The following is a 55,934-nucleotide window of genomic DNA, read 5'->3' as shown; positions in this document are numbered from 1 at the left end:
GGCCTGCTTGCCGGTTTCTTCCAGAAGCTGGATACGCCGATTGCCCGCCTGATCGATGCGATGATGGCCTTTCCGGATATTCTGCTGGCGATTGCGCTGGTAGCGGCGCTCGGCCCGTCGCTGACGACTGTCATCATCGCGCTTGCCGTTGTCTATTCGCCGCGCCTTGCCCGCATCGTGCGCGCCTCGACGCTGGTGATCCGCGAATTACCCTATGTGGAGGCGGCGAAGGCGCTCGGCATCTCCACCTTCCACATCATGACGCGGCATGTGCTGCGCAATCTGGTCTCGCCGATCCTCGTGCAATGCACCTTCCTTTTCGCCAGCGCCATGCTGGCCGAGGCCGGCCTGTCGTTTCTGGGGCTTGGTGTCAGCCCTGAAATTCCGACCTGGGGAACCATGATCTCCGCCGGCCGCCAATATATCGGCCAGGCGGACTGGATGACCTATTTCCCCGGCTTTGCCATCATTCTTTCCGTGCTGTCGCTGCAAATGGTCGGCGACGGGCTGCGGGACATGCTCGATCCAAGACTGCGAAGGGATTTGTAATATGACGTCCCGTGAACAGGCGAAAACGCCTCTTCAAGCTCCCATTCTTCTCACCAATGTCAAACCCGTCGGTTTCGGAAAGGGTGCTCCACAGGTTTCGACCGATATTCTGATCGGCGGCGATGGCAAGATCGCCGCGGTTGGGCCTGGCATGCAGGCACCTGCGGATGCGCAGCGAATTGATGCCAAGGGTGCCTTCGTCTCGCCCGGCTGGGTGGATCTGCACGTGCATATCTGGCACGGCGGCACCGATATCTCCATTCGCCCCTCCGAATGCGGGGCCGAGCGCGGCGTGACGACGCTGGTGGATGCCGGTTCGGCGGGCGAGGCGAATTTCCACGGTTTCCGGGAATATATCATCGAGCCCTCGAGGGAGCGCATCAAGGCCTTCCTCAATCTCGGCTCCATCGGGCTCGTCGCCTGCAACCGGGTGCCGGAACTGCGGGATATCAAGGATATCGATCTCGATCGTATCCTCGAATGTTACGCCGAAAACAGCGAACATATTGTCGGCCTCAAGGTGCGGGCGAGCCATGTCATCACCGGCTCCTGGGGTGTGACGCCGGTCAAGCTCGGCAAGAAGATCGCCAAGATCCTGAAAGTGCCGATGATGGTGCATGTGGGCGAACCGCCGGCACTTTATGATGAGGTGCTGGAAATTCTCGGCCCCGGCGATGTCGTGACCCATTGCTTCAACGGCAAATCGGGTTCCAGCATCATGGAAGACGAGGACCTGTTCAACCTTGCCGAACGCTGCGCGGGCGAAGGCATCCGGCTGGATATCGGCCATGGCGGCGCCTCCTTCTCCTTCAAGGTGGCGGAAGCGGCGATTGCGCGCGGCCTGTTGCCCTTCTCGATTTCGACGGATTTGCATGGGCACTCGATGAATTTTCCGGTCTGGGATCTGGCGACAACAATGTCGAAGCTGCTGTCGGTTGACATGCCTTTCGAAAATGTCGTCGAGGCCGTCACCCGCAACCCGGCCTCCATTATCCGCCTCGATATGGAAAATCGCCTTGATGTCGGCCAGCGCGCCGACTTCACCATTTTCGATCTAGTGGATTCCGATCTGGAAGCGACCGATTCCAACGGCGATGTGGCGCGCCTGACGCGTCTGTTCGAGCCGCGTTACGCGGTCATCGGCGCGGAAGCGATTGCTGCCAGCCGTTATATTCCAAGAGCGCGCAAGCTGGTGCGCCACAGCCATGGTTATTCCTGGCGCTGAACCCAAATGGACAAGGCGGAGGAGGGCAATCCCCTCCGTCTTCCGCAGAGATTAAGGGATACCCGTCCCTATATTATGAGGAATTCGCGTGAAACAGTCTTCGCTTGAGGCAGAGGGGCGCCATTCGCCCTATGACCGGCTCGCCGCGCTCGGCATTTCCCTGCCGCCGCCGCCGCCGCCAATTGCCAATTTCGTCACCCATGTGGTGGAAGGCAACATGCTATATCTTTCGGGGCAGGGGCCGCGGGAGGAAAACGGCCATCTTTACGCCGGCAAGGTGGGCGCGGAAATCGGGCTGGAAGAGGCCTATAACCATGCGCGGCTCACCGGCATCAATCTCCTCGCCGTCATGCATGAGGCGCTGGGTGATCTGTCGCGGGTGAAAAAGGTGGTCAAGCTGCTCGGCATGGTCAATGCCGTCAGCGATTTCCGCGATCATCCGAGCGTCATCAATGGCTGCTCCGATCTCTTCATCGATGTGTTCGGCGATGCGGGACAACATGCCCGCTCCGCCGTCGGTTTCGGCTCGCTGCCGGGTAACATCACCGTTGAGATTGAAGCCATCGTCGCGCTCAAGGATTGAGGCCGTTCAATGGTTGCGCCAGCCCATCAGCTTTTCGATCCGTTCCGCCGAAACCCTGACCTGTTCGGTATAATGGTTTTCGTCCGCCAGCACCTTCTGTTCCGGCAGCACGATGGAAATCGTCGCAACGCATTCGCCCCTGTTATCGCAGATCGGCGAGGCGATGCAGGCGACGGCGTAATCGGATTCGGCGACCTGTATCGACAGGCGGTCATGGAAAGCGGCGCCTGCCGATTGCGACAGGGTCTCCGGGTTGATTTCCGCACGGCCTGTGGGAGAAGTGCGGGCGCAACGGCGGAAAAGCTCGACACGTTCCGCCTCCGGCAGATGGCCAACGAGCAGGCGGCCGGACGCCGTCCAGTTCAGGGGAACGCGGGTGCCGACGCGCGAGGCGACCTGAAAATGGCTCGGACCATCCGCCATGGCCAGCACCAGCATATGGTCGCCGTCGCGGCCGCAAAGCTGCACGGTTTCGCCCGCATGGCGGCACAGATCGTGCATTTCGTGGGTGGCGACACCCATGAAATCCAGCGAGCGGGCATAAGCGAGGCCATAGTGGTAAAGCCTAGCGCCGAGCCAGATGTTGCCATCGGCATTACGCGCCAGCATGTTCTTTTCGACGAGATCGTCGACGATCACATAAACGGTGGAAAGCGGCGCCTTGATCGCCTTGGCGATGGCGTAAGCGCCGGCGGGCGATCCGGTTTCGTAAAGGTAATCAATAACCTGAAGGGCGCGGTCGATACCGCTGACGCGCGAGCGCTTGGCCGCCTTCGCGTCCGCGTTTTCGGCGGCGTCGGACAGGGCGGTTGAAGGCGTTTCGTCCGGTTTATGGGCGTCCAATTTTGGCTCCTCATGAATTTTGAGAAGCTATTACATTATTATGGCATATATGTCGATGCCCATCGCATCGCAAAGACAGGAGAAAGACATGACCGAGGATATCAGAAGCAGGATCGGCCTTCGCCCGGTCATCAACGTCTCGGGCACCATGACCTCGCTCGGCGCGTCGATTGTCGTTCCGGAAGCGGTTGAGGCCATGGCGGCGATCCTGCCTCAATTCGTCGAGATCAACGATCTGCAACGCAAGGCGAGCGCGATCATTGCAAGGCTGACGGGAGGCGAGGCCGGTTTCGTCACGGCGTCCTGCTCCTCGGGCATCAGCCTTGCGGTTGCGGGTGCGATCACCGGCAACAATTTGCTGGCCATTGAAAAACTGCCCGATGTGACCCCGGAAAAGAATGAGGTTCTGGTCCAGATGGGCCATGTGGTGAGCTACGGCGCGCCGGTGGATCAGGCAATCCGGCTCGGCGGCGGCAAGGTGGTGCTGATCGGGCAGGCAACATCGACCCATCGTTTCCACATGGAAAACGCCATCACCGAAAAGACGGCGGCGGCGGTTTATGTCGTCTCGCACCATGTGGTGGATTACGGCCTGCTGCATCTTTCTGAATTCGTCGAGATTGCCCATGCCAGGGGCGTGCCTGTCATCGTGGATGCGGCTTCCGAATATGATCTGAAACTGTTTCTGGCGACGGGCGCGGATGTGGTGCTTTATTCCGGCCACAAGTTCCTCGGCGGCCCGACTTCCGGTATCGTCGCCGGCAAAAAGGAGCTGGTGCGCAACGCCTTTCTGCAGAATATGGGCATCGGTCGCGGCATGAAGGTCGGCAAGGAAAGCATCTATGGTGTCATGGCGGCGCTGGAAGCCTGGGAAAAGCGTGATCATGACGGCATTCGCGAGCGCGAAACCGGCTATCTCAACCTCTGGAAAAAGATGCTGGACGGACGCCCCGGCGTGACGGCGCTGATCGAGCCCGACCCGACCAACAATCCGCTCGACCGGCTGCGCGTCATCATCGATGCCGAAGAAGCGCATATCACCGCCTGGGACCTGACGACGGCGCTTGCCAAAGGTAACCCGCCGATCATTGCCCGCGATCACGAGGTGGAACACCGCTATTTCTATCTCGACCCCTGCAACCTGCATCCCGGCCAGGAAACCATTGTGGCTTCCCGGCTGGCCGAGGAGCTGGACAAGGCGCGCGCCTCCAACGAGGTGATCGCCACGCCGTTCGAGGACCGCAGCCGCCACCGTTTCGACGGCATGCTGCGCTGGCCTGACTAAGTGAAACGAGCGGGTGCCGCGTATTTCTTCTCCCCGAGGGGGAGAAGGTCGCGGCAGCGGGATGAGGGGGCGAGGGTGCGGTCTATCGCTGGCGTTGCCCCCCTCATCCGACCCTTCGGGCCACCTTCTCCCCGGCGGGGAGAAGAAATTTGCCGCAACGCCGTGCCTGAGTTGAAACATAAAAGAAGGGAACGATCATGACCATGCCGCAGGCAGCACCGCTTGGTGCCGAAGATGCCGTACTTTCCGTCCGCAATCTCACCACGTCCTTTCACGTGGATGGCGGCTGGAAACCGGTGGTGCGTGATATTTCCTTCGATGTCGGACCGGGCGAGACGGTCGCGATCGTCGGCGAAAGCGGCTCGGGCAAAAGCGTTACCTCGCTTTCCATCATGCGGCTGCTGGATCGGGAAAGCAGTAGGGTTCAGGGCGAAATTCTGCTCGGCGGTCGCAACCTGCTGTCCCTTTCCGAAGACGCCATGCGGCGGGTGCGGGGCAATGAGGTCGCTATGATCTTTCAGGAGCCGATGACCAGCCTCAATCCGCTCTTCACCATTGGCGACCAGATTTCCGAGGCCCTGCTGTGCCACCAGCCGATGTCGAAAGCCGATGCGCGGGCGGAGACGATCCGCCTTCTCGAAAAGGTCCGCATCCCGTCTGCCGCCTCGCGTTTCGACGAATATCCGCATCGCTTTTCCGGCGGCATGCGCCAGCGCGTGATGATCGCCATGGCGCTCGCCTCCAAACCGAAGCTCCTGATCGCCGACGAGCCGACGACGGCGCTCGACGTCACCATTCAGGGCCAGATCCTCGACCTCATCAAGGCGCTGCAGGAAGAGGAGGGCACGTCGGTCCTCTTCATTACCCATGATATGGGTGTGGTCGCCGAAATCGCCGACCGCACCGTCGTCATGTATCGCGGCGAGCAGGTCGAAGTCGGTGCGACGGCGGATATTTTCCATCGCGGCAAACATCCCTATACGCGCGCACTTTTGTCCGCTGTTCCGGTTCTGGGGTCGATGAAAGGCGAAGAGAGGCCGCTCCGTTTTCCCATCGTCAACACCACCACGGGGGAAATGCAGGAGCCAGCGCGTCCGGCCGATACCGTTGACGCCAGCGCCCAGCCGGTGCTGAAGGTGGAGGGGCTGACCAAGCGTTTCGACATCCACTCCGGCCTGCTGGGTCGGCTCAGCGGCCGCGTCCACGCGGTGGAAAACGTGTCCTTCGATCTCAGGGCCGGTGAAACATTGTCATTGGTGGGTGAGAGCGGCTGCGGCAAATCCACCACCGGACGCGCCATCATGCGGCTGATCGAGCCGGATGCCGGTTCGGTCGTGGTCAACGGCGAGAACATTCTCGCGCTGGACAAGACGGGCATGCGGGACATGCGTAAGACGGTTCAGATGATCTTTCAGGACCCCTTCGCCTCGCTCAATCCGCGTATGACGGTGGGTGCGGCGATTGCCGAACCTTTTCTGGAGCACCGCATGGGAAGCGCCCGCGAGGCGAAGGATGTGGTGGCCGACATGCTCAAAAAGGTTGGTCTCTCACCGGACATGGCTTCGCGTTACCCGCATGAATTTTCCGGCGGCCAGCGCCAGCGCATCTGCATTGCCCGCGCGCTCGCCCTCCAGCCCAAGGTGATCGTCGCGGATGAGAGCGTTTCGGCGCTGGATGTTTCCATCAAGGCGCAGGTCATCAACCTGATGCTGGATCTGCAACAGAGCCTCGACCTTGCCTTCCTGTTCATCAGCCATGACATGGCGGTGGTGGAACGCGTCAGCCACCGGGTGGCGGTGATGTATCTCGGCGAGATCGTTGAGATCGGTCCGCGCGCCGCTGTCTTCGACAATCCGCAGCATGACTATACCCGCAAGCTGATGGCGGCCGTGCCGGTGCCGGACCCGGATCGCCGCAACACAAGGCGCGGTGCGGCGAATGACGAGCTGAAAAGCCCGATCCGCGCCGTCGATTATGTCGTCAAGCCGCGTGAATATCGTGAGGTTTCGCCCGGCCACCTCGTTGCTTGCTGAAACTGGTTATAGGCCCGGCACGTCCGATGTCGCGAAAGGTATACGGTAACCGCGCTGAAAACTTTCTCGCTGTCCGAGATGGCGATACCATGTCTGCACGGCTGGAAAGTCGTCGAGGTTAATCCTGTGGCGCGTGAAACGTGAGACCCATGGCCAGATGGCGATATCGGCTATTGAAAAATCGCCGGCCACAAACTCCCGCCCGCTCAAGCGGTCGTTCAATGTCCGGTAAAGCCGCGCCACATCCGTCGCAAAACGCGTCTCGGCAAAGGGGGCCTGTCCGGCATGGTAGGTCAGGAAATAATGGGCATAACCGAGTGTCGGGCCGAAATTGGCGGCCTGCCACATCAGCCATTCGGTGACGATCAGTCGTTCGATTGCTGAGGCGGGCAGAAGCCGGCCCGCCTTTTCGGCAAGATAGATCAGGATCGCGTTCGATTCCGTCAGGACGGTGCCGTTTTCATCATCGACAATCGCAGGGATTTTCGAGCCGGGATTGATGCGGACGTAATCGGCGGCAAATTGCTCGCCTTTTTCGATGTCGATGGCATGGCTTTGATAGGGCAAGCCAAGTTCTTCCAGTGCAATCGAGATTTTAAGGCCGTTGGGCGTGATCCAGGTATAAAGGTCGATCATGCTAGTCGAACATTGCCTCATCAAGCGGCAGTGCCCGTCTGCCTTTCTTGCCGGTCACATCGGAAAGGTCCGTGTAAAGACCGCGCAATGTCAGAACGAGCTCAATAATTCGCGGATCGGTGACACGATAGATCACTGCTTTGCCTTCCCGCGAGCCTTCGATCACACCAGCGTCGCGCAATTCGGCAAGTTGCTGCGAAAGCGTTGGCTGCTGGATGCCGAGTTCATATTCCAGCGCGGAAACGGAAGCCTCCGTTTCCATGAGATAACAGACGATGGCCAGACGATTGGCGTTGGCGACAAGCTTCAAAAGCTCGCTCGCTTCCACCACGCTGCGGCAGATGAGATTGGAAACCGGTTTCGTCACGACTACAGGCCCATTTTTCAAACTACAAAAAAGTAGAATGTATGACGATAAATTTCAATGGCTTGATGAAAGCTAGTTCGACCCGATCAAGCATTTTTCAAAATCTACAGGATTGGTAGATTTCTCTTTCGCTTTCCGGCCGAGGATCGCCAAAACGTTCCTCGAAAACATTCTATAAAAAAGTAGATTGATTGCGAAATGAGGTGTCGACATGAAAATCGGGGTCCATCCCAACAATCTGCATTTACGTCTCGCCCGGCTCTGGCCCGGCGCCTTTGAAGAATTCGATCCGGAATTCGTGGCCTATCGTGAAGGCCGAGATACGGCAGCGCTTCTGGAAAAGGGCGAAATTCATTTCGGCGGTACGGGTTCGACACCACCCATCGAGGCGGATGCACGCGGGCTTTCCGCAAGATATATCGCCGCGTCCGCACCACGGCCCGCCAATGGCGCGATCCTCGTGAGGCGCGATAGCACGATCCGCTCCGCAGCGGATCTTGCGGGAAAACGCATATCGCTGATTGACGGATCGTTTCATACCTATCTTCTGGCGCGCAGCCTGGAAGGGGCGGGGCTTGGTCTTGCGGATGTGACCCGTATCGAAAGCGGCGACAGCGATAGCCTGCGCGATCTCGTGGAAGGCCGTGTCGATGCCTGGGTGACGATGTCGCCGCGACTGGAAAAGGCTCTGACCCATGAGGAGATCAGCCTTCTTGTCCGTTGCGGCTCCACCATTCCCAACCGTTCGCTATTCTGGACGCTTGCGCGCCACAACATAGGGGGCGAGACAGGGCAGGCAATTGCGGCCGAACTGGATCGCGTCGGCCGGGCCGTGATGGCGGATATCGACAAAGCCGCCGCCCTTCTCGCCGCGGAACCGGGCAGCGAAGGTGATGCACAGTCCTGGGCCAAGGTGCTGAGGTCGCGAGACCTTTCGGTCGTGGCCGCTGCCGAAAATATCCTTGCCGAACAGCAGGAGGAGGCCGATACGCTTTACAGGCACGGTCATTTCTCTTTACCGGTTCTGACCGGGCAATCAGCCAGCGTGGGAGGCGGCAGATGAATGTTTTCTGGTACATGTGCGCGCCCGATGGCGCCTATCCCTGGCAGCCGGAAGGGTCTCGCAAGGTCGATCTCGGTTATTACAAACAGCTGGCGCTTGCTTATGACCAGCTGGGTTACACCGGTGCGCTGTTTGCCACCGGCGCGCATGACGTCTGGGTTCTGGCGGGCGCGCTGCTTTCCTATACCGAGCGGCTAAAGCTTCTGGTCGCCATTCATCCGGGCCTTGTCGCGCCGACGCTGCTCGCCAAGATGGCGGCAACGCTTCAGGAGTTTTCGCGCGGACGCCTGCTGATCAATGTCGTCTCGGGCGATGCCAAGATGCTCGGCGCATACGGCATGACCATGCCGCATGACGAGCGCTATGATATGGCGGATGAATATCTGCAGATCTGGCACCGTCTTTTTGCCGGCGAAACGGTCGATTTCAAGGGGCGGCATTTCCAGACGGAGGGCGCAAAGCTGGCGCTGCCGGTGGGGCAAGGCATAGAGCCGCCGCCATTGTGGTTCGGCGGTTCCTCGGACAAGGCCATCGACGTTGCCGCCAAACATGTCGAGACCTATCTTTCCTGGGGGGAAACGCCGGATCAGATCGGCGCGAAGGTCGATCTCGTCAAGGCGCGGGCGGAGAAGCTTGGCCGCGAGCTGGAATACGGCATTCGCCTTTACGTTATTGTGCGTGATACGGATGAAGAAGCATGGGCCGCCGCTGCCGATCTCTACGGCCGCATGGATGAGCGTGCCATTGCCGCCAACCAGCGTTTCGTCGGCAAGACAGATTCCGTCGGCCAGCAGCGCATGACGGCGATGCATGGCGGGCAGAAGCCGGAGAACCTGCGCGATCTTGAAATCGCACCCAACCTCTGGGCCGGCATCGGCCTTGTGCGGCCGGGGCCGGGAACCGCGATTGTCGGTTCGCCGGATACTGTCATCCGCACGCTGGAGGCCTATAAGAAGGCGGGCGTGAATACCTTCATCCTTTCCGGCATGCCATTGCTGGAAGAGGCTTTCCGCTTCGGCGAAAAGGTTCTGCCGCGTCTTGACGTATCGCGTGAGGTCTCGACGGCAAAACAATTCACATGGTCGACCCTGTTCGATCGCGACCTCTCGGCCAAGGCTTCCTGAGCATGGTGCGGGAGTGGAGAGACAAGACATGACGGCAAGTCCGGCAACAACAATCGCGCAACGGCGCATCGGCCCGCAGCTCGCAGCGGAGCGGGCGCTTGCCATTCTCGACAAGGCGCTCGGCGCAGTCGCCGCCGCGATCCTTGCAACGCTTCTCGTGGTGGTGCTGGTCAACGTCACCCTGCGTTACCTGTTCCATACCGGCTTTATCGGCGCGGAAGACCTCGGCATCTGGCTGCATGTGGCCATGATCGCGGTCGGTGCGCCGCTCAGCCTCAAAAGCGCTCTCGCCATGCGGCTCGACGTTTTTGTGCGGTTTTTGCCTCAGCGATTTCACGCGGTAACCGAAGTGCTGGCCGATGCCTTCTCCTTCGTCGCAGCACTCATCCTCGCCTTCGGCGGGGTAGAGATCGCGGCGATGCTCGGCGGCACGTCTCCGACGCTTGGCCTGCCGGAATGGGTGCGTTTCGGCTTTCTCGGTGCAGGCGGCGCGCTTATCCTTCTTTATCTGGCACTTCAGCGTGTCAGTGAAGGCAAGCTGTTTGCCGTTCTCGCATCTCTCGCCATCGCAGTCGTGGCCTATGTTGGCCTGCCGGAAGTTTTCGTCGATACGAGCCTGCCCCCGAGCCTATTTCTGGCGCTGACGGCGGCCGTGGGGCTGGTGCTCGCCGCGCCGCTCGCCCATGCTTTCCTTGCCGCTGCTTATGTGGCGATCGCCTTCGGCAGCACCTTGCCGGAACCGGCCATCGTTTCGTCAACCGTGACCGGCATGTCGAAATTCCTGCTGCTCGCCATTCCCTTCTTTCTGCTGGCCGGAAGCCTGCTGACGGAATCGGGCGTCGCCAACCAGCTGGTCCGTTTTGCCGCCTCCATGGTCGGGCACCGGCGCGCAGGCCTGGCGCAGACGACGCTTTTGACCAGCGTGCTGTTTTCCGGCGCGTCCGGCTCATCGGTCGCCAATGCCGCCTTCGGTGCTTCCACCTTCCAGCCGGAACTCGTCAAGCACGGCTATCCGCCGGCGCAGGCCGGCGCGATCATCGCCGCCACCTCCGTGCTGGACAATGTCATTCCGCCCTCCATCGCATTCCTGATCCTTGCGACGGCCACCAACCTGTCGGTGGGCTCGTTGCTGGTCGGCGGTTTCTTTGCCGGCGGGCTGATGGCGGTCTGCCTTGCGGTGGCAATCCATTTCAGCGTGCGCAGCGTCGATACCTTGCCGCGCGCCAGGGGAGCGGAGCGCTGGCGCTCGGCCGTCGCCGCCATACCGGCCTTCGGTCTTGGCGTCATCGTGGTGGTCGGCATCCGCATCGGCATCGTCACCACCACGGAAGCCGCAGCACTTGCCGCACTTTACACGCTGCTTCTCGGCTTCGGTTACCGGCTGGGCGCGGGCCGCATTTTTGCTACCTTCCGGCAATCGGCGGGTGAAGCGGCGGCCATCGGTCTTCTGATCGGCACGGCGGGGCCTTTCGCCTTCCTGCTGGCGGTCGATAATGTCTCGGGCCTCGTCACGGATTTCGTGACGTTGCTCGGCGGCAGCAAGATCGCGGTACTGCTGCTCTCCAACCTTATCCTGCTCGTGGTGGGACTGGTGCTGGATATTGGCGCGGCCATCCTGCTGTTCGGGCCAATCCTGCTGCCCGCCGCCGTGGCCGCCGGTATCGATCCGATCCATTTCGGCGTCATTCTCGTGGTCAATCTGATGATCCATGGCCTGACGCCGCCGCTCGGCATGCTGATCTTCGTGGTCAGCGGCGTCACTCGCATTCCGGCAACCGCGCTTTTCCGGGCGGTCGTTCCCTATCTCGTCTCTCTTCTCGTTTCCCTCGCCATTCTGTGCGCCTGGGCCATTTTCTTCTAAATCCGGGGTTTCATTCATGACTATTATCGATCGCCGCAATCTCCTCAAATTTTCCGCCATTGGCGCGGCAACGCTTGCCGCACCCGCCTTCGTGCGGACGGCACATGCCAGAACGCGCAGCCTCACCGTCGCGTCGCTTTTCGCCGACGACAAGCCGGAGACGAAAATCTGGGTGAAGATCAGCGAGCTGGTGGAGGCGAAGCTGCCCGGCCGTTTCCGTTTCAATATCGTCAAGAGCGGTGCCCTGGGCGGCGAAAAGGAAGTGGCGGAAAATATCCGTCTGGGATCGGTTCAGGCGAGCCTTTCCACCGTTTCCTCGCTTTCCGGCTGGGTGCCGGAATTGCAGATCCTCGATCTGCCCTTCCTGTTCCGCGATGCCGAGCATGTGCGCAAGGTGGTGACGGGCGAGACGGGCAACGAGCTGAAGACGAAACTCGGCGCGCAGCAATTCGTCGCCGCCGATTTCATCAATTACGGCGCTCGCCATCTTCTGACCAAGGAGCCTGTTACCCGACCGGAGCAGTTGGAAGGCAAGAAGATCCGCGTCATCCAGAGCCCGCTGCACACCAAGCTCTGGAGCGCTTTCGGCACAACGCCGGTCGGTATTCCGATCACCGAGACCTATAATGCGCTGGCGACCGGCGTGGCCGATGCCATGGATCTGACCAAATCCGCCTATGCCGGCTTCAAGCTTTACGAGGTCGTGCCCTATCTGACGGAAACCGGCCACATCTGGGCCTCGGGCGTCGTCTATTACGGGGCGACCTTCTGGAACCAGCTGGACGACGAAGAAAAGAAGGTTCTTTCGGAAGCCTCCAGCGAGGGTGCACAATATTTCAACCAGCTGATCGTCGAAGACGAAACGAAGTCCGTTGAGCTAGCGCTCTCCAAGGGCGGCAAGGTGCTGCAGCCGGAAGCGCTGGATGAATGGCGCAAGGGTGCCCAAGGCGTCTGGCAGGATTTTGCCGGCATCGTCGGCGGCATCGACAAGATCAAGGCGATCCAGTCCGCCTGAGGACAGGGTCTTTGAAATTGAAGAACCCCGTGCGCCGGTCGGCGCACGGGGTTTTCTTTGTTCAGGATCAGTGCGAAGCGCCGGAACCGCCGACGGCGACGATGGAGAAGGGCTGGCCTTCCACCGCAACCGTGCGGGTTTCCTTCAGGCTTTCCGCATCCACCACGCGGATCAGCGAATGGCGCGGATCGGAAATTGCAACCTGCCCATCGGCAACGGCGAGACGTGGGCGCGGATCACGCCAATGGCCGTCCTTACTGTAAGGCTCGGTCACCTTCGCCTTGCGGGTGATGGCGCCTTCCAGCACGTCAAGCACATGCAGATCGCCGTCTTCTGTCAGGATGTAGGCGTTGCGCGGATTGGCGGGATCGAGAATGAAATCGACGCGCCGGGTCGGCAGTTCCACCAGACGGAAGGCGTCCTCGCTGTCCGGATCGATTAGGACAACCTTGTCTTCACCGTAGTTGCCGAGGAAGAACTGCATGGATTTGCCGCCGAGCAGCGTGCCGGTATAGGCTTTCGGGAAATCTTCCGGATAGGTCAGCATTTCCAGCTTCGGGCCATCCGTGCCGCCGGGGCGGGCAACGAGAATGCCTTCCTTGCAGCCGAAAGCGGCAAGCCGCGCGGATGTCGCCTCGCCATGCAGATCGGTGCATGCCGCCTGTTCGCCGACCTGCTTGCCTTCCCTGTCGAGAACACGAAGTCCAATGCGTGGCGGCAGCGTATCGGGTTTCGTTTCGACCTCGGTATTCGGCACGGAAACCAGAACGTAACGTCCCATCGTTACAGCCACGCCGTGGTGCGGCGCAGTCGTGTCGACGGTACGGACCTTGGCCTTGCCGTCCAGCAGGGCCGCCTCGTCGATGATCTCCGCCTTGCCACCACGATCATAGAAAAGGATCGCATGATCGTCATGCGGCACGACGTGGAAAGGGCGCTTGCCTTCGAAGGTGACGGGCAAAAGCGCCGCGTCTTCCACATCCAGATCGCGATGTTCGCCGTGATCGGAGAAAACGATACCGGTCTTGATCACATGCACCATGTCGGCATCCGATTGCGTCGCGAAGACCGTCTTGCCGGAGGCGCTGGCGGTCAGCGCCGCATAGCCCTTGAGATCGTAGCGTCCGAGTTCCTTGCCGGTTTCGAAATCGATTGCGCGCACCACCGGCTGGCTGTGATCGGCGACGAACAGCCGCCATTCCTTGACGCTGTCGCCGCTTTCTTCGGCCAGCGCCATGCCTGGGGCAAGGGGCATGGCGAGGGCAAGGCATGTTGCAAGCGCGCTCATGCCGAGATGGTGATGAAGGGAAAATCTCATGGTGTTCCTTCCAGACGTTGTCATCCTCTTGCGGAGTTGAACCGATGGCGGTCTTTTGAGGATGATTGTAATGTTATTACGTTACGAGTCACGTATTAGCATTACGTGCAGGGTCGATGTCAACCGAGCAGGACGTCGCAATGTGGAAAATCTGGAAGAGGCTGGAAGAAGCAGATGACGCGCCGGCGTTGGGCCGCATCTTTCGAAAGGCTGATAGCCTTCTTTAAAGGCCGACTGAAAGAATGGCAGGCGCGTTGCCGCGCCTGCCGTCGTTCAATTTAGCGAATGTCTTCCGGCAGAACGTCCGAAGGGATGTTCTGGTAGGAAACCGGGCGCGTGAAGCGGCGGATGGACATGGTGCCGACCGAAGTTGCGCCGAAGTTCGTAGAGGCCGGGTAAGGGCCGCCGTGAACCATGGCGTCGCAGACTTCAACGCCGGTCGGGAAGCCGTTGGCGAGAACGCGGCCGGCCTTGCGCTCGAGGATCGGCAGCAGCTTGCGGCCGAGTTCCGCGTCGCCGGCATCGAGATGCAGGGTGGCGGTCAACTGGCCTTCGAAGCTTTTCGCAACCGCGATCATCTCTTCCGGGCTCTCTACCGTCACGATCAGGCCGAGCGGTCCGAAGACCTCTTCGGCAAGCGCGTGGTTCGCAATCCAGTCCTTGCCGGAAACGCGGTAGAGATAAGGCGTGGCGTTGCGCAGGTTGCAGGTGGTGGTCAGCACGTCACGCACGCCATTGCCGGCGGCGATGCGGTCGCGGCCGTCGCGATAGGCGGCAGCGATGCCGTCGGTCAGCATGACCTGCGGGCCGACTTCGGAAAGGGCTGCACGGGCGGTTTCAGCAACGGCATCCGCCTGCGAGGCGAGAATGACGGCAATGCCGGGATTGGTGCAGAACTGGCCCGCACCCATGGTGAGCGAACCCGCCCAGCCCTTGGCGATGGCCTCGCCGCGAGCCGCAACGGCTTCCGGCAGCAGGAACATCGGGTTGACGGAACCGAGTTCGCCGAAGAAGGGGATTGGCTCGGGGCGCTGGGCGCAGAGATCGAACAGCGCGCGGCCGCCGGCGAGCGAACCGGTAAAACCGACCGCCTTGATGCGCGGATGCTGCACGAGCGCGGAACCGACATCGCGGCGGCCGCCCTGGATCAGCGAGAAGACGCCGGGATGCAGATTGTGCTTCTTGACGGCGGCGAGAACGGCTTCGGCAACGATTTCGCCGGTGCCAGGATGGGCGGAATGGCCCTTGACGACGACCGGGCAGCCGGCTGCCAGAGCCGCTGCGGTGTCACCGCCGGCTGTCGAGAAGGCGAGCGGGAAATTGGAGGCACCGAAGACCGCAACGGGGCCGATCGGACGCTGCATCAGGCGGATATCCGGGCGCGGCAGGGGCTGGCGGTCCGGCAGCGCCTCGTCGTGGCGGCGGTCGAGATAGTCGCCCTTGCGGATATGCGAGGCGAAAAGGCGCAGCTGGCCAACGGTGCGGCCGCGTTCGCCCTGCAGGCGTCCTGCGGGCAGGCCGGTTTCGGAGGAGCCGATTTCGGTGATGGCGTCGGCGCGGGCTTCGATCTCGTCGGCAATGGTGTCGAGGAATGCGGCGCGCTCTTCGCGGGTGGTGTAACCGTAGCTCCAGAAGGCGTCTTCGGCTGCTTCACAGGCTGCATTCACCAGATCGACGGTGCCGACCGAAAAATCGAAAGCTTCGCCATGTGCAGGCTCGCTGCGGAATTTAGCTTCCGTTGCGACCCATTCTCCTGCAACCAGATGTTTGCCATGCGGCTTGAAACTCATTGTGCTCTTCCCTGAAAATCTGATCCTGTGTGGAAAATCCACCCGACACCGTGACGTTGCACCGAAAGGCGACAGCGCAAACGCCATCAGCCGCGATCCTCGTCCGGTTGCCTTCTGCCTTAGCCCGTGTGGGGCCTGAGCGAAAGCCGGTTTTTCAACTATCTGACCGAAAAGTGTGATTAATTGGGCGAGGCGTGAAAAAGACGCGCTTCCGTTTACGCGCACGGCGCTCTATTGTGACGCCATGATGACAAATAGACTTCCGAAATATGTCGCTTGGTCGGTTTTTCTGCTGATCGTGATCGTTACAGTTTGCCCTATCGGCTTTCGTCCACACACGCTGACGACGGTGGGCCTGGACCGCGCCGCGGCCTTCGCCTTCTGCTCGGCCGCCTTCGTGCTCGCCTATCCGCGTTACTGGCTGGCGATCATCATGGCAGGCATCGCGGCTGCTTTCGGCATCGAGGCGCTGCAATTCCTGGCGCCCACCCGCCATCCGCATCTGATGGACGCCGCCGTGAAAGCCGCCGGCGTCATTGCCGGCGGGCTAGGGGCTTTTTTCTGGCTTCAGTTCAAGGCGCGATTGACCGCAGGTTCTCTCATCCGTCATTCCGGCCTTGAGCCGGAATCCAGCCAGCCCAAGTCCTTGGGCTGAAAGGAGTCTTTATCGCCGCGCGGACGCGCGTCGGCTGGTTTCCGGCTCAAGGCCGGAATGACGGATAGGAAGCCGATCAAATGCGCCGCTTTCGCTCAGCGATCACCCTTCGCCAGCCCGAAACGGCTGTGCGATAATGTGCGTTCGATGCCGCGCAGCTCAGCCAATCCCTTCAGCCGGCCAATGGCGGGATAACCGGGCTGTGCGCCGCGCGTCAGGTCGTCGAGGATTTCCTGACCGTGATCGGGCCGCATCGGAATGGTGTGGTCTTCGCGGCCCTCCGCCCGGCGGCGCGCCTCTTCGGTGAGGAGTGCGGCGATGACGGCGACCATGTCGGTTCCGCCTTCGAGATGTTCATCCTCGAAGAAGGAGCAGGGCACGGTGTCGGTGTCGCGCGTCACGTTGCGCAGATGTACGAAATGGATGCGATTGGCAAAACGACTGGCGATGAAGGGCAGATCGTTATCCGCCCGTGCGCCGAGGGAGCCGGTGCAGAGTGTCACGCCATTGGCGCGGCTGTCGACCTGCGAGAGCATGTGGGCGTAGTCCGCTTCCGTTGAAAGAATACGCGGCAGGCCGAGCAGCGGCCATGGCGGATCGTCGCCATGGGCGCAGATGTTGATACCCACCTCCTCGGCAACCGGCGTCACCTCCGATAGAAATTCGATCAGGTTCTGCTGTAGCCTTTCGCGGTTGATGCCGTGATAGGAGCGCAGCTTTTCGAGAAGCTGGGCGAGTGTGTAACCATCCGCCGAGCCGGGCAGGCCAGCGCCGATATTGCGCCCGAGGGCGGCGATTTTCGTGTCGGGCATGTCGGCGAAGCGTTTTGCCGCTTCCTCCTTCAGCCAGTCCGGATAATCGGCCTTCGCCTCAGGGCGTTTCAGGATGTGGATGTCGAAGGCGGCGAAATCAGGAAGATCGAAACGCATCGCCTTTGCGCCGTGCCTTGTTTCCCAGCGCAGGTCCGTGCGGGTCCAGTCCAGCACGGGCATGAAATTATAGCAGACGGTGCGGATGCCGGAGGCGGAGAGGCGGCGCAGCGTTTCCTGCCAGTTGGTTATATGGGTTTTCCAGTCGCCGGTCTGGGTCTTGATATCCTCGGAGACCGGCACGCTTTCCACCACGTCCCAATAAAGACCGCCGGCCTTGATCGCCTCATGCCGTTTGGCGATTTCGTCCACCGGCCAGACATCGCCGGTGGCAATGTGATGCAGCGCGCTGACGATGCCTTCCGCGCCCGCCTGAGCCGCATCCTGAACCGTGACCTTGTCGACAGGACCGAACCAGCGCCATGTATGTCTCATCTTAAATCCTCAAATATCAGTCTGCGGAAAATGTCAGCTGCACCTTGCAGGCGGCGGAGCGGTCTCCGGCCTGTTCGAAGGCCGCTTTCGCTTCGCCGAGCGGGAAGCTGTGGGAAATGATCGGTCGTACATCGATCCTGCGGGTGGAGATGAGCCCGGCGGCGACGGCGAATTCCTCATGAAAGCGTTGTGAGCCGCGCCAGAGGATTTCCTTACCCACCAGCGCGTTGAGCGGAATGGTGATGTCACCGGTGACGCCCACCTGCACGATGGTGCCGCGCGGGCGGACACAGGCAAAGGCGGTGCGAAGTGCCGGACCGGCTGCGGAGCAATCGAAAATGACGTCGAAATAACCCTTATTGTCCTGATAGGGCAAAAGCGCCTCGGCGTCCTTCGCGACATTGATCGTGCGGTCGGCACCCATGGCGGGGGCGCGTTCAAGTGCGGCATCGGTGAGGTCGGTGGCAACGATGATGCTTGCCCCGGCGTGGCGGGCGGCGGCGATGGTCAGGAGGCCGATGGGGCCGGCGCCGGTCACCAGCACCTTTGCACCTGCCAGATCGCCGGCCTGTGCGACGGCATGCAGGCACACCGCGAGCGGCTCGGTGCAGGCGGCTTCAGCCGGTGAGGTATCCTCTGAAAATGTCGCGCATTGTTTGGCCGGAACCACCAGCCGGTCGCGGAACATGCCCTGTTCATGCGGCAGACGCATGGCGCTGCCCATGAAGCGCATTTCAAGGCAATGAATCGGCTGGCCCTTCAGGCAGAAATGGCAATGGCCGCAGGGCTGGGACGGATTGACGGCGACGAGCTGGCCGATGGCAAGGCCGCTGACGCCGTCTCCCAGCGCCCGCACATGGCCGGATGCCTCATGCCCGCAGATGATCGGCTCGCGCACCCGGACAGGGCCGAAGCCGCCATCCTGATAATAATGCAGATCGGAGCCGCAGATGCCGCCCGCCGCCATGGCAAGCAGCACTTCGCCGGGTCCCGGTGCGGGAAGGTCCTGCGTTTCGACGCGAATGTCCTTCTGGCCGTATAGACGTGCCACGCGTGTCTGCATGACGATGCCCTCATATGTGTATGGATGAAGAAGCCCGCGCGGGAAACCGCGCGGGCGATGATGTTGGCGTTAGCGGATCAGGCCCATTTCGGTCGGCAGCCACAAAGTGATGGCCGGAACGAAGGTGATCAGCAGCAGCGCCACGAACAACGGCACCAGCCAGGGCAGGATGGCCATCGTCGTGCGTTCGACGGAGAGTTTCGCCACGCGTGAGAGCACGAACAGCACCATGCCGAGCGGCGGATGCAGCAGCCCTATCATCAGGTTGAGCGTGATGATGAGGCCGAAATGCACCGGATCGATATTGAACTGCAGCACCAGCGGCAGCAGGATCGGTACGAGGATGGTGATGGCCGCAATCGTATCGAGGAAGCAGCCGACGAACAGCATCAGGAGATTGACCAGCACGAGGAAAATCCACTTGCTGTCGGTGATCGTCAGGATCGCCGCCGACAGAAGCTGCGCTGCCTGGCTCACCGTCAGCAGCCATGCGAAGACCGAGGCCGCCGCGACGATGAAGAGCACCGAAGCGGTCGTTTCAATCGTATCGAAGGTCGATTTCGCCAGCGTCTTGAAAGTCATCGTCCGGTAACGGACAAGCCCGAGGAACAGCGACCACAGAACGGCGGCAACGGCGGCCTCCGTCGGTGTGAACCAGCCCATGGTCATGCCACCGATCAGGATCACCGGTGTCATCAGCGCCATCACGGCGGAGAAGTCGAAATACCAGTCGCAGGCGAGCAATATAACCAGCACGATCAGGATCGACAGGTTGAGCGACAGGCCGAACGCCGTGAGGATATAGATGCCGAGCGGCACCATCATCACCACGAAGACTTCGATCGATGCGCCGAAGATGGTTCTGAGGCTGAACGGCGTATCGGAGCCCCAGCCCTTGATATAGGCGAAAACCGCAACCGTGATCATCATCAGAAGCGTCATGACGACGCCCGGAACGATGCCGGCCATGAACAGCGCGCCAATCGAGACATTCGCCATCATGCCGTAGATGACGAAGGGCAGCGATGGCGGAAAGATCGGGCCGAGCGTTGCGGAGGCGGCGGTGACGCCGACGGCCGCTTCGACCGGATAACCGTGATCCTTCATGGCCTTGATTTCGATGGTGCCGATACCGGCCGCATCGGCAAGCGCCGTGCCGGACATGCCGGAAAAGATCACCGAGCCGATGATGTTGACCTGTGCGAGGCCGCCCTTCATCCAGCCGACGAGTGCGACCGCGAAGGAATAGATGCGTCCCGTCACCCCTGCCGTATTCATCAGGTTACCGGCAAGGATGAAGAAGGGAACGGCCAGAAGCGGGAAGCTTTCCACGCCCGCAATCAGGCGCTGCGCGGCGATGATGTCAGGCGCGACATTGTAAAACACGATGTAGAGCAGCGAGGCCGAGGCCATGGAAATGGCGACCGGCAGGCCGATCAGCATCAGGAGAAGAAAGGAGCCGATAAGAAGCAGCATGTGATCAATCCCCCGCGCTCTGGAATTCTTCGGGCCGTTCCAGAACGGAATAACCACGCTGCATATTGGCGATGAAGACCTGCACCGAGCGGAAGAACATCAGAACGAAAGCGGCCAGAACCGTATAGAAAACGATGTTGCGCGGCAGCGCCACGGTGACCATTTCCTCATCGGCGACGATTTCCAGATAGCGCCACATCAGCCATGACGTATAGGCGAAGAACAGGATGCGCAGCACATCAACAAGGATCGACATGGTGCGGGCCACCTGCGGCGGCACATAGTGATAAAGCACATCCACCTGGATGTGGCGCGACATGCGCACGCACATCACCGAACCTAAAAAGACGACGCCGATCAGGCAGTTGACGGCGATTTCTTCCGTCCAGGCGTAGCTGTCGTTGAGCACGTAGCGGGTGAAGAACTGAAGGAACACGCAGCCCGTCATCAGCCAGAAGAGGCCGAGCGTGACCCAGTCTTCGAATGAATAGACCTTGAGATCGACCTCCGGCGGCGCCTCGTCGAACGTATGGGCGAGTTCCTCAGGCGTGACCTGAGTATGGATTTCCTGCGACATTGAGATATCCCGTCTGGAGAGAAAGGGCGGTGCGGCAACGGGGCCGCACCGGATCTTGGCTCACTTGACGGCGCGAATGGCTTCCCAGTCGGCCTTGTCGTAACCGAAATCCTCGAATTTCACTTTTTCGAGGACGTTCTTCTCGAAGTCGGCCTTGTCGACCTCGGCGACGGTCAGGCCGCGCTTCTTGAAGTCTTCGACGAGGCTCTTTTCGCGGCCTTCGATGGTCTTGGTGGTCCGCACAGCGGCTTCTTGCATGACGTCGGTGAAGATTTTCTTGTCTTCATCGGAGAGCTGCGACCACAGGTTCTTCGAAATCACCGTGTTGAGGTGGTCGACGATATGGCCGGTCAGGACGATGTTCTTCTGCACTTCGAAGAACTTCTTCGCCTCGATGGTGGTCAGCGGGTTTTCCTGGGCGTCGACCGTGCCGTTCTGGAGCGCCAGATAGACTTCCGCAAAGGCAATCGGGGTCGTGTTGGCGCCGCAGGCGCGCGGCATGGCCAGATAGGCCGGAACGTCAGGAACGCGCATCTTCAGCCCCGTCATGTCGGCGCAGGCGGCAATCGGCTTGTTCGACGTGGTGTGACGCGTGCCGTAGTAGCTGACGGCGGCGATGTGGTTGCCGGTCTTGTCTTCGTAACCCTTGGCGAGACGCTTGAAGATATCGCTCTTGGTATAGGCGATCAGATGGCTCGGATCGCGGAAGATGTAAGGGAAATAGGTGACGCCGATCGGCTTGAAGTCACGCGCGGCAAAGCTCGAACCGGAAATGATGATATCGACGGTGCCGATCTTCAGGCCCTGATTGATATCGGCTTCCTTGCCGAGCTGCGAGGCGGGGAAAACATCCACCTTGTAACGGCCGTCGGTGCGCTTGGCGATTTCTTCCGCGGCCCAGACCGAATCCGTGTGGAAAGGTTCGGAGGTCTCGTAAACATGCGCCCATTTCAGCGTGGTCTGCGCCTGTGCCGCCATGGCGGAAAGCAGGATGGCGGCTGTTGCGCCCATCAAAGTCGACAATCTGATTTTCATTCTTAACTCCTCCCGAATTAAAGCCAGATTTCTCATTTTTCCCGTCGCCGGTTGCGGCGCGGTCACTCTTCTCCGATCGTTTCCTCCCCGAAACTTTCGGAAAATCTCTTTTGCGACAGCGTCAGATGCTGCCGCATCGCCTCACGCGCACCTTCCGGGTCGTTGGCAGCAATGGCGTCACGGATTGCGCGGTGTTCCTGAACGGCAAGGTTCCATGTATGCGGACCCTCGAAATAGCTGGCGAGCTTTTCGAAAAAGGGTGACAGGCTGCGCTCGTCATAGATCAGGCCGGTAAAGCGGTTCAGCGCCGAATTACCGATGATATCGGCAATCGCGGTGTGGAAGGCCCGGTCGAAATTGAGCGCCTGTGGCGAGCTGTTGAGCGCGCCGGCCATGCGTTCGATGATATCATCGAGCTTGGCGATGCATTCCGGCGTGGCAAGCCGTGCGGCTTCCTCCGCAATCGCGCTTTCGATGATGCAGCGCGCCTGCAGGATTTCGAATGGCCCATGCGCATCCGGCACCGGCGGCTTTTCCTTGGCCTGCTTGCCGGCTGCGCTGACATAGACGCCCGAACCCATGCGGATATGGATATGGCCTTCCACTTCCAGAACGATAAGCGCTTCGCGGACGGTCGGCCGCGATACGCCGAAGCGTTCGGCAAGATCCCGTTCCGCCGGCAGGCGCTGGCCTTCGGTCAGTTCCCCGCTTTCGATGAGCAAACGAATTTGTTCCGCGACCAGCCGGTAAAGGCGGCGCGGCTCCAGAGCCACAAACATGATATCCTCCCAGCGCGAAAGTCTCCCCCGATCGCGCAAGCGGTAAGATGGTCTTACCAATTTTATTAGGACGCATTTATGCGGTGCTGTCAATTGGCCGCTGGTGGAAAAGTGTGGGGCGGAGTTTGAGGCGGTTCAGCAGGCCGGGCGTTGTCTTATTCCGGGCTTTACCCCTTCCGTCATTCCGGCTTGGAGTGGGCTTCAGCCAGCCCGAGTCTTTGTTGCATAAGAGGATGGTAAAGTTCGCAAACCTTGCCTCCGTCATGCTCGGGCTTGTCCCGAGCATCTGCTACCGGTCAGTTTTACGATAGGTGGTTAGATCCTCGGGACAGGCCCGAGGATGACGCCGGGTGGGATGGCTTGTTAGCAGATAGAAAGATCGGCTTTTCAGCCCCTGCCACCTGCGAGCCTCAGAGCGCCATTCTCACCGATGACAACATCCAGCTCACCATATCCGCCTATGGAAAGATGCGGCGTTTCGATGAGATGGGAGTGGGTGGCGTTGATGACGACCACGGTTGCGCCCATGCTTTCCCCAGCCTGAATGCCGGCGGGGGCGTCCTCGAAGACGACACAGTTTTCAGGCGCGACGCCGAGCTTTTCCGCCGCCTTTTTATATCCTTCCGGATCAGGCTTGCCGTTTACCACATCCTCGGCGCAGATCATCACCGCAGGCGGGGTGAGGCCTGCGGCCGCCAGCCGGCGTTCGGCGAGCGCGCGGGCGGCGGAGGTGACGATGGCCCATTTGCCGGCCGGCAATTTTTCGAGAAATGCCGCAGCCTCGGGAATCTGGAGGATGCCGTCGACATCGTCCATTTCCTTCTGCAGCAGCATCGCCGCCTGTTCCGCGACATCGAGACCGGGAACGGCCTCGCGGCGCACCACTTCCGACGCGCGCATGCCATGGATGCGCTGCAGGAAAGCGTTAGGCTCTATGCCGTTGTCGACGGCCCATTCGCGCCAGACCCGCTCCACCACCGCAATCGAGTTGAGCAATGTTCCATCCATGTCGAACAGGAAGGCCGCATAGTCTTGTGAAAATATCTGGTTCTGCGGCGGGACTTTGCTGTGCATCTCATTCTTCCGTTGAAGCTGTCGGGACGCCTGTCTCTACAGCATCGGCGGACATAACGGAATCGCTTTTCCACCTTGAAGGCATAATGCGGCCATCTGGCCGAAGGCGGATATTGTCCCGGAATCGGACGTTCGCGTGTTCCGCGACTCGCCGGGTTGGGGTAGGGGACATGGGGGGGCCACCTCGCGATGCCGGGCGTCAGGTTGCAGCAAGGATGAGCTGCTATCGTGAGTTTTAACGAGCGCCGGAAACGCGTTAAATCAAAAGGTAATGATGGATTTTGAATGTTTCGCATGAGGTTTTTCGGGGCGGAATTTTCTTAACGAATCCGCCGCTTCAGGGGCGGCGTTAACCATTTGTTAACCATATTCGAGGTACCTAATTGTCAACGATTTGTTTACCAAGATGACCAAAGTGCTAACAGACCAGCGTTCGATCCGTATCAAAGGCCGCTCCTTCCTCGCAGTCGTCCTGTCCCCCGAATCTCCGGTCGATCAATGGCTGGAAAGGCTCGATGATCTCGCCGCCCGTTCGGCGGGCTTCTTCCTGTCGCGTCCGGTGGTTCTGGATGTGTCGGACCTGTCGCTCGACAAGGCGGGGCTGAAGGAGCTGCTGGCGGCGCTGACGGAGCGCAATGTCGGCATCATGGGTATCGAGGGCGTTCGCCCCTCCATGATCGAGCCGGGCATGCCGCCGTCGCTGAAGGGCGGAAAGCCCGCTTCCGATGTCGAGGTTGAGCCGGTCGCCATCGCTGCCGAGCTGCCGGAGGAAAAGCCGCGTGCTGCCGGCGAGGTCAGGGCCGTCGTGCCGTCGCTGGTCATCAACGAGCCGGTTCGCTCCGGCCAGTCGATCATGTTTCCCGAGGGTGACGTGACCGTCATCGGTTCGGTCGCCTCGGGGGCGGAAATCATCGCCGGCGGTTCGGTGCATATTTACGGCGCCCTGCGCGGTCGCGCCATGGCCGGTTCGCTCGGCAATGTTTCGGCGCGCATCTTCTGCCGCAAGCTGGAAGCGGAGCTTCTGGCCATCGACGGCGTCTACAAGGTGGCCGAGGACATTGACGACAAGCTGCGCGGCCAGCCCGTTCAGCTCTGGCTGGAAAACGATACGATCAAGGCCGCAAAGCTCGGCTGATAACAGAGAAACAACACAGGAACAGGAGAGCCATATGGGGAAGGTAGTCGTTGTAACTTCCGGCAAGGGCGGGGTGGGAAAGACCACCTCGACCGCAGCGCTTGGCGCCGCACTGGCGCAGAACAAGGAGAAGGTCGTGGTCGTCGATTTCGATGTCGGCCTGCGCAACCTCGATCTCGTCATGGGTGCTGAACGCCGCGTGGTTTACGATCTCGTCAACGTCATCCAGGGCGATGCCAAGCTGACGCAGGCGCTGATCCGCGACAAGCGCCTCGAGACGCTGTTCCTGCTGCCTGCCTCGCAGACGCGCGACAAGGACAATCTGACGCCGGAAGGTGTCGAATGGGTCATCAACGAGCTGAAGAAGCACTTCGACTGGGTGATCTGCGACAGCCCCGCCGGCATCGAACGCGGCGCGACGCTGGCCATGCGCCATGCGGATGTGGCCGTCGTCGTCACCAATCCGGAAGTCTCTTCTGTGCGCGACAGCGACCGCATCATCGGTCTGCTGGATTCCAAGACGCTGAAGGCGGAACGCGGCGAGCGCATGGAGAAGCACCTGCTTCTGACGCGCTACGACGCTTCCCGCGCCGAGCGTGGCGACATGCTGAAGGTCGACGACGTTCTGGAAATCCTTTCCATTCCGCTGCTCGGCATCATTCCGGAAAGCACGGATGTGCTGCGGGCCTCGAACGTTGGTGCGCCTGTTACGCTGGCGGATGCCCGCTGCGCGCCGGCCATGGCCTATTTCGATGCCGCCCGCCGCCTGTCCGGCGAGGATATTCCGGTGGTCATTCCGGGCGAGAAGCGTGGCATCTTCTCCAAGATCTTCGCAAGGAGGGCTGCATGAGCATCTTCAGTCTTTTCCGCAAACAGAAGTCGGCACCGCTTGCGCGCGAACGCCTGCAGGTGCTGCTCGCCCACGAAAGGGCATCCTCCGGCTCCGATCTCGTCGCCATCCTCAGGGAAGAAATTCTCGGCGTCATCGCCAAACATGTGCAGATCGACAATGATCGGGTGCATGTGAAGATGGATCGCGACGAGCATGTCTCCATTCTGGAGATCGATGTCGAGATTCCTCTGGGTGCCGATCTGCGCGCCGCGTAAGATACGTGTCGAAAAACGCCGCCCGCCACCGGGCGGCGTTTTTATTCCGCTGTCGTATCGACGGGTTTTCGAAATGCCTCGGCCAGATCGCCGGGCAGCGGGCGTTTCAGGTTGATGCCGTTTGGCGGGATCGGCGCGTTGAACCATTTGTCGTAGATTTTATCGATTTCGCCGCTCTCATAGATTTGGCCGAGCGCCTCGTTGACGGCGTCGCGGAAGCCGGTATCGCCGTGGCGGAGCATCAGGCCATAGGGCTGCGGTGGAGCGAGATATTCATCGGAGATGACGTAGTCTTCCGGCTTGCCGGTCTCGGCAACGAAGGATCGCAGAAGTATATCATCCATGACGAAGGCCGAGGCGCGGTTTTCCGTCACCATGTCGAAACTGCCCTCGGTGCTGTCATTCTGCAGAACAGCGACGTTCAGCCCCAGTTTGCGATTGAGCACGTTGAGTTGGGTGATGTTGATGGTTCCCGTCGTCACCACCACCGTTCGCCCGGCGAGATCGGCGACGGTGTTCAGGCCGCTCGATTTCAGCGCCACATAACGGGTGCCGGTGATGAAGTGGCTGTAGGAGAACCACACGGCCTTGCGCCGCTCCTCGGTATTCGTGCTCGCCACGCATTCCATGTCCATCGTGCCGTCATTGAGCAGCATGATGCGGTTGCTGGGCGTGCGCTTGACGAACTCGACCTTCAGTTCCGGCAGGCCGAGCTTTTTCTTGATGGAATCCGCCACTCTCAGGCATAGCTCGATGCTGTAGCCGATAGGCTCCGGCCCGGTGCCGAGATAGGAAAAGGGAATATTGCGATCGGCATAACCGAGCTTGATGGTGCCGGTTCTGGCAATGGTTTCAAGTGTCGGCGGTTGGGCATCCTCGCTCACCGCCTGGGCGGGAAGAAGACTTGAAAAAACGAGCATAAGCCATAATGTCGATCTCTGCATCGCGCATCTCCAGCCAAAATAATCCGTCAAACATCTTCATGAAAATCGATACGGGTGGACGCCTTGCGCTCTCAGTCCTGGTATTCGCTCGGATGTTCATATGCCTGTTTGAGAGAGGCGGCCATCGGCAGGTTCAGGTTCATGCCGTTTGGGGGAATGGGCTTGGTGAACCACTTTTCATAAAGGCCATGAATGACCGGCCCGGTGAAAATATGCCGAAGGCTTTCATTGACCGCCGCCTTGAAACCCGGGTCGTTGCGCCGGAAAACCAGGCCATAAGGTTCGGGGGCGCTCAGCGTTTCCTTAGAAAGCGCATAGAGGTCCGGATTCTCTGAGGTTGCCGCCAGCGCCGCGAGCAATATGCCATCCATGACAAAGGCGGAGGCCTTGCCGGAGACCACGAGTTCGAAGGCCTCCTCATTGGTTTTCGTCGGCATCACCGAGATATTGAGGTTCTTCGCCCGGTTCACGGCGTTTAGCTGCTCGATATTGACGGTGCCGGAGGCGGATGTGACGGACCGTCCGGCGAGATCGGCAAGGCTTTTCAGATTGTCCTGCTTGCGTGAGAGAAACTGCGTTGCGGTCATGAAGTTGGGATAGGAGAAATCCACGATCTTGCGGCGTTCGCTATTATTGGTCGTGGCCGCGCATTCAATGTCGATCTGGCCGCCGCGGACAAGGATGAAACGGGTCGCGGGCGTCGCCTTGACATATTCGAGTTCGATCCTGTCGAGCTTCAGCTTCCTGCGAATATCTTCGCTGATCGCCCGACAAAGATCGGTCGAGAAACCGGTGACCTCCCCATTCGGCAATTGATAGGAAAAGGGCGGTTCGGCTTCGCGATAGCCGATGCGGATCTTTGCGGTTTTGGCGATCTGCTGAAGCGTGTCGCCTTCGCCGGCAGCCTGGAGAGGCGTGATGGGAGCAAGGCATGTGAGGAAAAGGCAAAATACTGAAAGACGCATTTTATGTCCTCTGGGCCGGCGGCCGGTTTCTCAAATGGCTTTTTGCGGTGGGCAATAGGTTTCCTGTGTCGGTCGACCGATATCGCCGAATTCATCCTTCGCAATCGGAGCGATGACGGCGCGGTTCTTGAGAATGCGGGCAAGCGGCGCGGGCTCGGCAAAATAATAGCCCTGCGCTTCGTCGCAGCCGGAAAGCTTGAGCGCTTCGACCTGCTCCCTGTTTTCAACGCCCTCGGCGGTGACCTTCAGGCCGATCTGTTCAGCCATGTCGATGACGGTGTTGACGATGGCGGAACACATGGGATTGGACGGCAGGCCGGAGACGAATTCCCGGTCGATCTTGATCTTGTCGAAGGCGACATGGGTGAGCGTGCTGAGGCCCGCATAGCCGGTGCCGAAATCGTCAAGCGCGAGGCGAACGCCCCTTTCCTTCAGCAGTTTCAGGGCTCGGGCGCTGTTATCGCGCTCCAGCATCACCGTTTCCGTCACTTCCAGTTCAAGCCGTTCCGCCGGGAAGCCGGATGTTTCAAGCGCCCGGTCCACTATCGGTACGATGTCGTCATTGCTGAGCTGAACGGCGGATAGATTGACCGCAAGCCTGATATCCTTCGGCCATGTCATCGCATCCCTGCAGGCCTGCGCCAGAACCCACTCGCCCAACGGCTTGATGAAGTTGTTTTCTTCGGCAAGCGCGATGAAGCGGTCCGGTGCGATGAGGCCAAGCTTGCTGTGCCGCCAGCGGGCCAGCGCTTCATAAGCGACGATGCGACCGCTCTGCAGATTGACAACCGGCTGGTAGTGCAGCTCGAATTCCTGGTTTTCGAGTGCGGATTTCATGTCTATTTCCAGCGCATGCTTGTGCTGCGCCGCCATGTCCATGCCGGGCTCATAAAAGACGAAATAGCCGCAGCCCATGGATTTCGCCCGGTAAAGGCCGAGATCGGCATGTTGCAGAAGCTGCGTTGCGGATGTGCCGTGGCCCGGCGCGCAGGCAATTCCGATGCTGGTATCGATGCTGATATCGCTGCCTTCGAGACTGAAACTGCGCGAGACGGCATGCACCACCCGCGCGGCCAGCATCGCCGCATCGCTCTCGCAGTCACCGTTTGCCGATTGTATGATCGCGAATTCGTCGCCGCCGAGACGGCTTACCATGTCGTTTTCACCCAGCACGGCGGAAATCCGTGAGGCCACCGCCACCAGCAGGGCATCGCCGGCGGCGTGTCCGAGTGTGTCATTGACGGCCTTGAAGCGGTCCAGATCGAGCAGCATGACATTGAACGGCTGGCCTGACGCGGCAAGCTGTTCGAGACGGTTTTCCAGCGTCTTCATCAGCAATACGCGATTGGGCAGCCCGGTCAGCGCATCGTGATGGGCCATATGTTCCAGCTGCTGCGCCATATCGCGAATCTGCCGCAGACGTCCGCGTTCCAGAACCGCTTCGCGCAGTGTCTCGATGGCGGTGGCCATGTCGCCGATCTCGTCCCGCCGCTCCTGAAACGGCGTGGCGACATCCGTTTCCTCGCGGGCGATCCGAAGCGTTGCCTGCACCAGCGCCGGGACCGGTTTCAGGAAATGCCGTGCGATGACGGTCACCAGCGCGCCGGTGACGGTCAAGACCACGATCAGCGCGGCGAGCGAATTATAGATGAGCTTGCGCTGCGCGCCATAAAGCGCGTCCGAGCCGCCGATGCTGACGGCGACCGCGCCGATGGGTTTCTTCGTTTCCGTGCTGATGATCGGCAGCAGGCCGATATAATGGCTGGATTCGCCGATGGTCGCAAAACCGGTAGAAAAACGCGCGGCGACCGCATCCCGGGAAAAGATGGGATCGGTGGCGAGCGGCTTTTCATCGTCGTCGGTGGCGTTGTCGAAAGCCGCCGCGATCTGCCGGAAGCCGGAATCCGCCTCGTCATACCGGAAAAGCCAGACGGCATTCTTGGTCTGTGCGCCGATAAGCGCGAGAACGTCGCTGGGGTTGAAGCCGGTGACGAGAATGGATTCGTCGTCGCCGATGGGCTTGTCGGTCAATATGCCGTTGACCTGCCCGTCGGCATCGGCGGTGACGCTGACATAGGTGTAGATGCTGCGAAGCGTGGCGCTGGCGATCTGCGAATTGACGCGCGCCTGGTTGAGCCATTGCTCGCTGGTGGCGGCGACGAACATATACCAGCCGACAAGTGCGCCGATGCTGTAGGAAAAGATCACGCCGCCGAGGAATATCAGGGTTATCTTGCTGGCGAGCGAGCGCCGCCGCGAAAACCGGCCTGTTTCCGGCTGCGTTGGCGAGCGAAGCGTGTGGCCCGGTTCAACCTGTCTATCTGTCCCGCGATAGGCAGTCTCTTCCATTCGCGATAGTCCCCCGCGATGTCGCGTTATAATTGTTTTATGGAATTTTATAGGGCATGCATTTCAATGCTGTCTGCTAAATAATTCAACAAAGTTTAGATGCGATTAAGAATTAATCCGTCTTTTTATAGTCGTAGCTTATATAAGAGATGGCGTTCCTGCACCTCAGGTTGAAAAAATCGGAGGTTAGAAATGAATCGTCAAGGATAAACTCCAAAATTCTGCGATCTCCGCCATGTTTCCCGATCCGGTGTGTCTCTCATCGATAGCGCGGCGATTGGCCTTGCCAACTGGCCGATAAACGGCATGTTGTGCGCAACATGCCGCTTTCAGGGAAGATATCATGGCTCATAAAGGCAAAAGCATCGCGCAGCTTTCCGTTCTCCTCCAGAGCGGCCATCTCGATCCGCGTGCCCTGGTGGAAGAGACGCTGGATGCGGTTGGCGGAGAGGACGATCAGGCGATTTTTGTCGAGTTGACGGCAGCGCGGGCGATGTCGGAGGCGGAAGCTGCGGCAAAACGCATTGGTGAGGGCCGTTCCTGTGGTGTGCTCGATGGTATTCCGGTGGCCTGGAAGGACCTGTTTGACCTTGAAGGCATGGCGACCACGGCCGGATCGACGGTGCTTGCGAACGATAAGCCTGCGTCTCGCGACGCGGATGTGGTGACGGCGCTGAAACAGGCGGGCATGATCTGCATCGGCCGGACCAATATGAGCGAGTTCGCGTTTTCCGGTCTCGGCATCAATCCGCATTACGGTACGCCACGCAATCCTGCTTCTACGGATGGTCACCGTCTGCCGGGCGGCTCTTCGTCGGGTGCGGGCGTCGCCGTGGCTGCCGGTCTGGTGCCGGTGGCGATAGGCACCGATACCGGCGGATCGGTGCGTATTCCCGCCGCCTTCAACGGTGTGGTGGGTTACAAGGCAAGCCGTGGCCGTTATTCGATGCGCGGGGTTTATCCCTTGGCGAAAAGCCTCGATTCGCTCGGCCCGCTCACGCATACCGTGAAGGACGCCGTCTGGGTGGATGCCGCCATGCGCGGCAAGGCGGCTGCCGATTTCACGCGCGCGCCTCTTTCCGGCCTGTCGCTGGTGGTGCCGGAAACGGTCTTTTTCGATGGCATCGAGGATGGCGTCGCAGCCGCTTTCGAGCAGGCGGTGGAACGTCTCGTCCGCGCCGGCGCCTCGGTGCGGCGGCAGGCATTCCCGATTTTTTCGGAATTGTTCGATCTTATCAGGGAAAAGGGTGCGTTGGTGACGGCGGAAGCCTTCGCCCTGCACAAGACCCGGCTGGAAGGTGCCGCCGCCGCCCGCATGGACCCGCGCGTGGTGGCCAGAGCGAGGCTCGGCGCGAATATTTCCATGCCGGACTATATCGCCATCATCGAGGCGCGCGAACGGATGACGGCGGCGTTTTCCGGCATGATTGGCAGGCAAGAGCTGCTGGTGTCGCCGACATTGCCGCATGTCGCGGCCAAGGTCGCGCCGCTTCTCGAGAGTGACGATGCCTTTTTCGCCATGAATGCGAAGACACTGCGCAACACCCAGATCGGCAATTTTTTCGATCTCTGCGGTGTTTCGATCCCCTGTGGAACGGGCGATGCGGGCATGCCGGTCGGCCTGCTGCTTTCCGGCCTGCACGGCACGGACGATCATGTTCTCAGCGTGGCGATGGCGGCGGAAGAGATTATTCGCGGCTGAGGAGAGGGCGGTTCACACAGCCATTCTCCGTCACCCCGGATTTGATCCGGGGTCCAGCGCGATCAAATCCTTGATCGCGAAAGACTCCTGACGCCGCGCAGACGCGCGGCTGCTGGATGCCGGATCAAGTCCGGCATGACGGAGAGAGTACTTGGCCGCCTCCCCCTATAGCCTCACCGCGCCGCCCAATTCGCGCCACGGCGGAACATGGTTTTCATCTGCGGCACGGAAAACTCCTTGGCCTGATGGCCGAGCGCCGAATAGAAGACCCGGCCCTTGCCGTATTTGCGTTTCCAGACAACCGGCATCACCACGCCGTCAATCCACCAGGCATGATCGCCGGTGAATTTCGTCGTCGCCAGCACCTCGTTGGAGGGGTCGACATGCATGTAATATTGCTCCGACGTATAGGGGAAATCGGCAATCCCCTCCATCAGCGGGTCGTCGGGACGAGTGATGTTGACGTGGTAGTCGATGATATTGCCGGGATGGGCAACCCATTGGCCGCCGATCATGAACTGATATTCGACGCATTCGCGGAAACTGTCGCCCGCACCACCGTGGAAACCGGCAATGCCGACGCCGTTTTCCACGGCGGCGGTGAGATTCTTGATCTCTTCCTTCTCGATCTTCGACATGGTGACGATGGGTACGACGAGGCTGAGATCATGCACCGAAGGATCGGCGAAGGCCTCCGTGCTGTGCTCTACATAGACCTTGAAACCGTCCTCCTCCAGCATGTCCTTGACGATGGTGGCGCATTCCTGCGGCTCATGGCCGCTCCAGCCGCCCCAGACGATGAGTGCTTCGCGCATTATTTCCTCCTCCGGATTATTTGCCGAGCTGGCCGTCGACCAGCGATGTTTCGAGCGGAGCCGGGCGCTCCGCCTTGGTGGTGATGGAAACGGCGGTGCCGGTGTCCGATGCGGTCTGGAAGGCTTCCATGACTTCCAGCACATGCAGGGCAAGATCGCCATTGGCGCGATGCGGGCGGTTCTCGCGGATCGCATGGGCCATATCCGCTACGCCTATCGAGCGGTAATTGCCGTCGGCATAGGGAGATGACAGTGCCTGCGGCTCGAACTGGCCGCCCTTTTTCAGTAATTGCACCTCGCCGCCAAAATGGTTTGGATCGGGGACGATCAGCGTGCCTTCCGTGCCGTAGAGTTCCAGCGGCACATGTTTGTGGCCTGCCACATCGAAGCTCATGCCCACCTGCACCACAGCGCCGTTCTCAAAAGCCAGCACGCCGGACACATGTGTGGCGACATGGACGGGGATTTTTTCGCCGTTCTTCGGTTCGCTGGTGATGAGGCGTTCATTACGCGGCGCGATGGCAAAGCCCGCCACCTTGGCGACCGGGCCAAACAGGTTGACGAGATCGGTGATGTAATAGGGTCCCATATCCAGCATCGGCCCGCCGCCAACCTCGTAATAAAAGGCCGGGTTGGGGTGCCAGCGCTCATGGCCGGGGCACATGAAGGTGGCTGTTCCGCCGACCGGCTGGCCCAGTACGCCCTCATCGATCAGCCGGCGTGCGGTCTGGTGCCCGCCGCCGAGGAAGGTATCCGGAGCCGAACCGATGCGAAGGCCCTTTGCCTTTGCTGCATCCGCAAGCCGTTTGCCCTCAGTGAAATTGATGCCGAGCGGTTTTTCGGAATAGGCGTGTTTGCCCGCGTCAAGCGCGCGCAGGCCAACCTCCACATGCGCCTTGGGGATGGTCAGGTTGACGATGATCTCCACGGAAGGATCGGAGAGAAGCGCGTCGATGCTTTTTGCCTGGAGGCCGAATTCATCGGCGCGGGCCTTCGCGGCCTCCTCGTTCATATCCGCAAGACCGCGAATGTCGAGAATGGGAAACGACGCCATGGCCTTGAGATAGGCGCTGGAGATGTTGCCGCAGCCGATGATGCCGATACCGACCCTGTTCATGTGATTTCCTCCCGTAAATCAGAAATGCCGAAGCCCGTGCTCAACCTTGCTGGTCAGAGTGCCGGTCCCGTGGTGTTCCATGGCGATTCGTAAAGCTCGTAAAGCGCAACGGCCGCAGCCCCCTGCGCCCATAATTCGTCGCTCGCAATGTCGAAAACCAGCTCGGCGACGCCGGCCAGCGAAGGCGGCACGGCGGCGTTGTAGCTGTCGCGGATGCTGGCGATGAAGGGTTCTCCGAGCTCGAGGCTGGAGCCAGTGATGATGACCCGCGGCGGCGCAAACAGCGTGACGATATTGGCAAGCGTCAGGCCGAGCGCTGCGCCGGCACGCAAGGCTGCCGCGATGAGATCGTGGTCTTCCGCCGCAATCAATGCATGGGCATGCTGCATGCCGCGGCCGAGCCGGATCGCTTCGGCAAAGCGCCCATCCGCCGGGCGGGAGCCCAGAATGGCGTTTTCACCCGCCTGGCTCGCCAGCCGAACCGTGCCTTCATTGGCAAGGCCGATGACGAGATCGCCGAGATTATGGCTGAGACCGCCCGCACCACGAAAAAGCTGGTTCTGATGCAGCACGCCAAGCCCGAGCGTCTGTTCGAGCGAAATCAGCACCATGTCTTCCAGGTCGCGCGCATGGCCGAACCAGTGGTGGGCGAGCGTGATGGCGTGGGCGTCGCTTTCTATGATGGTCGGCGAATTCAGCCGCGCCGTCATTTCCTCGGCAAAATTGACGTTCACTTCCCGCAATATGGGGCTGCTGCGAATTTTCCCGGTGCGATGCTCGATAACGCCGGGCAGGCCGAGGCAGACCATGTCCACATCTTCCAGCGACAGCCCGGCATCGACCACGCAGCGCCGCACCCCGTCCTCCACCAGATCGGCGATGACGCCGATGGGCTGTCGGTCGACACGGATCGGCAGGGCAAGCGTCGAAAGCACGTTGCCGCAGAAATCGGTGACGACGAAGACCATGCGGCTTGCGGCGATCTTCGCGCCCACCACGCGGGCGGCATCCGGGTTCAGCTCCAGCATCACGCGGGGCCTGCCGCGTGCGCCTTCGGTGCGGATATCGCCGATATGACGGGTGAGGATAAGCCCGTCATCGAGCAGCGAGGCGGTGATCGCCGAAACGGTGGTGGTGGAGAGCTGCGTTCTTTCGCTGATTTCCACCCGCGAGATCGGCCCATGGCGGCGGATGCTGTCCAGCACGCTCAGCCTGTTGATCGCGCGCATTAATTCGGGGTCTGCGGTCTTCATGGGGTCCTGCTGCGATCGGGTTCGATCTAAAACGAATTTATATCGGATTGCGGATTAAATAACGTCTGCCGGGAGGGGTGTGTCAAGCCATCAGGGTAAAAAATCAGCAACCCGCCTTGACATTGGGCAGGGTGTGGGGTGAATTAATCCGCATTGGGGAATAAATGGTGAGGAACCCCAGGGAGGATCACGAACATGACCTATTGGCACGCAGGCGCAAGCCTGAGCGGCAGGCGGATCGCCTTTGCCGCAACGACAAGCATAGCCCTGATGCTCGGCGCGGCCAGCGCCTCGGCGGCGACCGTCGTTAAATGGATGCATGTGGAATTGGACCCGAAATCCGTGGCTGTCTGGGAGGAGATTGCCAAGGAATACGAGGCCAAGCATCCCGATGTCGATATTCAGCTGCAGTTCCTCGAAAACGAGGCTTTCAAGGCAAAATTGCCGACGCTGCTGCAATCCAATGACGTGCCGGATTTCTTCTATAGCTGGGGTGGCGGCGTTCTCGAGGAGCAGTCCAAGACCGGTGCGCTGAAGGATCTGACCGAGGTTTTCGACGCCGATGGCGGCAAGTTGCGTCAGGCCTATAATGCATCCGCAATCGACGGCCTGTCTTTCGATGGCAAGGTCTGGGCCGTGCCCTACAAGGTCAGCCTCGTCAGCTTCTTTTACAACAAGGAGCTGTTTGCCAAGGCCGGTGTGAAGGCCGAGGACATCAAGACCTGGGACGATTTCAGCGCCACGGTCAAGAAGATCAAGGAAGCGGGCATCGTCCCGATTGCCGGCGGCGGCGGTGAGAAATGGCCGATCCATTTCTACTGGAGCTATCTCGTCATGCGCAATGGCGGGCAGGCCGTGTTCGATGCCGCTCGCAAGGGCGAGGGCGAAGGTTTTATGGATCCGGCGATCATCAAGGCGGGTGAACAGCTGGCGGAGTTCGGCAAGCTCGAACCCTTCCAGCCCGGTTATCTCGGCTCCACCTGGCCACAGGCGCTTGGCGTCTTCGGCGACGGCAAGGCGGCGATTATTCTTGGCTTCGACAATACGGAAGCCAATCAGCGCAAGAATGCCGGTGACGGCAAGGGGCTGGCCGCCGACAATATCGGTCGCTTCGCCTTCCCCGTCGTCGAGGGCGGCGCGGGCAAGGCCACAGATACGCTGGGCGGCCTGAACGGCTGGGCGGTCACGAAAAACGCGTCCAAGGAAGCAATCGATTTCGCGGCCTTCCTGACCAGCAAGGAGAGCGAAGAAAAGATGGCGGCTGCCGGCATGATTCTGCCGGTTGCGAGCGGGGCGGACGGCGCGGTGAAGAACCCGCTGCTGGCGGATTCGGCGAAGCAGCTTGCCGGCTCCACCTGGCACCAGAACTTCTTCGATCAGACGCTGGGCGCTGCCGTTGGCCGCGTCGTTAATGATGTCTCCGTCGAGATCGTTTCCGGCCAGATGAGCGCGGAAGAGGGCGCCAAGCAAATTCAGGACGCTTTCGAGCTTCGCTGATTGTGTTCCATGACGGCGCTGCGCGGGACGCGGCGCCGCAATATCTGCCTCCATGAAAGCGGATAGAGATGACGGATATTTCCATGACTTCTGCGTCGATACCGGCGCGCGGCGCGGCGAAGACAAAGCGCAAGCAAAGTTCGGTCGCGCATGACCGGGCGTTGACCCTTCTGGTCTTCCTGCCACCCGCCCTGCTGCTCTTTACCCTGTTCGTCATCCTGCCCATGGGCGAGGCGGCATGGTACAGCCTTTACCGCTGGAACGGCTATGGCACGCCGACCGATTTCGTGGGCCTGCGGAATTTTCAGGTCCTGTTCGGCAATGCCGCCTTCTCGCAGGCCCTGCTCAATAACGGCCTCATCATCCTGATCTCGGTTCTGATCCAGATCCCGCTGGCGATCTGGCTGGCCATGATGCTGGCGCACCGTATTCCCGGCGTCGTCGCCTTCCGGCTGGTTTTCTTCCTGCCCTATGTGCTGGCGGATGTCGCAGCCGGTCTGATCTGGCGTTTCGTTTATGACGGCGATTACGGTCTGTTCGCCGCCATCTCAAATTTCTTCGGCTTTGCCAATCCTTACGTGCTGGCCGACAAGGATGTGGCGATCTATGCCGTGCTCGGCGTCATCGTCTGGAAATATTTCGGCTTTCACATGATGCTGTTCATCGCCGGCCTTCAATCCGTCGACAAGAATGTGCTGGAAGCAGCCGAAATCGACGGCGCTTCCGGCTGGCAGAAGTTCCGTTACGTCACCTTGCCGATGCTCGGCTCCACCGTTCGCCTTTCCGTCTTCTTCGCGGTGATCGGCTCGCTACAGCTCTTCGACATGATCATGCCGCTCACCGGCGGCGGGCCGTCCAACTCCACGCAGACCATGGTCACCTTTCTCTACACCTATGGCGTCATGCGCATGCAGGTGGGGCTTGGCAGCGCGGTCGGCGTCGTTCTCTTCATCATCTGCGTGACGCTCGCCTTCGGTTACAAAAGGATTTTCATGCGCCATGACTGACACATCCACCTCCGTCCGTATGCCGCTGCAAACCAAGCTTTATCTTTACATATCGCTGAGCCTGATCGCGGCCATCGTGCTCATCCCGTTGCTCACCACCGCGCTTGGCGGCTTCAAGACGCTGGGAGACCTGCGCGTCAACCCGTTCGGCATTCCGGCCGAATGGCAATGGGCCAATTATGGCGATATCCTTTTCGGCAAACGCTACTGGCTGCAAATCTTCAACTCGCTTGTCATCGCGCTGTTGACGGTGTTCCTGACGCTGACCGTCTCGGCCATGGCCGCCTTCACCTTCGCGCATGTGAAGTTCTTCGGCTCGTCCTTCCTGCTGAATTATTTCCTGCTGGGGCTGATGTTCCCGGCGGCCACCGCCATCCTGCCGCTGTTCATCCGTATTCGCGATCTGGGCCTCCTCGATACCTATTGGGGTGTGGTGTTGCCGCAGGTGGCCTTCGGGCTGGGCATGAGCATTCTCCTGTTCCGCAATTATTTCCGCAATCTGCCGGAGGAGCTGTTTCAGGCCGCCTTCGTGGATGGCTGCGGCTATCTGCGGTTCTTCTGGCACATTTCCATGCCGCTTTCGCGGCCGATCGTGGCGACCGTCGGCATCGTTTCCTTCGTCGGCAGCTGGAACAGCTATATCCTGCCGCTGATCATGCTGAATTCGGAATCGAAATATCCCTGGCCGCTCGGCATCATGGTGTATCGCGGCGAATTCGGCACGGAATGGCAACTCGTTCTCGCCTTCATCACGCTGACGATTCTGCCGACCGTCATCGTCTTCTTCCTTGCACAGAAACACATCATCGCGGGCCTGACGGCCGGTGCCGTCAAATCGTGACTTGAAAGGAGCAAAACATGGCTTCCGTCGAACTCAGGGATATCGCCAAGTCCTACGCCGCGCTCGATGTCATTCACGGCATCTCGCTTGATATTACGGATGGCGAATTCATCGCGCTGGTCGGCCCTTCCGGCTGCGGCAAGTCCACGCTTCTGCGCATGATCGCCGGGCTGGAGGAAATCACCGATGGGGATATCCTCATCGGCGGCACCGTCGTCAACGGCATGACCCCGCGCGAGCGCAACATCGCCATGGTGTTCCAGTCCTATGCGCTTTATCCGCATATGACGGTGGCCGAAAACATGGGCTTCAACCTGAAGCTTGCCGGCCAGCCGAAAAACGTCATCGAGGAGCGCGTGGCGGAGGCCGCCCGCATGCTCGATCTTGGCAAGCTTCTGGATCGCAAGCCCTCGCAGCTTTCCGGTGGCCAGCGCCAGCGCGTCGCCATGGGCCGCGCCGTCGTGCGCAATCCGGCCGTGTTCCTGTTCGATGAGCCGCTCTCCAATCTGGACGCCAAGCTTCGCGTGCAGATGCGCAGCGAAATCAAGGCGCTTCATCAGAAAGTCGGCACCACCTCCATCTATGTCACCCACGACCAGATCGAGGCGATGACATTGGCGGACCGGGTCGTGGTGCTCAATCACGGTCGTATCGAACAGCAGGGCACGCCGCTCGAGCTCTACAAGACGCCCGCCAATCTCTTCGTCGCGGCCTTCATCGGCTCGCCGGCCATGAACCTCATCGAATGCGTGGTCGATGGCGAGGGAGACCAGCCGGCGGCCCGGCTGAAGGACGGAACCGCGATCCGCATTGCCGCCTCCCGAAAGGTCAAACGCGGCCAGCCGGTGACGATTGGCTTGAGGCCGGAACATATCGGCTCAGCCATCGGCGGCGATGTGTCGCTCTCCGGCCGGACGCTGCTGGTGGAGCCGACAGGTGCGCAGACCCATGTGATCTTCGAACTGGCGGGCGATCATGTGACGGCGGTGGTGGATGGCGAGCAGCCGGTCAAGGTCAACACTCCCTTTGCCGCCACCGTGCACCATGAGCGTGTGCATGTCTTCGACAGGGCGAGCGGACTGGCGCTTTAAGCGCCTTCCGCATTTTCAACGAAATGCGGAAATTCTCTCGTCCCTCCGCTTTTGGGGCTTGTTTGAAAATCACGAGCGGTTAGCTTGGCGCTTGGGAAAAAAGCGGATTACCGCGAAACTGTATCGATGCAGGAGGAGATTTTTATGAGAACGATCAAGGGGCCGGGTCTTTTTCTCGGCCAGTTTGCCGGCGATGCCGCACCCTTCAACAGCTGGGACGGCATTACCAAATGGGCGGCGGAAAAAGGCTACCTCGGCGTGCAGGTGCCGACCTGGGCCGGGCAGCTGATCGATCTCAAAAAAGCAGCGGAATCGAAAGATTATTGCGACGAGTTCGCCGGTGTCGCACGCCAGAACGGCGTGGAAGTGACCGAGCTTTCCACCCATCTGCAGGGCCAGCTTGTCGCCGTTCATCCCGCCTATGACGAGGCCTTTGACGGTTTTGCCGCACCGGAAGTGCGCGGCAACCCCAAGGCGCGTCAGCAATGGGCGGTGGAGCAGGTGAAGCTGGCGCTGAAGGCGTCGAAAAACCTTGGCATCAAGGCCCACGCCACATTCTCCGGAGCGCTTGCCTGGCCCTTCGTCTACCCGTGGCCGCAGCGCCCGGCTGGTCTGGTGGAAACGGCCTTCGACGAACTGGCGAAACGCTGGACGCCGATCCTCGATTACGCCGATGAGCAGGGTGTGGATGTCTGCTACGAAATCCATCCGGGCGAAGACCTGCATGATGGCGTGACGTTTGAGATGTTCCTGGAGCGGGTGAAGAACCACAAGCGCGCCAACATGCTCTACGATCCCTCGCATTACATTCTGCAATGCCTCGATTATCTCGACAATATCGACATCTACAAAGACCGTATCAAGATGTTCCACGTCAAGGATGCGGAGTTCAATCCGACCGGGCGGCAAGGCGTTTATGGCGGTTATCAGGGCTGGGTGGAGCGGGCTGGCCGGTTCCGTTCGCTGGGCGACGGGCAGGTGGATTTCGGTGCGGTTTTCTCGAAAATGGCGGCCAATGATTTCGATGGCTGGGCCGTAGTCGAATGGGAATGCGCGCTGAAGCACCCTGAAGACGGTGCTCGGGAAGGAGCCGAATTCGTCAAGGCGCATATCATCCGTGTCACGGAAAAAGCCTTTGACGATTTCGCATCGAGCGGCACGGACGACGCGGCCAACCGCCGTATGCTTGGGCTTTGAGAGCATTTCAGGGGAGATATTATGGCTATTGAAGGAAAGACAACCGACAAGGCGAACAGGCGGATTCGCCTTGGCATGGTGGGGGGCGGTTCGGGTGCATTTATCGGCGGCGTTCACCGCATGGCCGCGCGGCTCGACAATCGCTTCGATCTCGTGGCGGGGGCCCTGTCCTCGACGCCGGAAAAATCCCTCGCTTCCGGCCGTGAGCTGGGGCTCGATCCCGAGCGCTGCTACGGTTCGTTCGAGGAAATGGCCGAAAAGGAAGCGCTGCGCGAGGATGGCATAGAGGCGGTGGCGATCGTCACGCCCAACCATGTGCATTATCCGGCCGCCAAGGCGTTTCTGGAGCGCGGCATCCATGTCATCTGCGACAAGCCGCTGACCTCCAATCTGGAGGACGCCAAAAAGCTGAAGCAGGTGGCCGACAAGGCCGATGCGCTGTTCATCCTGACGCATAATTATACCGGCTATCCCATGGTGCGGCACGCGCGGGAAATCGTGGAGGCCGGTGAACTCGGCAATATCCGTCTGGTGCAGATGGAATATCCGCAGGACTGGCTGACGGAGGCGGTGGAACAGACCGGTGCGAAACAGGCTGTCTGGCGTACCGATCCGGCGCAATCGGGCGTCGGCGGCTCCACCGGCGATATCGGCACCCACGCCTATAATCTCGGCTGCTTCATTTCCGGTCTGGAAGCGGATGAGCTGGCGGCGGATGTGCACACCTTTGTCGAAGGCCGCCGGCTTGACGACAATGCGCATGTGATGCTGCGCTTCAAGCCGAAGGGCGGCAAGCAGGCGGCCAAGGGGCTGCTCTGGTGCAGCCAGGTTGCGGTCGGCCACGAAAACGGGCTGAAGGTTCGTGTTTATGGCGACAAGGCCGGCATCGAGTGGACGCAGGCCGACCCGAACTATCTCTGGTTCACGAAGCTTGGCGAGCCCAAGCAGTTGATCACCCGTGGCGGCGCCGGGGCAGGGGCTGCCGCAGCGCGCGTCACCCGCATTCCGTCCGGCCACCCTGAAGGTTATCTCGAAGCCTTCGCCACCATCTACACCGAGGCGGCGCATGCCATCGAAGCCCGCCGCACCGGCTCGGCGCTCGACAAGGCGGTGATTTACCCGACCGTGGATGACGGGGTTAAAGGTGTCGCTTTCGTCACGGCCTGCATCGAGTCCGCCAAGAAGAATGGCGGCTGGGTGAAGCTGTAAGATTGTGCGCGGCGTATTTCTTCTCCCCGCCGGGGAGAAGGTGGCCCGAAGGGTCGGATGAGGGGGCAAGCTCTCGGTTTATCTCTACCGGTGCCCCCTCATCCCGCTGCCGCGACCTTCTCCCCGACGGGGAGAAGAAACAAGCGGCGCGCGCTTGCGTCATCGCGCAGCTCTTTGGGCTCAGGACTATCGGTTAACGGCAGAAGTTGACGGCTGTAGGGTGGCCGGGATGTGGAGCTTGGTCTGCCCCATCTGACGACGTTATCAATTAACGCGTGTCGTCTGCGTCTGCACCCTTTCCGTTATGGGGCAACCGTCCTGAAGCTTGGTCCAGGACGAAACGTTGAGCTTCATCTCGCAGCGCGCGAGATAAGAGCCGCCATCGACCTTCAGGCAGGATGTCTGGCCGAGCTGGAACATGACGCCGCGATTTCGGCATTTGCAATTGTGGGCATCCGCCAAAGTCGGAATAAGGGCCATGATCAGGCCAAGTATGAGCACTCCAGGACGCATGGCTGAGGCTCCAAAGGATATCCTGCCAGATTACTCCTGTCCGAGGGCATAGTCAAAACGTCTTCCCTCCGCGATCCACGCGCGGGAAAGCCCGTAATCGCTGCTAACTTCTCCGCTATCATCCGATCAAGATCGCGCGGATATCATTCACATTCGTCAGCGTCGGCCCCGTCACGACAAGGTCTCCTGCTGCCTTGAAAGCGGTGTAGCTGTCGTGGCTCATGAGCGACTGACGCGGATCGACACCGGCTTTGCGCATGCGGGCAAGCGTGTCCGGTGTCACCACCGCACCCGCCGCATCCTCCACGCCGTCTATGCCGTCGCTATCGCCGGCAATGGCCCAGATGCCTTCCGCACCTTTGAGCGTCAGCGCAAGGCTCAGCAGGAATTCCGTGTTGCGGCCGCCCTTGCCGGCCGGCCCCTTGCCGATCGTCACTGTGGTTTCGCCGCCGGAAAGCAGTACGGCCGGGCCCTTGACCGGCAGGCCCTTGCGGCTGGCGGAAAGAGCGATACCGGCCATGACAGCGCCGACATCTTTTGACTCGCCCTCCAGCGAATCCCCGAGGATAAGCGGCGTAAGCCCGAGCTTTACGGCCTCATCCGCCGCTGCCTGCAGGGCGAGCGAGGGGGCTGCGATCAGCCGGATATCCTCTTCAATATCGCCCGCTTTCGGTGTTTCCTCACCCTTTTCCAGCACCCTGCGCACCGTTTCGGGAAGATCGAGCGCATAACGGGAGACGATTTCCCGCACGGTTTCAATATCGCTCGGATCTGCAACCGTCGGGCCGGAGGCGATTTCGGACGGATCGTCACCCGGCACATCCGAAATCAGCAGAGAAACAACCTTGGCCGGCTTGGCGGCCAGCGCCAGCCGTCCGCCCTTGATGCGGGAGAGATGTTTGCGCACCGCGTTCATTTCGGAAATCGTCGCACCGCTGGCCAAAAGGGCACGATTGACGGCCATCTTGTCGGCAAGCGTCATGCCTTCGGCAGGCGCCACCATCAGCGCCGAACCGCCGCCGGAAATCAGCGCGATCACCATGTCGTCCGCCGTCAGCCCCTCAACGGCGGCAAGAATGCGTTTTGCCGCTTCCGCGCTTTTATCGTCGGGCACGGGGTGCGAGGCCTCGATGATCTCGATGCGTGTGGTCGGGGCGGCATGGCCGTAACGTGTCACCACCACACCGGAGAGATCGACATGCGGCCATGCCGCTTCAAGCGCGGCGGCCATGGCGGCCGAAGCCTTGCCAGCGCCCACCACCACACATCTGCCCTTGGGCGGGGAAGGAAGATGGTGTTGCAGCACCTTTGCGGGATCGGCGCTCGCGACGGCGGCCATGAATATGCGGTTGAGAGCGTCTCTTGCGGACGTGTCGTTCCATGCGCTCATCGGTTCATACTCCGATCCAGAGGAAGCCGAGCGCGAACAATGCCGGCAATGCCTGAATGAACAGGATCTTCATATTGGCTGTCATGGCGCCGAAAATACCGGCCACCAGAACGCAGGCGAGGAAGAACACCTTGAAACTCAGCCCTTCATCGCCCTGCATCAGCCCATAGATCAGCCCCGCCGCCAGAAACCCGTTATAAAGGCCCTGATTGGCGGCCAGCACTTTTGTCTGCCGGGCAAAATCCGCAGAAAGGCCGAAGGCTTTGCGGCCAGCGGGCTTTTCCCACAGCAGCATTTCCAGAATGACGATGTAGATGTGGATGGCCGCAACCACGGCAATCAGAATGCTGGCGATCATGGGCGGCTTTCCTCCAAAAACCTTGAGGTCCTGCCTCGGTCGTCTTCATGCGAAAACAGACGGCCGGCCGGACAATTCCGTTTTAGCGGCGGCACGTATGGCCGCAAGGCCATAATCCCGCTCTTCCCGTGCAAACTGTTGAAGAGCGGCACTGCATTGCTTGACTCTTTGCTGAAATAAGAACAAAACAGGAACAATAGAATTGAAAATCCGGAATTGAAACCTGTCATGCCATGCAAAAGCGCGCGGATCAGTTGCTCGTTGTGGAAGAGCTGCGTGAAAGGCTGGAAAGGATCGGTAACGGCGCTCCGCGCCTGCACGAGACCTTGCCTTTCGGCGTGGATGCCATCGACCACCACCTGCCGGGAGGCGGGCTGAAGCTCGGTTGTCTGCATGAGGTGAGCGGCGGCGGCAATGGCGCTGCCGATGGCGCGGCGGCCGCCCTTTTTGCGGCCGGTGTGGCAGCACGGCTTTCCGGCAAGGTTTTATGGTGTGTCACCCGCCGGGATCTGTTCATGCCGGGGCTGACGCAGGCGGGCCTGTCGCAGAACCGGGTCATCATCGTTGAATGCCGTGATGAGAAAGGTGTGCTCGACTGTTTCGAGGAGGGTTTGCGCTGCAACGGCTTCGGCGCGGTGATGGGCGAAGTGGCAAAACTGCCGATGAACGCCTCGCGGCGGCTGCAACTGGCGGCGGAAACCTCCGGTGTTACAGGCGTTGCCATCCGCCGTTTCCGGCGTGCGGCCGATGCGGCGCTGTTCGGAGAGCCGACGGCGGCGGTGACCCGCTGGCGCATCTCCGTCCGGCCCTCATCCCCCTTGCCGGTGCCGGGGGTGGGCAGACCGCGCTGGTTTCTGGAACTTTTGCGATGTCGTGGCGGCGAAAGTGCCGAATTTGAAGTGGAAGCCTGTGATGCAAAGGGTCGTCTCGCTCTACCTGCCGACATGGCCGACGGATCGTTTCCGGCGTCTTTCGGGCAAGGACGCGCCGCCGGTTGAAAAGCCGCTGGTCATGATCGGCCGCCAGGGCAGCCGCCGGCTGGTGCTGGCGCTCGACAAGGCGGCAAAGGCGGCCGGCATCCGGCCCAGCACGCCGGTCAGCAAGGCGCAGGCGCTGGTGCCGGGCCTTATCGTGGAAGATATGGATACGGCTGGTGATGCCCGCGCGCTGCAGCAGCTGGCCTTTCATTTCCTGCGCATCTATGCCCCCATTGTCGCCGCCGACCCGCCGGACGGGCTGGTGCTGGACACAGCGGGTGCGGACCATCTGCATGGCAATGAGGCGCTGATGCTGAGCGGCATGGTCAACCGCCTGCATGCCGCCGGTTTTGCCGCCCGCGCCGCCATTGCCGATAGCTGGGGGGCTGCCCATGCGCTGGCGCGCTTTGGCCGCGAGGAGATCGGCATCGTGCCGCCGGGCGGGCAGCGGGTGGCGATCAGCGGCTTGCCGCTTTCTGCGCTCAGGCTGGAAGAGCGTATCGTTTCCGGGCTGAAGGTGCTCGGTTTCCGCAGCATCGGCGAGCTTGCCGAAGCCCCGCGCGCGCCGCTGACCCTGCGTTTCGGCCCCGAGCTCGTGCGCCGTCTTTCCCAGGCTTTCGGAGAGATCGGCGAACCCATAGAACCGGTGCGCGTGGCCGAGCTGGTGGAGGTGCGCCGCGCCTTTCCCGAGCCGATTGCGGCGGCGGAAACGATTGCCCGTTACACGCAAAAGCTGGTTGCGGAGCTTTGTGTCGCACTGGAAAAGCGCGGCCTCGGCGCCCGCCGTGTCGATCTGGTGCTGCACCGGGTGGATAGCGGCCTGCAGGCGGTGCGGGCCGGCACCTCCAGACCGGTGCGCGATGTCAAGCAGCTTGTCCGGCTTCTGACCGACCGTATCGACACCATCGATCCCGGTTTCGGCATCGAGATGATGGTGCTGACCGCCACCCATGCCGAGCCGCTTGTCGCCGCGCAGGCCCGTTCCTCGCTTCTGGAGGAGGGACGCGTGGACATCGCCGATACGGTCGATGTTATCCTCAACCGCGGTCACAGGGTCTATCGTTATGCGGCGGTGGCGAGCGATGTGCCGGAGCGCTCCGTTGCCCCCGTTGCGGCGCTTGCGCCTGAGGATACGCTCGGCTGGCCCGGTCACTGGCCGCGTCCGGTCAGGCTTTTTGCAAGGCCGGAAGCCATCGAGACGCTGGCGCTGCTGCCGGACCATCCGCCGCGTTATTTCCTCTGGAAGGGCATTCGCCACAATGTGCGCCGCGCCGATGGGCCGGAGCGGGTGTTCGGCGAATGGTGGAAACGCGACCGGGAAAAGGCCGCTGTGCGCGATTATTTCACGGTGGAAAATGAAAGCGGCGAGCGCTTCTGGATTTTCCGTTCCGGTGACGGCGAACATGCCGAGACCGGCTCGCAGGGCTGGTTCATCCACGGGGTTTTCGCATGAATACGCCGCTTTATGCCGAACTTCAGGTGACCACGCATTTCTCCTTCCTGCGCGGTGCAAGCTCCTGTGAGGAGCTGTTCGAACAGGCCAAAAATCTTGGCATCGAGACGCTGGGCATCGTGGATCGCAACAGCCTTGCGGGCATTCCCCGCGCTTACGAAGCCGCCAATAATCATGGCATCCGCCTCGTCATCGGCTGCCGGCTCGATCTGGATGATGATATCTCCGTGCTTGCCTATCCCATGGATCGCGCGGCTTATGGCCGGCTTTGCCGGCTGCTTTCCGTTGGCAAGAAAAGGGGGGGCAAGGGCAAATGCCGGCTGACATGGGATGACCTCGTTACCTATGGCGAAGGCCTGATCGTGGTGCTGCTCGCCGATCTGGCAGACGATCTCTGCGCGCTTCGCCTGCGCCGGCTGAAGACAGCCTTTGCGGACCGGGCCTATATGGCGCTTAGCCTCCGAAGACGGCCCAACGACCAGATGCGTCTTTTCGAACTGTCGAACATGGCGCTAGCCGCAGATGTCCCGACCGTGGTGACCAATGACGTGCTGTTTCATGTGCCCGAGCGGCGCATGCTGCAGGATGTCGTCACCTGCATCAGGCACAATTGCACCATCGATGAGGCGGGTTTCCGGCGCGAACGCCATGCCGACCGCTATATGAAGCCGTCGGAAGAAATGCACCGGCTGTTTGCCCGCTATCCCGAAGCGCTGGCCCGCAGCCTTGAAATCGCGAAGCGCTGCAAATTTTCGCTGAAGGAACTGGTCTATCAATATCCCGAGGAGCGCACCCTGCCAGGGCTAACGGCGCAGCAGGCGCTGGAAAAGCTGGTCTGGGAGGCGGTGCCGGGGCGTTATCCGCATGGTTTGCCGGAGAAGGTTGAAAAGGCTTTGCATCACGAACTTGGCCTGATCGGCAGACTGGAATACGCTCCCTATTTCCTGACGGTGAATGCTATCGTTCGCCATGCACGCTCGCTGGATATTCTCTGTCAGGGACGTGGCTCGGCCGCCAATTCGGTGGTGTGTTACGTGCTTGGCATTACCGCCATCGATCCCGTCAAGGTCGATCTCCTGTTTGAACGTTTCGTTTCTGAGGAGCGGCGCGAACCGCCTGATATCGATGTGGATTTCGAACATCAGCGGCGCGAGGAGGTCATCCAGTGGGTCTATGATACCTATGGTCGCGACAAGGCCGCACTGTGCTCGGTCGTCACCCGTTATCGCGGGCGCGGGGCCTTGCGCGATGTCGGCAAGGTTCTGGGCCTGCCCGAAGATTTGACGAAACTTCTATCCTCACAGGTCTGGGGCTGGAGCGAAGAGGTAGACGAGAAGCAGGTGAAGGAGCTGAACCTCAATATGGAGGATCGTCGTCTGAAGCTTGCCCTTGAACTGGCCAACCAGCTTGTAGGCACGCCGCGTCACCACAGCCAGCATCCGGGGGGCTTCGTCTTGACCCATGACCGGCTGGATGAACTGGTCCCGATCGAACCCGCTGCCATGGACAAGCGGCAGATCATCGAATGGGACAAGGACGATGTCGATATCATGAGGTTCATGAAAATGGACTGTCTGGCGCTCGGCATGCTCTCCTGCATGAAGCGCGGCTTCAACATGCTGGAAGAACGTACTGGTGATAAGTACGATCTCGCTACCGTGCCGCAGGATGACGATCCCACCTATGAGATGATCCAGAAGGCCGATACGCTCGGCACCTTCCAGATTGAAAGCCGGGCGCAGATGTCGATGCTGCCGCGTCTGAAGCCGGCAAAATTCTACGACCTCGTCATTCAGGTCGCCATTGTTCGTCCTGGCCCCATTCAGGGTGATATGGTGCACCCATATTTGCGACGCCGTGACAAGAAAGAGGATGAACATTATCCGAAGGAGGAATTGAGAGGAGTGCTGGGCAAGACGCTCGGCGTTCCGCTGTTTCAGGAGCAGGCCATGCGCGTCGCCATCGAATGCGCGGGTTTCTCCCCCGGCAAGGCGGATCAGTTGCGCCGTGCCATGGCAACCTTCAAGAATGTCGGCACCATCTCCAAATTCAGGCAAGACCTGATCGATGGCATGGTCGCGCGCGGTTATGAGCAGGAATTCGCCGAACGTATCTTCAAACAGCTCGAAGGTTTCGGCAGCTATGGTTTCCCCGAAAGCCATGCGGCTTCCTTCGCGCTGATTGCTTATGCTTCCTCATGGCTGAAGTGCCACCATCCTGATATTTTCTGCACGGCGCTTCTCAATTCGCAACCCATGGGGTTTTACGCCCCGGCGCAGATCGTGCGCGATGCGCGTGATCATGGCGTGGAGGTGCGCCCGGTCTGCGTCAATAATAGCCGCTTCGACTGCACGCTGGAACCGACCGGCAAGAGGGACACCAATGGCAGAGAGCGTTATGCCGTGCGGCTAGGTATGCGTCTGGTGAAGGGACTTTCCAACAAACACGCTGCCGATATCGTCGCCGGCCGGCAGGACCGGGCTTTTGCCTCGGTGGATGATCTCTGGCGCAGGGCCGGCGCTCCTGCCGCTGCCCTCGTCTGTCTGGCCGAAGCCGATGCCTTTCTGCCGTCGCTTTCGCTTGCCAGACGTGAAGCGCTCTGGGCCATCAAGGCTTTGCGGGACGAGCCGCTGCCGCTTTTTGCCGCCGCCGCCAGCCGGGAAAATGCTGTCGTGGACGAGCTTCAGGAACCCGCCGTCGCGCTCAGGCCCATGACGGATGGCGGCGAGGTGGTGCAGGATTACGGTCATGTGGGGCTCACCCTGCGCGAACATCCCATGACCTTCCTGCGGCGCGATCTTTCCCGCCGTCGCATCGTTACCTGTGCGGAGGCGGTGCGTGTGCGGGATGGCACATGGCTGGAAACGGCGGGTCTGGTGCTGGTGCGCCAGCGCCCCGGCTCGGCCAAGGGCGTGATTTTCATGACGCTGGAGGATGAGACGGGCATTGCCAACGCTGTCCTTTGGGTCAATACCTTCGAAAAATACCGGCGTGTGGTGCTGTCTGCCGGCATGGTCGGCATTTACGGCAAGATCCAGCGGGAAGGCGAGGTGGTGCATCTGGTCGCCCACCGGTTGGCCGATCTGTCGGAAGCGCTGGCAAGTGTGGGCGAGCGCAACCGTGCCTTTCCCCTGCCGCATGGGCGTGGCGATGAGTTCCACCACGGCATGCCGCCGGAGGATCATCGCACTATTAGGAAACACCCGCCGGCTACAGTCGATGATGAAGATGATGTGGAGCGGATAAAGGTCATTTCCCGCAATTTTCATTGAAAAGGCGGTTCAGATTATCTTTTATGCGCCACGATATAAGGCCGCTTGTCATTGCCCTTTGTCGCGTGGAATTCCGTGGCCAGAATGTCGAAGCCTCCGGCTGTTATATGTCGGCTCAACTCGGTGGCGGTGAAGATGCCGGCATAGGGCGCCTTGCCGATTGCGCGCATGGCTGGCAACACAAGGCGGATGAGTGGGTTCATATCGCCGACGCAGGGTGTCTTGGTAATGAGAAGCCCCTGCGCGGTGAGCAGGGAATGGATGCGCCGCAATGTGCCGGGCAGATCGCGGACCAGATGAAGGTAATTGAAACCCAGAACCGCGTTAAACTGCGCGGGGTCGGGCACAAGCGTTTCCACGGTAGCCATGCTGAAAACGAGGTTGGTGAGAGAGCCGGCGGCGTGTTTTCTTTCCTCGGCAATCGCAATCATGTCGGCGGAAATATCCGTCGCAAGATAGTTTTTGACCCCGCCTGCCAGCCGGATTGCCGTTGTCCCGGTGCCGCAGCCCAGTTCCAGTACCCTGTCATCCGGTTTCAGCAGGGCGTGGGTCCGTTCCAGCGTGCGCGCATATCCGGTTTCGTCCGAAATCTTGCCCCCGGCATATTTCCGGGCAGACCGGTTCCAGAAACGGGCGTCGTCGGCAATGCTCATGGTGGATGCTCCCCGAACCTCACGCTTTCGCGTCAAGCGGATCTGATTTCACCCCGTATCCATATCCGTTTTATTTGAAGTTTTTAAGCCGCATCCTCCAGCCCGGCCGTGTCCTTCCTGCGGAACTGGCTGGGCGGCGCGCCGAGCACGCGTTTGAAGGCGCGGCTGAAGGAGGCTTCGGAATCGTAACCGAGCTTTTCCGCCGCCAGCGTTACGCGCATGCCTTCGCGCAGCCACAGCCGCGCCTGATGCATGCGCACGCGCACCACATAACGGGCCGGGCTTTCGCCCACTATGCGGGTGAAACGTTCCGCGAAACTGGAGCGGGATGCGCCCATCAGCGAGGCAAGCTCCTCCACGCTCCAGTCCTTTTCGGGGTTGAGGTGGATGGCGGCCAATACCCGCCCGAGTTCGGGATTGCGCACGGCGGCCAGCCAGCCGCTGGAATCGCCGCAGCCATATTCCACCCATGTGCGGATCAACGTCGCGGTCAGCACATCGGCAAGCCGTGCCAGAATGCCGCCCGCGCCCACGCGGTTCAGTTCCACCTCGCGCGTCATGGCTTCCAGCAGATGGGGGATAGCCGGGTCGCTTTTGGCCAGATCGCTGGTCAGCATCACATCCGGCATCAGCTGCAGCAGCGGGTGCAGATTGTCCATGTTGAAACGCATCGAGGCGGTAAAGGCGACGGTATCGCCGCCGGCGCTCGCGCATTCCATGTCGAAGATGCCCTGGCAGACTTCCTTCTTGCCGAAGCGGTCGAAAAGGGTGGGTTTCACATCCTCGCCGCTGCCCAGCACATGGGCGTGCCCTCGCGGCAGAAGCACGGCGTCACCGCAGGTCAGCGTCAGCCATTCGCCGGAAGGTTTCTGCAATTTCGCCTGACCGACGCCGATGAAATGAAACCGCGCGGCTTCCTGTTCGGGAAAGGCCGTCGCCCAGGGTGTGGCCATGCGGCACCGGCCGTATTCGACACCATCGAGCCTCAGGCCACGCAACATTTCGGTCAGGGCATCATTCATGGCGCTCTCGCAAATTCGGATGTTTGGTTAAGGAATATGGATTTTCTAGCATGGAAACGCCGGGATGTCACGCATAGCTTATGTGCATCGATTTGCGGTTGTTGAACCGGACTCCCACCGGTTTCACCATTTCGCCTTTCCGTTTCAGGACGCATTCCGGGAATGCGCATCAGGAGATTTTCATGAACAACCGGACCATAAACGAGCTTGAATATGTGCCGCGCAAGACAGAGCCGGATGCGAAATGGGCGGCCGTGGTTTCGCTTTCGCTCGGCGTTTTTGGGCTGGTGACGGCGGAATTCCTGCCGGTCAGCCTTCTCACGCCGCTTTCGGCCGATCTCGCCGTCAGCTCCGGCATTGCCGGTCAATCCATCACCGTTACGGCGCTGGTCGCGGCGGTCGCCGGCCCCGGCGTCGTCATCGGCACACGCAGCATCGACCGTCGCTGGACATTGCTTGGGCTGACCACGCTGCTGATCATTTCCAGCACGCTGGCCGCCTTCGCCAACGGTCTTTTCATGCTGTTCGCCTCGCGTGTCCTGCTCGGCATCGGCCTTGGCGGCTTCTGGGCCATGTCGGCGGCGCTGGCGCTGAGGCTCGTGCCGCTTGAAAAGATGCCGCGCGCCATGGCCATCATCCTGACAGGGGTTTCGGTTGCCACCGTCTGTGCAGCGCCGGTGGGCGCGTGGATCGGCGCGACGCTTGGCTGGCGCTCGGCCTTTGTCGTTGCGGGTGCGCTCGGTGTCATCGCACTTCTCGTGCAATTGCTCACCGTTCCGTCGCTACCGCCGGCTGGCGCACCCGGTCTTTCCACCATGTTCCGCCTGTTGCAGCGGCCGCAGGTCCGGATCGGCCTTCTGACGACGCTGTTCATCGTTGCGGGTCACTTTGCCGGCTTCACCTATGTCCGTCCGTTCCTGGAAGATGTGACGCTTCTTGGCGTCGAGGCGATTTCCCTCGTCCTTCTGGTTTATGGTGTCGGCGGTTTTTTCGGTAATCTTTTCGGCGGTTTCCTCTCCGAGAAAAACACGGCATGGGCAGTGACGTTCGCCGCGACTCTCATCGCGGCATCGGCTTCCGTTCTGGTCGTTGCGGGTGCGTCGCCCCTGATTGCCGGCCTTGCCATTGCCTCCTGGGGCTTTGCCTTCGGTGCGCTTCCGGTCAGTGTGCAGAGCTTCATCACGCGGGCCGCTTCCGATGAGGCGGAAAGCGCCGGTGCGCTGCTGCTCACCACGTTCCAGATCGCCATTTCCAGCGGTGCGGTTCTGGGCGGCCTGCTGATCGATCTTCAGGGGGCGACGATGGTTTTCGTCTTCGTGGCGATTGCCGCCCTTCTCGGCGCATCGCTGATGGCGTCGCGCCGTGGCGTGGTGCCGCAGGTCGAGGCATCGCAGGGGTAATTGGTCGAAGAAACCGGACCCGCATTCCTGCGGGTCCTACTCCTCCTCAAACCGTCTTGATCGCCTTCTGCGTCCGGTCTTTACCGACCTCGATCACGTGGCGCATGGCTTTCACCGCCGCATCCGCGTCACGCGCCGCAATCGCATGCACGATACGCAGATGATTGGACGCGATTTCGGCGATGGTGCCAGGCGAAGCGGCCGGCGACGAGAGCTGGAAGGAAATGGCAAGTGCTGCTTCGATCAGCCCGCTTGCCGAGCGCATGAAGGGATTGCCGGACATATGCGCCACGGCAAGGTGGAATTCGAGATCGACCTTGGCGATGCTTTCGGGCGTATGTTTCGGATTGTCGAATTTGGCGGCGATGACGTAAAGCGAAACGATATCGTCATTGGAGGCCTGCAGGGCCGCTGCCGCCGCCGCCGCCGGTTCCAGCGCCAGGCGGATCTCCGCCAGATGCGTGACGAATTCCTGGTCTATGCCGGCCTCGCAGCGCCAGCCCAGCACATCCGGATCGAAGAAGTTCCAGCTTGAGCGGTCGAGAACGCGGGTGCCGACCTTCGCCTTGGGCTCCACCAGCCGCTTGGCCGCCAGCGTCTTCATGGTTTCGCGCAGCACGGTGCGCGAGACGCCGAAGCGCATGGAGAGTTCCGCGTCATTGGGCAGCAGGGAGCCTTCCGCAATTCTGCCCGAGACGATGGCGCTGCCGAGTTCGGAGACCACATGGGCGTGGCTGTTCCGGCGTTTTCGCCCGCTTATCGTCGTTTCGAGCAGCCCCAAGCAAGCCTCCCTTGGCAATTATGCCGGATGCGGTCCGGCCAGTCTCCTGTTTGAATACCAGATGATTGCGCGCTGCAACACGATGAAGATGAAAAGCAGCACACCGATGACGATTTTCGTCCACCAGGAGGAAAGCGTCCCGTCAAAAACGATGTAGGTCTGGATCAAGCCCTGTATCAGAAGGCCGATGAAGGTTCCCGCCACCAGCCCCGTGCCGCCGGTCAAAAGCGTGCCGCCAATGACGACGGCGGCGATGGCGTCGAGTTCCACGCCCACCGTCGCCAGCGAATAACCTGACGAAGTGTAGAGCGTATAGACGATGCCGGCGAGGCCGGAGAGAAAGCCGGAAAGCGCATAGATGCCGATGGTCGTCGCCCCGATCGGCACGCCCATCAGCTCGGCCGATTGCGGGTTGCCACCGAGCGCATAGACATTGGCGCCAAAGCGGGTGCGGCTGGCGATCAGCATGCCTGCGGCAAAGACGAGAAGCATCAGCATGGCGAGCGCCGTCAGCCTGCCGCCACCGGGGAAGCGGTAATAAAAACCCTGTATCGCATCGATGAAGGGATGCGAGATCGGCACGGACTGGGTGGAGATGAGGTAAGCCGCGCCGCGCGCCAGAAACATGCCCGCCAGCGTTACCACGAAGGGCGGGATGGCGAGGAAGCGGATCATCGCCCCCATCAGGCAGCCGAACAATGTCGAGACAACCAGCACGATGGCGAAGGCGAGCAGCGGATGCACATTATAGGTGCCGACCATCACGGCCACGAAGACGCTGGTAAACGCAATGACCGAACCGATGGAGAGATCGATGCCGCCAGACAGGATGACGAAGGTCATGCCGACCGCCGCAATGCCGAGAAAGGCGTTGTCGGTGAGAAGATTGCCGATCACCCGCGTGGAAAAGATCGCCGGATATTGCAGCACGCAGAGGAGATAGGCGATGACGAAGATCGTCAGCGTGGTGAGGAAGGGCAGGTTGCGGCTGTGGATCATCGCGCGGTTCCTTCCTTGGTCATGCCATTGGCGGCGGCCGGTTTGGCGTGTGGCTTGGGCGCTTTCACGAAGCCCAGCACCGTCATGATCGCCGGCGATTGCAGCGTCAGCACCACCATGATGATGCCGGCCTTGATGATGAGGTTGAATTCCGGCGGAAAGCCCGAGACGAGAATGCCAGTATTGATGGTCTGGATGATGAGCGCGCCGATCAGCGAGGCGGTGATGGAGAAGCGCCCGCCATTCAGCGAGGTGCCGCCGATGACAACGGCGAGGATGGCGTCCAGCTCCAGCCAAAGCCCGGCATTGTTGGCATCCGCGCCGCGAATGTCGGCGGTCACGATCATGCCGGCGATGGCCGCGCAGAGGCCGGAGACGGCATAGACGAAAAACAGCAGGAAGCGCGCCCGCACACCGGCAAGCGCTGCGGCGCGGCGATTGATGCCGGTCGCCTCGATCAGGAAACCGAGCGCGCTCTTGCGCACCAGAAGGCCGATCAGCAGTGCGGCCGCCACCCAGATGATGACGGGCAGCGGAATGCCAGCGAATGCGCCGGAACCGATGGCGGCAAAGCTGTCATTGTTGAAGGTGAGAATGACGCCTTCGGTGATGAGCTGGGCGATGCCGCGCCCCGCCACCATCAGGATCAAGGTGGCGATGATCGGCTGTATGTCGAGCAGGGCGACCAGCACGCCGTTCCACAGACCGCAGGCAATGCCCACCGCAAGCGAGATGACAATGACCGAAGGAATGGAATGGCCGTTGCTGATGAGCGTGGCAGCGACCGCGCCGCAGATGGCAATGACCGCGCCGATGGAAAGATCAATGCCCTTGGTGGCGATGACCAGCGTCATGCCGATGGTCAACAGCGCGACCGGTGCGGCGCGCACGAGAATATCCACCAGACTGCCATAGAGCCGGCCGTTCTGGAACGAGACATGCAGGAAACCCGGCGAAAGGATTGTAATCGCTGCCAGAATGATGAAGAGCGCGGCAAGCTGGGGAGCAAGCCTTTTGAAGCGTCGTGTCATTGCTGTCATCACGCCGCCTCCGTTTTCGCCGCATCGGCAATCGCCCGCATGATGTTGTCGGCGGTCACCTCGCCGCCCTTCAATTCGCTGACATGGCGGCGGTCGGAGAGCACGACGACACGATGGGCGACGGCGGTAAGCTCTTCCAGTTCGGAGGAGATGACGACAAGCGACATGCCCTCGCTGCAGAGTTTTTCGATC

The 55,934-nt window shown here is 60.7% G+C and carries 50 protein-coding genes and 1 pseudogene (2 of these 51 running past the window's edge); 24 read left to right on the top strand and 27 right to left on the bottom strand.

Going from position 1 to position 55,934, the window contains the following annotated elements; genetic code table 11:
- The 3 genes from ACQZ60_RS18090 to ACQZ60_RS18080 form a co-directional block, all read left to right on the top strand.
- Nucleotides 1-549 carry the 3' portion of an ABC transporter permease gene (locus ACQZ60_RS18090; RefSeq protein WP_065655629.1) on the top strand. The gene continues 327 nt to the left of window position 1, outside the view, so the window shows 549 of its 876 coding nt (coding positions 328-876); its start codon lies off the left edge, out of view; it ends in the stop codon at nucleotides 547-549.
- Between the two features lies 1 nt (nucleotide 550).
- Nucleotides 551-1,774 carry an amidohydrolase/deacetylase family metallohydrolase gene (locus ACQZ60_RS18085; RefSeq protein WP_448735817.1) on the top strand — a complete coding sequence of 408 codons (1,224 nt, stop codon included), beginning with the start codon at nucleotides 551-553 and terminating at the stop codon, nucleotides 1,772-1,774.
- Between the two features lie 88 nt (nucleotides 1,775-1,862).
- Nucleotides 1,863-2,357 (top strand): RidA family protein, encoded by a 495-nt coding sequence (locus tag ACQZ60_RS18080; RefSeq protein WP_003519868.1) that lies wholly within the window; start codon nucleotides 1,863-1,865, stop codon nucleotides 2,355-2,357.
- Nucleotides 2,358-2,363: 6 nt separating this feature from the next.
- On the opposite strand, the gene ACQZ60_RS18075 is transcribed toward ACQZ60_RS18080, so the two are convergent.
- Complete coding sequence (locus tag ACQZ60_RS18075; RefSeq protein WP_448735816.1) at nucleotides 2,364-3,200, bottom strand: IclR family transcriptional regulator; 837 nt, start codon at nucleotides 3,198-3,200, stop codon at nucleotides 2,364-2,366.
- Between the two features lie 88 nt (nucleotides 3,201-3,288).
- Here ACQZ60_RS18075 and ACQZ60_RS18070 point away from each other — a divergent pair, with 88 nt between their 5' ends.
- Nucleotides 3,289-4,485, top strand: a complete 1,197-nt coding sequence (locus tag ACQZ60_RS18070; protein WP_448735815.1) for an aminotransferase class V-fold PLP-dependent enzyme — start codon at nucleotides 3,289-3,291, stop codon at nucleotides 4,483-4,485.
- A gap of 197 nt (nucleotides 4,486-4,682) precedes the next feature.
- Entirely contained in the window at nucleotides 4,683-6,518 is a 1,836-nt protein-coding gene (locus tag ACQZ60_RS18065) for an ABC transporter ATP-binding protein (RefSeq protein ID WP_448735814.1), read from the top strand.
- A gap of 6 nt (nucleotides 6,519-6,524) precedes the next feature.
- Here the strand turns inward: ACQZ60_RS18065 and ACQZ60_RS18060 are convergent, their stop codons facing one another.
- Together ACQZ60_RS18060 and ACQZ60_RS18055 are read right to left on the bottom strand one after the other, a co-directional pair.
- Nucleotides 6,525-7,154 carry a glutathione S-transferase family protein gene (locus tag ACQZ60_RS18060; protein WP_448735813.1) on the bottom strand — a complete coding sequence of 210 codons (630 nt, stop codon included), beginning with the start codon at nucleotides 7,152-7,154 and terminating at the stop codon, nucleotides 6,525-6,527.
- A 1-nt stretch (nucleotide 7,155) separates the two neighbouring features.
- Complete coding sequence (locus ACQZ60_RS18055; RefSeq protein ID WP_035220809.1) at nucleotides 7,156-7,521, bottom strand: ArsR/SmtB family transcription factor; 366 nt, start codon at nucleotides 7,519-7,521, stop codon at nucleotides 7,156-7,158.
- Nucleotides 7,522-7,732: 211 nt separating this feature from the next.
- Between ACQZ60_RS18055 and ACQZ60_RS18050 the strand changes: the two genes are divergently transcribed.
- The 4 genes from ACQZ60_RS18050 to ACQZ60_RS18035 are packed head-to-tail and all read left to right on the top strand — an operon-like array spanning nucleotide 7,733 to nucleotide 12,584.
- A complete protein-coding gene (locus ACQZ60_RS18050; RefSeq protein WP_448735812.1) occupies nucleotides 7,733-8,584 on the top strand; it encodes an ABC transporter substrate-binding protein in 852 nt (283 codons plus the stop codon).
- Complete coding sequence (locus ACQZ60_RS18045) at nucleotides 8,581-9,708, top strand: LLM class flavin-dependent oxidoreductase (RefSeq protein WP_080854596.1); 1,128 nt, start codon at nucleotides 8,581-8,583, stop codon at nucleotides 9,706-9,708. Before ACQZ60_RS18050 ends, ACQZ60_RS18045 begins: the two co-directional genes overlap by 4 nt.
- Nucleotides 9,709-9,736: 28 nt before the next feature.
- The gene (locus ACQZ60_RS18040) at nucleotides 9,737-11,569 is read left to right on the top strand and encodes a TRAP transporter large permease (RefSeq protein ID WP_448735811.1); all 1,833 of its coding nucleotides are present in this window, start codon (nucleotides 9,737-9,739) and stop codon (nucleotides 11,567-11,569) included.
- 16 nt (nucleotides 11,570-11,585) lie between these two features.
- Nucleotides 11,586-12,584 (top strand): TRAP transporter substrate-binding protein, encoded by a 999-nt coding sequence (locus tag ACQZ60_RS18035; RefSeq protein ID WP_448735810.1) that lies wholly within the window; start codon nucleotides 11,586-11,588, stop codon nucleotides 12,582-12,584.
- Between the two features lie 67 nt (nucleotides 12,585-12,651).
- Here the strand turns inward: ACQZ60_RS18035 and aztD are convergent, their stop codons facing one another.
- Nucleotides 12,652-13,902, bottom strand: coding sequence for a zinc metallochaperone AztD (gene aztD, locus ACQZ60_RS18030; protein ID WP_448735809.1), 1,251 nt, complete (start codon nucleotides 13,900-13,902; stop codon nucleotides 12,652-12,654).
- Nucleotides 13,903-14,180: 278 nt separating this feature from the next.
- Entirely contained in the window at nucleotides 14,181-15,692 is a 1,512-nt protein-coding gene (locus tag ACQZ60_RS18025; protein ID WP_174057735.1) for an aldehyde dehydrogenase (NADP(+)), read from the bottom strand.
- Nucleotides 15,693-15,936: 244 nt separating this feature from the next.
- Between ACQZ60_RS18025 and ACQZ60_RS18020 the strand changes: the two are divergent.
- Nucleotides 15,937-16,287: pseudogene (locus tag ACQZ60_RS18020) on the top strand (antibiotic resistance protein VanZ); the annotation flags it as partial.
- 155 nt (nucleotides 16,288-16,442) lie between these two features.
- Here ACQZ60_RS18020 and uxuA read toward each other — a convergent pair.
- The 7 genes from uxuA to ACQZ60_RS17985 all read right to left on the bottom strand — a co-directional run bounded on the left by uxuA (nucleotide 16,443) and on the right by ACQZ60_RS17985 (nucleotide 23,655).
- The gene (gene uxuA, locus ACQZ60_RS18015; protein ID WP_448735808.1) at nucleotides 16,443-17,651 is read right to left on the bottom strand and encodes a mannonate dehydratase; all 1,209 of its coding nucleotides are present in this window, start codon (nucleotides 17,649-17,651) and stop codon (nucleotides 16,443-16,445) included.
- Between the two features lie 16 nt (nucleotides 17,652-17,667).
- Complete coding sequence (locus tag ACQZ60_RS18010; RefSeq protein WP_448735807.1) at nucleotides 17,668-18,714, bottom strand: L-idonate 5-dehydrogenase; 1,047 nt, start codon at nucleotides 18,712-18,714, stop codon at nucleotides 17,668-17,670.
- A gap of 69 nt (nucleotides 18,715-18,783) precedes the next feature.
- On the bottom strand, nucleotides 18,784-20,190 hold the full coding sequence (locus ACQZ60_RS18005) for a TRAP transporter large permease (protein WP_035220793.1): 1,407 nt from the start codon (nucleotides 20,188-20,190) through the stop codon (nucleotides 18,784-18,786).
- Between the two features lie 4 nt (nucleotides 20,191-20,194).
- Nucleotides 20,195-20,767 carry a TRAP transporter small permease gene (locus ACQZ60_RS18000; protein ID WP_448735806.1) on the bottom strand — a complete coding sequence of 191 codons (573 nt, stop codon included), beginning with the start codon at nucleotides 20,765-20,767 and terminating at the stop codon, nucleotides 20,195-20,197.
- A gap of 60 nt (nucleotides 20,768-20,827) precedes the next feature.
- Nucleotides 20,828-21,802 (bottom strand): sialic acid TRAP transporter substrate-binding protein SiaP, encoded by a 975-nt coding sequence (locus ACQZ60_RS17995; RefSeq protein WP_448735805.1) that lies wholly within the window; start codon nucleotides 21,800-21,802, stop codon nucleotides 20,828-20,830.
- A 62-nt stretch (nucleotides 21,803-21,864) separates the two neighbouring features.
- Entirely contained in the window at nucleotides 21,865-22,581 is a 717-nt protein-coding gene (locus ACQZ60_RS17990) for a FadR/GntR family transcriptional regulator (protein WP_448735804.1), read from the bottom strand.
- Nucleotides 22,582-22,968: 387 nt separating this feature from the next.
- Nucleotides 22,969-23,655, bottom strand: coding sequence for an HAD-IA family hydrolase (locus ACQZ60_RS17985; RefSeq protein ID WP_080857235.1), 687 nt, complete (start codon nucleotides 23,653-23,655; stop codon nucleotides 22,969-22,971).
- 406 nt (nucleotides 23,656-24,061) lie between these two features.
- Here ACQZ60_RS17985 and minC point away from each other — a divergent pair, with 406 nt between their 5' ends.
- From minC to minE, 3 genes are read left to right on the top strand one after another with little or no spacing between them, the layout of a single operon-like run.
- Nucleotides 24,062-24,790 carry a septum site-determining protein MinC gene (gene minC / locus ACQZ60_RS17980; protein ID WP_448735803.1) on the top strand — a complete coding sequence of 243 codons (729 nt, stop codon included), beginning with the start codon at nucleotides 24,062-24,064 and terminating at the stop codon, nucleotides 24,788-24,790.
- Between the two features lie 34 nt (nucleotides 24,791-24,824).
- A complete protein-coding gene (minD, locus tag ACQZ60_RS17975) occupies nucleotides 24,825-25,640 on the top strand; it encodes a septum site-determining protein MinD (protein WP_003506498.1) in 816 nt (271 codons plus the stop codon).
- Nucleotides 25,637-25,897, top strand: a complete 261-nt coding sequence (minE, locus tag ACQZ60_RS17970; RefSeq protein WP_020809474.1) for a cell division topological specificity factor MinE — start codon at nucleotides 25,637-25,639, stop codon at nucleotides 25,895-25,897. The genes minD and minE overlap by 4 nt, the downstream gene beginning before the upstream one ends.
- A 41-nt stretch (nucleotides 25,898-25,938) precedes the next feature.
- Here the strand turns inward: minE and ACQZ60_RS17965 are convergent, their stop codons facing one another.
- The 3 genes from ACQZ60_RS17965 to ACQZ60_RS17955 form a co-directional block, all read right to left on the bottom strand.
- Nucleotides 25,939-26,841, bottom strand: a complete 903-nt coding sequence (locus tag ACQZ60_RS17965) for an amino acid ABC transporter substrate-binding protein (RefSeq protein ID WP_080857234.1) — start codon at nucleotides 26,839-26,841, stop codon at nucleotides 25,939-25,941.
- A gap of 71 nt (nucleotides 26,842-26,912) precedes the next feature.
- Nucleotides 26,913-27,806, bottom strand: coding sequence for an amino acid ABC transporter substrate-binding protein (locus ACQZ60_RS17960; RefSeq protein WP_448735802.1), 894 nt, complete (start codon nucleotides 27,804-27,806; stop codon nucleotides 26,913-26,915).
- Between the two features lie 30 nt (nucleotides 27,807-27,836).
- Complete coding sequence (locus tag ACQZ60_RS17955; RefSeq protein WP_448735801.1) at nucleotides 27,837-30,155, bottom strand: putative bifunctional diguanylate cyclase/phosphodiesterase; 2,319 nt, start codon at nucleotides 30,153-30,155, stop codon at nucleotides 27,837-27,839.
- Between the two features lie 343 nt (nucleotides 30,156-30,498).
- Between ACQZ60_RS17955 and ACQZ60_RS17950 the strand changes: the two genes are divergently transcribed.
- A complete protein-coding gene (locus ACQZ60_RS17950; protein ID WP_448735800.1) occupies nucleotides 30,499-31,857 on the top strand; it encodes an amidase in 1,359 nt (452 codons plus the stop codon).
- Between the two features lie 173 nt (nucleotides 31,858-32,030).
- On the opposite strand, the gene ACQZ60_RS17945 is transcribed toward ACQZ60_RS17950, so the two are convergent.
- Genes ACQZ60_RS17945 through ACQZ60_RS17935 form a run of 3 tightly spaced genes read right to left on the bottom strand, consistent with a single transcriptional unit; the run spans nucleotide 32,031 to nucleotide 35,042 of the window.
- The gene (locus ACQZ60_RS17945; RefSeq protein ID WP_003500892.1) at nucleotides 32,031-32,672 is read right to left on the bottom strand and encodes a ThuA domain-containing protein; all 642 of its coding nucleotides are present in this window, start codon (nucleotides 32,670-32,672) and stop codon (nucleotides 32,031-32,033) included.
- 16 nt (nucleotides 32,673-32,688) lie between these two features.
- Nucleotides 32,689-33,789, bottom strand: a complete 1,101-nt coding sequence (locus ACQZ60_RS17940; protein WP_448735799.1) for a Gfo/Idh/MocA family protein — start codon at nucleotides 33,787-33,789, stop codon at nucleotides 32,689-32,691.
- A gap of 53 nt (nucleotides 33,790-33,842) precedes the next feature.
- Nucleotides 33,843-35,042 carry an ROK family transcriptional regulator gene (locus ACQZ60_RS17935; RefSeq protein WP_020809468.1) on the bottom strand — a complete coding sequence of 400 codons (1,200 nt, stop codon included), beginning with the start codon at nucleotides 35,040-35,042 and terminating at the stop codon, nucleotides 33,843-33,845.
- A 195-nt stretch (nucleotides 35,043-35,237) separates the two neighbouring features.
- Here ACQZ60_RS17935 and ACQZ60_RS17930 point away from each other — a divergent pair, with 195 nt between their 5' ends.
- The 6 genes from ACQZ60_RS17930 (at nucleotide 35,238) to ACQZ60_RS17905 (ending at nucleotide 41,884) form a co-directional block, all read left to right on the top strand.
- On the top strand, nucleotides 35,238-36,539 hold the full coding sequence (locus ACQZ60_RS17930; protein WP_020809467.1) for an ABC transporter substrate-binding protein: 1,302 nt from the start codon (nucleotides 35,238-35,240) through the stop codon (nucleotides 36,537-36,539).
- A 68-nt stretch (nucleotides 36,540-36,607) separates the two neighbouring features.
- On the top strand, nucleotides 36,608-37,546 hold the full coding sequence (locus ACQZ60_RS17925; RefSeq protein WP_020809466.1) for a carbohydrate ABC transporter permease: 939 nt from the start codon (nucleotides 36,608-36,610) through the stop codon (nucleotides 37,544-37,546).
- Nucleotides 37,539-38,387: a carbohydrate ABC transporter permease gene (locus ACQZ60_RS17920; RefSeq protein ID WP_020809465.1), complete on the top strand. Its 849-nt coding sequence runs from the start codon at nucleotides 37,539-37,541 to the stop codon at nucleotides 38,385-38,387. The genes ACQZ60_RS17925 and ACQZ60_RS17920 overlap by 8 nt, the downstream gene beginning before the upstream one ends.
- 17 nt (nucleotides 38,388-38,404) lie before the next feature.
- Nucleotides 38,405-39,478, top strand: coding sequence for an ABC transporter ATP-binding protein (locus ACQZ60_RS17915; RefSeq protein ID WP_020809464.1), 1,074 nt, complete (start codon nucleotides 38,405-38,407; stop codon nucleotides 39,476-39,478).
- Between the two features lie 144 nt (nucleotides 39,479-39,622).
- Nucleotides 39,623-40,675: a sugar phosphate isomerase/epimerase family protein gene (locus ACQZ60_RS17910; protein WP_031233616.1), complete on the top strand. Its 1,053-nt coding sequence runs from the start codon at nucleotides 39,623-39,625 to the stop codon at nucleotides 40,673-40,675.
- 21 nt (nucleotides 40,676-40,696) lie between these two features.
- Nucleotides 40,697-41,884 (top strand): Gfo/Idh/MocA family protein, encoded by a 1,188-nt coding sequence (locus ACQZ60_RS17905; RefSeq protein ID WP_020809462.1) that lies wholly within the window; start codon nucleotides 40,697-40,699, stop codon nucleotides 41,882-41,884.
- Nucleotides 41,885-42,148: 264 nt separating this feature from the next.
- On the opposite strand, the gene ACQZ60_RS17900 is transcribed toward ACQZ60_RS17905, so the two are convergent.
- The 3 genes from ACQZ60_RS17900 to ACQZ60_RS17890 form a co-directional block, all read right to left on the bottom strand.
- Nucleotides 42,149-42,397: a hypothetical protein gene (locus tag ACQZ60_RS17900; RefSeq protein ID WP_020809461.1), complete on the bottom strand. Its 249-nt coding sequence runs from the start codon at nucleotides 42,395-42,397 to the stop codon at nucleotides 42,149-42,151.
- Between the two features lie 118 nt (nucleotides 42,398-42,515).
- Nucleotides 42,516-43,787 carry a glycerate kinase type-2 family protein gene (locus ACQZ60_RS17895; protein WP_020809460.1) on the bottom strand — a complete coding sequence of 424 codons (1,272 nt, stop codon included), beginning with the start codon at nucleotides 43,785-43,787 and terminating at the stop codon, nucleotides 42,516-42,518.
- A gap of 4 nt (nucleotides 43,788-43,791) precedes the next feature.
- A complete protein-coding gene (locus tag ACQZ60_RS17890) occupies nucleotides 43,792-44,145 on the bottom strand; it encodes a DUF1304 domain-containing protein (RefSeq protein ID WP_020809459.1) in 354 nt (117 codons plus the stop codon).
- Nucleotides 44,146-44,378: 233 nt separating this feature from the next.
- Here ACQZ60_RS17890 and ACQZ60_RS17885 point away from each other — a divergent pair, with 233 nt between their 5' ends.
- The 3 genes from ACQZ60_RS17885 to ACQZ60_RS17875 are packed head-to-tail and all read left to right on the top strand — an operon-like array spanning nucleotide 44,379 to nucleotide 49,847.
- Nucleotides 44,379-45,143 carry an ImuA family protein gene (locus ACQZ60_RS17885; protein ID WP_020809458.1) on the top strand — a complete coding sequence of 255 codons (765 nt, stop codon included), beginning with the start codon at nucleotides 44,379-44,381 and terminating at the stop codon, nucleotides 45,141-45,143.
- Complete coding sequence (locus tag ACQZ60_RS17880; RefSeq protein ID WP_020809457.1) at nucleotides 45,058-46,575, top strand: Y-family DNA polymerase; 1,518 nt, start codon at nucleotides 45,058-45,060, stop codon at nucleotides 46,573-46,575. Before ACQZ60_RS17885 ends, ACQZ60_RS17880 begins: the two co-directional genes overlap by 86 nt.
- Nucleotides 46,572-49,847 (top strand): error-prone DNA polymerase, encoded by a 3,276-nt coding sequence (locus ACQZ60_RS17875; protein ID WP_020809456.1) that lies wholly within the window; start codon nucleotides 46,572-46,574, stop codon nucleotides 49,845-49,847. The genes ACQZ60_RS17880 and ACQZ60_RS17875 overlap by 4 nt, the downstream gene beginning before the upstream one ends.
- A gap of 14 nt (nucleotides 49,848-49,861) precedes the next feature.
- Here ACQZ60_RS17875 and ACQZ60_RS17870 read toward each other — a convergent pair whose 3' ends face one another.
- Both ACQZ60_RS17870 and ACQZ60_RS17865 read right to left on the bottom strand, forming a co-directional pair.
- Nucleotides 49,862-50,500 (bottom strand): class I SAM-dependent methyltransferase, encoded by a 639-nt coding sequence (locus ACQZ60_RS17870; protein ID WP_020809455.1) that lies wholly within the window; start codon nucleotides 50,498-50,500, stop codon nucleotides 49,862-49,864.
- 83 nt (nucleotides 50,501-50,583) lie between these two features.
- Nucleotides 50,584-51,522, bottom strand: a complete 939-nt coding sequence (locus ACQZ60_RS17865) for an AraC family transcriptional regulator (protein ID WP_020809454.1) — start codon at nucleotides 51,520-51,522, stop codon at nucleotides 50,584-50,586.
- A gap of 182 nt (nucleotides 51,523-51,704) precedes the next feature.
- On the opposite strand from ACQZ60_RS17865, the gene ACQZ60_RS17860 reads away from it, so the two are divergent.
- A complete protein-coding gene (locus ACQZ60_RS17860; protein ID WP_031233615.1) occupies nucleotides 51,705-52,922 on the top strand; it encodes an MFS transporter in 1,218 nt (405 codons plus the stop codon).
- Between the two features lie 46 nt (nucleotides 52,923-52,968).
- On the opposite strand, the gene ACQZ60_RS17855 is transcribed toward ACQZ60_RS17860, so the two are convergent.
- The 4 genes in view from ACQZ60_RS17855 to ACQZ60_RS17840 are tightly spaced (at most 18 nt apart) and all read right to left on the bottom strand, a layout consistent with a single transcriptional unit that may run on beyond the window.
- Complete coding sequence (locus tag ACQZ60_RS17855) at nucleotides 52,969-53,703, bottom strand: FadR/GntR family transcriptional regulator (RefSeq protein WP_003523755.1); 735 nt, start codon at nucleotides 53,701-53,703, stop codon at nucleotides 52,969-52,971.
- Between the two features lie 18 nt (nucleotides 53,704-53,721).
- On the bottom strand, nucleotides 53,722-54,702 hold the full coding sequence (yjfF, locus tag ACQZ60_RS17850; protein WP_020809452.1) for a galactofuranose ABC transporter, permease protein YjfF: 981 nt from the start codon (nucleotides 54,700-54,702) through the stop codon (nucleotides 53,722-53,724).
- On the bottom strand, nucleotides 54,699-55,742 hold the full coding sequence (locus tag ACQZ60_RS17845; protein ID WP_031233613.1) for an ABC transporter permease: 1,044 nt from the start codon (nucleotides 55,740-55,742) through the stop codon (nucleotides 54,699-54,701). Before ACQZ60_RS17845 ends, yjfF begins: the two co-directional genes overlap by 4 nt.
- Nucleotides 55,742-55,934 carry the 3' portion of a sugar ABC transporter ATP-binding protein gene (locus tag ACQZ60_RS17840; protein ID WP_448735798.1) on the bottom strand. 1,331 nt of this gene lie beyond the right edge of the window, so the window shows 193 of its 1,524 coding nt (coding positions 1,332-1,524); its start codon lies beyond the right edge, outside the window — the gene reads right to left on this strand; the stop codon is at nucleotides 55,742-55,744. The genes ACQZ60_RS17845 and ACQZ60_RS17840 overlap by 1 nt, the downstream gene beginning before the upstream one ends.

This window comes from Agrobacterium sp. 22-223-1, from assembly GCF_053522385.1.
The sequence above is the reverse complement of the archived record's forward strand: the minus strand, read 5'-3'. Positions and strand labels throughout refer to the sequence as shown.

What these genes read in the sequence shown, in the direction of transcription:
- ACQZ60_RS18085 (WP_448735817.1), top strand. Translation starts at nt 551, where the DNA reads ATGACGTCCCGTGAACAGGCGAAAACGCCTCTTCAAGCTCCCATTCTT.
- ACQZ60_RS18070 (WP_448735815.1), top strand. Translation starts at nt 3,289, where the DNA reads ATGACCGAGGATATCAGAAGCAGGATCGGCCTTCGCCCGGTCATCAAC.
- ACQZ60_RS18065 (WP_448735814.1), top strand. Translation starts at nt 4,683, where the DNA reads ATGACCATGCCGCAGGCAGCACCGCTTGGTGCCGAAGATGCCGTACTT.
- ACQZ60_RS18060 (WP_448735813.1), bottom strand. Translation starts at nt 7,154, where the DNA reads ATGATCGACCTTTATACCTGGATCACGCCCAACGGCCTTAAAATCTCG.
- ACQZ60_RS18050 (WP_448735812.1), top strand. Translation starts at nt 7,733, where the DNA reads ATGAAAATCGGGGTCCATCCCAACAATCTGCATTTACGTCTCGCCCGG.
- ACQZ60_RS18045 (WP_080854596.1), top strand. Translation starts at nt 8,581, where the DNA reads ATGAATGTTTTCTGGTACATGTGCGCGCCCGATGGCGCCTATCCCTGG.
- ACQZ60_RS18040 (WP_448735811.1), top strand. Translation starts at nt 9,737, where the DNA reads ATGACGGCAAGTCCGGCAACAACAATCGCGCAACGGCGCATCGGCCCG.
- ACQZ60_RS18035 (WP_448735810.1), top strand. Translation starts at nt 11,586, where the DNA reads ATGACTATTATCGATCGCCGCAATCTCCTCAAATTTTCCGCCATTGGC.
- aztD (WP_448735809.1), bottom strand. Translation starts at nt 13,902, where the DNA reads ATGAGATTTTCCCTTCATCACCATCTCGGCATGAGCGCGCTTGCAACA.
- ACQZ60_RS18025 (WP_174057735.1), bottom strand. Translation starts at nt 15,692, where the DNA reads ATGAGTTTCAAGCCGCATGGCAAACATCTGGTTGCAGGAGAATGGGTC.
- uxuA (WP_448735808.1), bottom strand. Translation starts at nt 17,651, where the DNA reads ATGAGACATACATGGCGCTGGTTCGGTCCTGTCGACAAGGTCACGGTT.
- ACQZ60_RS18010 (WP_448735807.1), bottom strand. Translation starts at nt 18,714, where the DNA reads ATGCAGACACGCGTGGCACGTCTATACGGCCAGAAGGACATTCGCGTC.
- ACQZ60_RS18005 (WP_035220793.1), bottom strand. Translation starts at nt 20,190, where the DNA reads ATGCTGCTTCTTATCGGCTCCTTTCTTCTCCTGATGCTGATCGGCCTG.
- ACQZ60_RS18000 (WP_448735806.1), bottom strand. Translation starts at nt 20,767, where the DNA reads ATGTCGCAGGAAATCCATACTCAGGTCACGCCTGAGGAACTCGCCCAT.
- ACQZ60_RS17995 (WP_448735805.1), bottom strand. Translation starts at nt 21,802, where the DNA reads ATGAAAATCAGATTGTCGACTTTGATGGGCGCAACAGCCGCCATCCTG.
- ACQZ60_RS17990 (WP_448735804.1), bottom strand. Translation starts at nt 22,581, where the DNA reads ATGTTTGTGGCTCTGGAGCCGCGCCGCCTTTACCGGCTGGTCGCGGAA.
- ACQZ60_RS17985 (WP_080857235.1), bottom strand. Translation starts at nt 23,655, where the DNA reads ATGCACAGCAAAGTCCCGCCGCAGAACCAGATATTTTCACAAGACTAT.
- minC (WP_448735803.1), top strand. Translation starts at nt 24,062, where the DNA reads ATGACCAAAGTGCTAACAGACCAGCGTTCGATCCGTATCAAAGGCCGC.
- minD (WP_003506498.1), top strand. Translation starts at nt 24,825, where the DNA reads ATGGGGAAGGTAGTCGTTGTAACTTCCGGCAAGGGCGGGGTGGGAAAG.
- minE (WP_020809474.1), top strand. Translation starts at nt 25,637, where the DNA reads ATGAGCATCTTCAGTCTTTTCCGCAAACAGAAGTCGGCACCGCTTGCG.
- ACQZ60_RS17965 (WP_080857234.1), bottom strand. Translation starts at nt 26,841, where the DNA reads ATGCAGAGATCGACATTATGGCTTATGCTCGTTTTTTCAAGTCTTCTT.
- ACQZ60_RS17960 (WP_448735802.1), bottom strand. Translation starts at nt 27,806, where the DNA reads ATGCGTCTTTCAGTATTTTGCCTTTTCCTCACATGCCTTGCTCCCATC.
- ACQZ60_RS17955 (WP_448735801.1), bottom strand. Translation starts at nt 30,155, where the DNA reads ATGGAAGAGACTGCCTATCGCGGGACAGATAGACAGGTTGAACCGGGC.
- ACQZ60_RS17950 (WP_448735800.1), top strand. Translation starts at nt 30,499, where the DNA reads ATGGCTCATAAAGGCAAAAGCATCGCGCAGCTTTCCGTTCTCCTCCAG.
- ACQZ60_RS17945 (WP_003500892.1), bottom strand. Translation starts at nt 32,672, where the DNA reads ATGCGCGAAGCACTCATCGTCTGGGGCGGCTGGAGCGGCCATGAGCCG.
- ACQZ60_RS17940 (WP_448735799.1), bottom strand. Translation starts at nt 33,789, where the DNA reads ATGAACAGGGTCGGTATCGGCATCATCGGCTGCGGCAACATCTCCAGC.
- ACQZ60_RS17935 (WP_020809468.1), bottom strand. Translation starts at nt 35,042, where the DNA reads ATGAAGACCGCAGACCCCGAATTAATGCGCGCGATCAACAGGCTGAGC.
- ACQZ60_RS17930 (WP_020809467.1), top strand. Translation starts at nt 35,238, where the DNA reads ATGACCTATTGGCACGCAGGCGCAAGCCTGAGCGGCAGGCGGATCGCC.
- ACQZ60_RS17925 (WP_020809466.1), top strand. Translation starts at nt 36,608, where the DNA reads ATGACGGATATTTCCATGACTTCTGCGTCGATACCGGCGCGCGGCGCG.
- ACQZ60_RS17920 (WP_020809465.1), top strand. Translation starts at nt 37,539, where the DNA reads ATGACTGACACATCCACCTCCGTCCGTATGCCGCTGCAAACCAAGCTT.
- ACQZ60_RS17915 (WP_020809464.1), top strand. Translation starts at nt 38,405, where the DNA reads ATGGCTTCCGTCGAACTCAGGGATATCGCCAAGTCCTACGCCGCGCTC.
- ACQZ60_RS17910 (WP_031233616.1), top strand. Translation starts at nt 39,623, where the DNA reads ATGAGAACGATCAAGGGGCCGGGTCTTTTTCTCGGCCAGTTTGCCGGC.
- ACQZ60_RS17905 (WP_020809462.1), top strand. Translation starts at nt 40,697, where the DNA reads ATGGCTATTGAAGGAAAGACAACCGACAAGGCGAACAGGCGGATTCGC.
- ACQZ60_RS17900 (WP_020809461.1), bottom strand. Translation starts at nt 42,397, where the DNA reads ATGCGTCCTGGAGTGCTCATACTTGGCCTGATCATGGCCCTTATTCCG.
- ACQZ60_RS17895 (WP_020809460.1), bottom strand. Translation starts at nt 43,787, where the DNA reads ATGAGCGCATGGAACGACACGTCCGCAAGAGACGCTCTCAACCGCATA.
- ACQZ60_RS17890 (WP_020809459.1), bottom strand. Translation starts at nt 44,145, where the DNA reads ATGATCGCCAGCATTCTGATTGCCGTGGTTGCGGCCATCCACATCTAC.
- ACQZ60_RS17885 (WP_020809458.1), top strand. Translation starts at nt 44,379, where the DNA reads ATGCAAAAGCGCGCGGATCAGTTGCTCGTTGTGGAAGAGCTGCGTGAA.
- ACQZ60_RS17880 (WP_020809457.1), top strand. Translation starts at nt 45,058, where the DNA reads ATGCAAAGGGTCGTCTCGCTCTACCTGCCGACATGGCCGACGGATCGT.
- ACQZ60_RS17875 (WP_020809456.1), top strand. Translation starts at nt 46,572, where the DNA reads ATGAATACGCCGCTTTATGCCGAACTTCAGGTGACCACGCATTTCTCC.
- ACQZ60_RS17870 (WP_020809455.1), bottom strand. Translation starts at nt 50,500, where the DNA reads ATGAGCATTGCCGACGACGCCCGTTTCTGGAACCGGTCTGCCCGGAAA.
- ACQZ60_RS17865 (WP_020809454.1), bottom strand. Translation starts at nt 51,522, where the DNA reads ATGAATGATGCCCTGACCGAAATGTTGCGTGGCCTGAGGCTCGATGGT.
- ACQZ60_RS17860 (WP_031233615.1), top strand. Translation starts at nt 51,705, where the DNA reads ATGAACAACCGGACCATAAACGAGCTTGAATATGTGCCGCGCAAGACA.
- yjfF (WP_020809452.1), bottom strand. Translation starts at nt 54,702, where the DNA reads ATGATCCACAGCCGCAACCTGCCCTTCCTCACCACGCTGACGATCTTC.
- ACQZ60_RS17845 (WP_031233613.1), bottom strand. Translation starts at nt 55,742, where the DNA reads ATGACAGCAATGACACGACGCTTCAAAAGGCTTGCTCCCCAGCTTGCC.